Genomic DNA, 55,721 nt, shown 5'->3' with positions numbered 1-55,721 from the left:
GCAGGTGCCATGGCGGAACTTTACCGTCTGGCGGCAGATGGAGACGCGGCAGGTCTGTTGGCGAGCGCACAACTGCTGGGTCTGCTGTTGCCCGAGATAGGGGATTGGGCCGATACAGCGTCTGTTGACCTTACTGCCCATGCGGATCGTTTAGCGAACGCACGCGCGTCTGCGATGCAAAACAAGGACTTCTCGGAGGTTGATCGGCTCAAGGCAGCGTATGTTGCAGCGGGGCTTGAGGTCCGAATGAGCAAGGAAGGTGTTGAACTGGTGCCTGGCACCGGCTTTGATGCCGCCAAGCTGGAGGAGGTCTGATGGCCAAGGAACGCCTCTACCTCTACGACACCACACTGCGCGACGGACAGCAGACGCAGGGCGTTCAGTTCTCGACCGCTGAAAAAGTGCAGATCACACAGGCGCTGGACGCATTGGGGGTGGATTACATCGAAGGCGGTTGGCCCGGCGCCAACCCTACGGACAGCGCATTTTTCGAAGCTGCCCCAAGGACTTCGGCCCGGTTGACGGCCTTTGGCATGACCAAGCGGGCAGGGCGTTCGGCTGAGAATGACGACGTTTTGGCCGCTGTGATGAATGCGGGCACGCAGGCTGTCTGTCTGGTGGGCAAGTCGCATGATTATCATGTGACCCACGCGCTTGGCATTTCGCTTGAAGAGAACACCGAAAATGTTCGCGCTTCGGTCGCGCATATCGTGGCGCAGGGGCGTGAAGCCCTGTTTGATGCGGAACATTTCTTTGACGGATACAAAGACAACCCGGAATACGCGACGGAAGTATGCCGTGCGGCGCTGGATGCCGGAGCGCGATGGGTTGTACTGTGTGACACCAATGGCGGCGCGTTGCCGTCCGATGTCGGGCGGATTGTATCTGAGGTTATCGCGGCAGGCTTGCCGGGTGATCGATTGGGTATTCATACCCACAACGATACCGAGAATGCGGTGGCCTGTTCGCTGGCTGCTGTTGAGGCAGGTGCCCGGCAAATTCAGGGAACCCTGAATGGTTTGGGCGAACGCTGTGGCAATGCGAACCTGACCGCTCTGATTCCGACACTGCTGCTGAAAGAACCTTATGCCTCGCAGCTTGAAACCGGCGTTAATCCGAAAGCTCTGGCCGGGTTGACCCGTACCAGCCGAATGCTGGATGACGTTCTGAACCGAGTTCCAAGTAAGCAAGCTGCTTATGTAGGGGCTTCGGCCTTTGCACATAAGGCCGGTCTTCACGCAAGCGCGATCCTGAAGGACCCGTCGACTTATGAGCATGTGGACCCGGCGAGCATTGGCAATGAACGCATCATTCCGATGTCGAACCAGGCTGGTCAGTCGAACCTGCGTAAACGCCTGACCGAGGCGGGGCTGAGCGTTGAAGCCGGTGATCCCGCATTGGGCCGAATCCTGGAACGGATCAAAGATCGTGAAGCGGATGGCTATTCCTATGACACCGCGCAAGCCAGTTTCGAACTGCTGGCGCGGGATGAACTGGGCCAACTGCCCGAGTTTTTTGAGGTCAAACGTTACAAGGTCACTGTTGAACGGCGGAAGAACAAGTACAACAAAATGGTCAGCCTCTCCGAGGCCGTTGTTGTTGTGAAAGTGGACGGCGAGAAGAAACTGTCCGTCAGCGAGTCCATGGACGAGTCGGGCAGCGACCGGGGGCCTGTGAACGCTCTGGCCAAGGCTTTGGCCAAGGATCTGGGTCAATACTCGCAGATTTTGTCGGATATGCGCCTTGTCGACTTCAAGGTGCGCATCACTCAGGGGGGGACCGAGGCGGTCACACGCGTCATCATCGACAGCGAAGACGGGCAGGGGCGGCGGTGGTCGACCGTAGGCGTCAGCGCGAACATAGTCGATGCGTCCTTTGAGGCGCTGCTGGATGCGATACAGTGGAAACTGGTACGGGATTGCGATCCACAAAAGGCAGCGGCCGAGTGAGTGTGATTTTTGACGACGATGTCAAAGCCTGTGCCGCATTGGTGCAGCGCGCTGATCCTGACCGGTTCCGCGCCACAATGGCCGCACCTGTGCCGGCCCGGGCAGTTCTGTTTCCGATCTACGCACTGAATGTTGAAGTCGCCCGTGCGCCGTGGGTGACGCAGGAAGCAATGATTGCCGAGATGCGGCTGCAATGGTGGCGCGATGCCCTGCAGGAGATTGCCGAAGGGGCGAATGTCCGCAGGCATGAAGTGGTGACGCCTCTTTCCAGAGTTCTGTCACCGCATTTGGCCGGTGTGTTAGATGAGTATGTCGCTGTAAGGCGTTGGGATATATACCGTGATCCGTTTGAGGACCAGGAGCATTTCGACGCCTATATCAATCACAGTTCCGGGTCGCTTTTTGTTGCCTCTGCGCAGGCACTGGGTGCGGCGGATGAAGCTGTGTTGCGTGAATTTGGATACGGGGTAGGTGTGGCAAACTGGTTTCGCGCCATTCCTGAGTTGGAAAACCGGGGTCGCATACCTTTGCTGAACGGCACGGCGGATGGGGTGCAGAAGCTGGCGCAATCTGCCCTTGATCGTTTGCACAAGGCGCAATCGAACCGGACCGAAGTGTCAGGACTGGCTCGCCCCGCGCTCTACGCAGGGTGGCTGGCGGAATGGGTTCTGAAACAGGTTATCGCACGGCCGGAACGAGTGGCAGAAGGGGCGCTTGATCCGGGCGAGTTGCATCAACGACTGTCACTGATGTGGACAGTTGGCAGCGGGCGTTGGTGATCAGACGCTTTCGGGATCGGCGGGGCGCAGGACCAGCCACAGAAGGGCACCACCCGCCAGCGTCAGCAAGGGGATCATGGCCAGGTTTACGGCTGTCCATCCCTCGATTGCAGAGCCGCCCGAACAGTTCATCAACCCGCCCGAGGCCAGAGACGCCAGCGTCACTCCGCCAAACACCAGCAGGTCGTTGAGGCCCTGCATCCGGCCGCGCTCTTGCGGTTCATGCGAGGCGGCCAGCATTGTGGTCGCTCCGATGAAGCCGAAGTTCCAGCCAACGCCCAATAGGACGAGGGCGACGAAAAAGTTCCCCAATTCAACACCCTGCAAGGCGACCAAACCCGCTGCGGCAAGGATCGCCAGACCCAGCGCCACAATCCTTTCCACGCCAAACCGGGCAATCAGGTGGCCGGTAAAGAAACTGGGGACATACATTGCCAGAACGTGGCTGGTGACGATGTCCGCTGCGTCATTGGCGGAATATCCGCATCCGACAACTGCAAGCGGTGTCGAGGTCATCACAAGGTTCATCAGTGCATAGGACACCATGGCGCAGATGATCGCCACGGCGATGCGAGGCGTTTTCAGCAACTCCAGCCTTGACCGTCCCTTGGGTTCGTCAGCTGTGGGTTTCGCAGGCGTAGGGATGTCGAGAAAGAAGAACAGCGCTGAGCCCAGAACATTGATCCCGATGACAGCCAAATATGTTCCCAGAAACGGAATAACGTAAGCCTCTGAGGTGAACTTGACGATCTGAGGGCCAATAACGGCGGCTGCCAATCCACCGGCCATCACGTAGGAAATCGCCTTAGGGCGGTAATCGTCAGATGCCGTGTCGGCTGCCGCAAACCGGTAAAAACCGTGGGCACTCATGTAAATGCCGGTCAGCAGACTGCCGACAAGGAAGATCGGAAATGAGCCGTGGAACAGGCCGTAGGCACCGATCAGCCCCCCCATTGCGCCGGCTGTCGCCCCAACAAGGAACCCCACGCGACGGCCCCATTTCTGCATGATGGCAGAGATAGGTGTGGCCGCCAGCATTGATCCCAGAACGATCAGCGATATGGGCAGGGTCGCCAAACAGGGGTTTGACGCCAGCGACTGACCTGCAAGCCCTCCGACGATGAACATCATCGGCATTTGCGCACCCAGGATGGCCTGAGCAGCCACCAAGACCGCCACGTTGCGTTTGGCCTGTCGGTCGTCTGGAAGGGTTGATGTCATGGTCATGTGCGAATGGTTATCGGCTAAGTGTTTGCGGCACAAGCGGCTTGCATCTGCGTCACATGCGCCTAACGTGCCCGAGATAGTCGAGCAGGGAGGCCGCATGTCCGTAGGTCGCATCATCGAAACGCCGGATTGCGTAACGGAAGGGGCCGAATGGTTGGCCCAAACCTGTCCGCGGATGGCCTATGCGATGGATCAGACCGGCCCTTTGCCCTTGCGCCGCCGACCTGATGGGTTTGCGCAACTGCTGAGTGCCATTGTCAGTCAGCAAGTCAGCGTGGCTTCGGCCAACGCGATCTGGAAACGGTTGCAGGATGCCAAACTGACCGGCCCGCGCAAAATCATGTGGGCTACGGATGACGAGCTGCGGGCAGTGGGCCTAAGCCGACAGAAGATCCGATACGCGCGGGCGTTGGCCGAAGCGCGAATAGATTACAAGGCCTTGCGAGACGCACCTGATGCAGAGGTTATCAGAACACTGACTCAGGTTTCAGGCATCGGTGTCTGGACTGCCGAAATCTATGCCATGTTCTCGCTTGGTCGTGCGGACGTGATCGCACCCGGCGATCTGGCGCTGCAAGAAGCAGCACGTGTCCTTTATGATTTGCCCAAACGTCCAACGGACAAAGAACTGCGAAAAATGGCCGAGGCATGGTCACCCTGGCGTTCGGTTGCGGCGCGGGTGTTGTGGGCCTATTACCGGGTTGCAAAGCAAAGAGAAGGGATCAGATGACACGGGTTTTGAATGCGCTTAGGAAAGAGCCTGTTTCGGGGGACACGCGCTCGGTTGTGGTGTTCGTGCATGGCTATGGCGCAAACGGTGCCGACCTGCTGGGTTTGGCCGATCCGCTGGGTGAACATCTGCCCGACACGTTGTTCGTGGCCCCCGACGCGCCCGAGCAGATCCCCGGAATGCCCAATGGATTTCAATGGTTCCCGATCCCCTGGATTGACGGGTCTTCCGAAGAAGAGGCGCGCCGGGGCATGGAGATGGCGGTCGAGGACTTCAACGCCTTTCTGGACGCCCTGATGGTGGATGAGGATGTTTTGCCTGAACAGGTTGTCCTGTTTGGCTTCAGCCAAGGCACGATGATGAGCCTGTATGTCGCGCCCCGCCGGGAAGACCCTGTGGCCGGGGTTGTCGCTTTTTCGGGCCGTTTGCTGGAGCCCGACCTGTTGGCGGATGAAACAATCAGCCGGATGCCCGTCTTGCTGGTGCATGGCGATGCCGACGACGTTGTCCCGCCACAATCGCTGCCTGAAGCCGCGGAAGCCTTGCAGGCTGCGGATTTCAAAGAGGTTTATGCCCACGTCATGAAAGGCACGGGTCACGGCATCGCCCCGGACGGGCTCAGCGTTGCGCTGGCCTTCATGCGCGACAAGCTGAGCCTTTAAACGTGATCGCTGTCCGACCGATGATGCGAGAGGATGTGGCCGAGGCGTGCCGCATCCTCAATCAGATCATCGAAATCGGAGGTACAACCGCGTTCGAAGTTCCGTTTTCAGAGCCCTTGTTCATGCAAAGCTATCTGGAAGGTGCGGACAAGATCTGCTGCCACGTTGCCCTTGATGATCAGGGCGACGTAGCCGGCTTTCAATGTTTGGAACGCATTAGGCGTTGCCGGAAGACTGCGCAGATATCGCCACATTCACGCGGCGCAGGCCCACCCTTCGTGGGTCCGGACGTGCTCTGTTTCTGGAATCCGTCAAAACGGCGGTTGCGCTGGGATTTCGTGCAATCAATGCGACCATTCGGGCAGATAACGTTCCGGGCTTAAGCTATTATGAAAAAATGGGTTTCAGAGATTACTCTGTCGCCTATGGAGTGCCGTTGCGCGATGGTACGCCGGTGAACAGAATCTCGAAACGGTTTGAACTGGATTAGTCCCACAAGTGGCCTTCGGCGAACTCTACCGAGTTTCCAGCCGGGTCGCGCACATACAAAGACCGAACGCCACCGGGCCAGTCAAACTCGGCGTCTACGGGAATATTCCAGTCCAGAAGATGTTTACGCATTGCCGCGATTTCCTCACGCGACAGGACAAGACACACATGTCCCGGGCCGCGCGCACCGTGGGGCGGAACGGGCATGTCCGGGTTGAGGGGTGGTTGCTCGGTTTGGTCAGGGTTGAAAATCAGCAGTACCGATCCGCCAATGCGATAGAACACATGGCGATCAGCGACACGCTGAATGCGCTCAAGCCCCAGAACCTCACCATAAAACTGTTCTGCTGCCCCCAGATCATCGACGTAGAGCGCCGCTTCCAGAATGGCCGACGGAGCCGGAATATCAGGCGTTATCTTCATGGCCCGAGTTTAGCAGATCAGGGCAGGGTATGTCACCGTCGCGGGCGACGGTCGCGTTTGCGTTGCGGGGCAGCGTTCAGCGCCGGCATGGGCAGGCTGTCCCATTGCCCGGGTTCAAGATTGTCCAAGGTCCAGTCTCCGACGCGGTAGCGGATCAAGCGTAAGGTCGGCAGACCTACGGCGGCGGTCATCCGGCGAACCTGACGGTTTTTGCCTTCGCGTATTGTGAGCTCTAGCCAGCAGTCCGGTACGGTCTTGCGCTCGCGGATCGGTGGAGTGCGGGGCCAAAGTTGATCCGGCTCGTCGATCTGACGCGCCTTGGCTGGGCGGGTCAGACCATCTTTTAACTCAACACCGTTGCGCAGTGCCTTGAGGGCAGCCTCGTCGGGGATGCCTTCGACCTGAACCCAATAGGTTTTGGCCATTTTGTGTTTCGGGTCTGAAATCTGGGATTGCAGCTTTCCGTGATCCGTCAGCAGCATCAAACCCTCACTGTCACGGTCCAACCGGCCTGCTGGATAGACGCCAGGCAGATCGATAAAATCAGACAAAGTACTACGCGGACCGTCCGTATTGGCGCGGTCGGTGAACTGCGGCAGCACATCATAAGGTTTGTTGAAGCGAATGAACCAGGACATGTCCCGCGCATAGCCCGAAGAACACCCCCGGCGCAAGCTGTGGATAACCGTCACAAGCTTGTTACGGATTCGCTTTACCCAGTCGGCGACATATTGTGGAAACTCAGGGCTTGTCAGAGTTTTAACACGATATATAGTTATTAAAAGACCGGGGCGGGTGCTCCCCGCTCTGGTGTCACAAACGGGCAGCTGAGAGCGAGGAGCGATTCTGTGATGGACGGAGACTTCAGGACCGAATTTGTAAGGGAGCCGGGTACGCTCAAGCATCACCCGGCCCTGGTTTTGAACGCCGATTATCGCCCCTTGTCTTATTACCCGTTGTCGCTGTGGCCCTGGCAAGAAGCGATCAAGGCCGCCTGGCTGGACAGGGTGGATATCGTGGCCGAATATGACGAAGTTGTCCGAAGCCCGAGTACCGAGATCCGAATACCCTCGGTCGTTGTTTTGAAAGACTATGTAAAACCCAGAAAGCGCGTGGCCTTCACGCGCTTTAATTTATTTCTACGGGATGAATTCCGCTGCCAGTACTGCGGCAGCCGTGACAACCTGACTTTTGATCATGTGGTACCGCGGGCCGCTGGTGGTGTGACCAGCTGGCAGAACGTGGTGGCGGCTTGTAGCCCATGCAACCTGCACAAAGGATCAAAGTCGCTGCGTCAGGCGAGGATGACGCTGCGCAAGCCGCCGCGTCAGCCCGATGCCGAAGCGTTGCGCAATATCGGACGGAAATTCCCGCCAAACCACCTGCATGAAAGCTGGATCGATTTTCTGTACTGGGATGCGGAGCTGGACGAGTTTTAAGCCGCGCGAGATCTCCAAGCGGCAAGCCAGATCAACACCAGCACAGCAGAAGCAATGGCATTCCAACCCGCCATCGATATTCCGAACATCTCCCAGGGGATATCATCGCAACGCACTAACGGCGCGGACATGATCTGATCGAACAGATCGTCGCTGCTCAGCCCGCTGATATCGCCTGAAGTGCAGCTGTTGGGACCTTCCCACCAGCCTTGCTCAACTCCGGCATGGAATGCACCGATGGCCGAAGTCGTCGCCGCGGCCAATGCACCCAGCAACGGCAGGAAGTTAAGCCGGGGCAGCGTAAGCGCCACAGCACCAATCGCGATGGCCACCGCATGCGGGTATCGCTGCCAGATGCACATTTTACACGGTGCAAGCCCGCCCAGATGCTGAAAGCCAAAAGCGGAAAGAAGAAGGATCAGGGACCCAAGACTTGCCAGTAAAACAAGTTGCGAACGTCTCGTCATAAGTATTTTACCACCAGGAATCCACCGAACAGGAGGATGATGAACAGAGTGAACATGAGCCCAAGGCGCTTTTCGATGAAGTCGCGGATCGGCTCTCCAAAGCCCCAGAGCAGGCCCGCGACAAGGAAAAACCGTAACGCGCGTGCCAGAATCGAGGTTGCCATGAAGGTTCCAATCGGCATGCCGGTCCAGCCGGACATAATGGTTATGACCTTGTAGGGGAAGGGCGTCACACCGGCGGCCAGCACGGCCCAGAAACCGAAGTCGTTAAAGCGGGTGTTGAATTCTTCCATTGCGTGGGCTTTGCCCATGGATTCCAGAATGGGCTGGCCGATGCTTTCATAAAAGAACGCACCAATCGCATATCCAAGCATCCCGCCCAACACCGAAGCCACCAGCGCAACGGTTGCGATCAACCAGGCGCGTGACGGGCGGGCCAGAATCATCGGAATCATCAATACATCTGGAGGTATCGGAAAAAACGAACTTTCGATGAAGGCCACAATGGCCAGCGCCCACAGCGCATGAGGATGTTCGGCCAGACGAATGGTCCAGTCATAAAGCGATCGTAACATAAAGCACTCAAATCCCGTTTTCGGTCTGGAGCCAAGCCAAACCATGCACCTGACGGACCGTCAACAGCCGAGGGTGAAACAAATGGATTATTCGATGGTTTTTGCCTCTGGACCTTCGCTCGGATGGGCGCTAATCCAATGTCCGTGGCCCAAGTGGCGGAATGGTAGACGCAGGGGATTCAAAATCCCCCGGTAGTGATACCGTGCCGGTTCGAGTCCGGCCTTGGGTACCAAAGTAAAAACAGGGGGTTAGGGGAACCTGCCACCTGTTTTTTCTTTTAAGGGTTTTCCCTTTCTCACACATCTAACTCACACTTTCTCGTTCTGGTCTTGTTCTGTTCCTCAATGCGTTCTCGAAAAGGAATCTCGGCGGGCCAAGACTAAATTGCGTTGTTAAATAAGTGTTTAACTCCTAATCTGCCCGGATAGGACGATCTTATTTCGGGAGCACAACTTTGCCATACTGTAAGAAAATTATCGTTTCATCGCTTTGTTTTACCATTGGATTCGGCGCTTGCGTAGCCGCTGAGGAAGCTGACCCTTCGCCGCAAAGCGCAGATTCGTTTGTCGCTGTGCCAATTAGTGGCGGTGTTGACGTCGGCAATATCGTTTATTCGGTGGGGCGTGTTACCGATCCCAGCACTATCCAACCCGGTGAACCCATGCCTGGTTATCCAGGCACACAAACCCTGAAGATGTCGGAATTTCTAGAGGAAAGTGCAGTATCAGGGACTACCATTGTTCTGGTTCCAACCGGTGAAATGGATCTGTCGCAACTTGAGGAAATCATGGGGTCTTCGGCTGCCCGCGAAGGAACGCCGGTTCTTGTGCAGGGCGGCGCAACCATTGAGAAAACCGGCCAATAGGCCCGCCACTTAGAGAAGCCAGTGGGCTAAAGCCTTCGTTTTTGCGCTGCTTTCGACAGCCTGCGACGGTCAGCCTTGCGACGATAGTATGCGACCATTTCGGCGCTTTGGGTTGTGACGGCCTGAATTTCAGCGTCAGAACAACCGGCCTCGGCAAGCCGGACAATCGCCAGTTTGCGTAGGCCGTGCAGAACAAAAGGCTTTGCCTTCGGACCCAGATCTTTGCGCCAGGCACGGAACGCTTTCTCTACAACGTTGTAGCCCAAAGGCTCGGTCAGGTTCTTGGACAGCACGTGAGCGCCAGAGGCGGGCAGCGAGGCGATGTATTCGCGCAGGTCGCCGGGGCAGTAGGTTTCGAACAGTTCGTCGGACTTTTCGTCCGGAACGTCCATCCACTCGCCCCGGAACTGTTTGCGCTCCATCTGGATTGCCGCATTCGGGCGCTGCCCTGTTCCAAGGATCAACTCGGCAGCGGTGCGAACAACAGGCGGGGCATCTGCCAGCTTTTTGACCATCCACTCAGGCCATGGCTCGAACTCGCGTTGTTTGCCGAAGTGCTCGATTCCAACCGTCGGGTTGGGTCCGAGCGGCTAATCCAGTTTGTTGACAGCGTAGTTCCACAAAAGGCTGACCGTTTGCAGGCGCTTATCAGCCTTCCTTGGAGTGTCCGAAAGAGCGTCACGCACCTTTCGCATTCCCTGTTTTGTGGTTCGACGAACGTCCTTGTTCGCGTTGTTCAATAGCTGGCTGTCCATTTCCCAGCGATATGAGGTTTTGGTGCCTTCGCTAAGCCTGGCCTGAATTCGCTTATCAGTTCGCCATGCTTCAACCAGATCTTTCCACGTGTATTTCTCGGGCTTCTGCTTCTTTTCATGACGGCCAGCCTGACAAGCCCAATAGAGCGCATCGAGTTCTTTCGGGTCGCCCTTCCACTTGAGCAGAATCGTGCGCTGTTTCGGCTTACCGTTCTCTGTCCACGTGATCCGGTAATTGGGCTCCCAAACCTCTTTCGACTTGTTGAATTTCCAGACAAGACGAGGCTTTACGATGCGAGGTTTAGGTGGTCGGCTCATACTTCGATATCTTCCTCGGGGCGCGCGGGATCGCCGTTCGCGATCGCGCACAGGTCCCGCATGTTCCAACGTTCAATTCCGCCCGCCAACTTCTTAGGGGGCGGCAAAGCGCCATTGTCCACCAAATCGCGAAATTCCTTCGTCGACATGTCCAGCAGCTTAGCTGCGGTCTTTTCTTTGGCAAGCCATGGCATGTTCATGGCGTTTGCCTCTCACGCAGCTTTTGGCTTCGGGCCCGGTGCTTTTGCGCCGGTTAGTTTCATTTGCAGCTTGGCCGCGTCCTTGTAGACGACACTATCGGACACCCCGAGGCGCTGGGCGATTTGGGGGGCGGTCAGGTTTGAGTTGATCAGCTTCGCGACCCTTTTACGCCGCAGATCCAGTTCGTTCACGCGGGTGTCGGGTTCTGCATCGTCCTCGGGGCGCTGACACCGGATCAGGTGCTCGCCGCGCCAATCCTGTTCGTTGGGCGTCACGCGGCCCTCCTGCGAGTTTTGACCTCAAACCGAATGCGTTGGCCATCTGGGCAAACCATTTCGAGTTCCTGAGGAACACGCCGCACCTCTTTTTCGGCCTCTTGGCGTGTATATTTACCGGCAGAAACGGAATCCGACGTGTAGCCGCAGTAATTTGCGCCATAGTAGGCGTCTTTGTCTCGGGCCCAGATCATATAGGCGGGCTCGTTACCAAAGATGATGTGGTGCAGGGTTTCAGCTCGGCGGTAGTTGGCGGTTCGCACAGCAATTGTCAGCTCGCGCTCTAACCGTTCACGCCGTTTCTTTTCGTTCCGTATGTGACGCAGATTTCCGGGGCGCTGGGCGTAGATTTCCCAACAGGCAAAGTTGTTTAGGTCATTCTTCCCAAAAAACAACCCACCACATATTATTGATGTTATAGAAAGCCTTTCCGCGACGAATACGACCGTCACGACCTGCGAACCAAACCGTTTGGCCGTGGTGCAGTTCAAGCCCATCCTTCGATTTGCGATTATTCGCATACTGACAAATTGGCCGCCCTAGCTCTTTGTCTGAATGCGAACTTTCGGCGTAGCCCTTTTCGACGCGCTCAAGGGCTGTCAGATCACGGCGAAGCGCAGACCGACCTTTTGAAACGGTGACGTCGGCAATGCCTTCAAGCCATTCTGAGATCTTTCGAACTTCGATCCGGAACCGTTTTTGGTCGAGGTATTCCATACGATCGAACTTGTCGAAATCATAGCGCCGACCATTTCGGTTATCGATAGGCCAGGTATCGGCCCAAACCTTAACTTCAACACTGCGCCCGCCGATTTCGATTGAAGCCAGCAACGAACCTTTTGTGGCAATCCGATGATTATGGCTCAGTATGGAATAGTGTTTCTTTGTGTGGGGGTTGGCTTTTATTGACCAGCCACGCTCGCGCATTTGCCGAATGAGGCCGCCATAGATTTCTTCGCGGAACGTAGGGTCGTTTGGATCGTCTTGCGTGATCCCGATAAATGTTTCGTGAAAGTGTATGTTCAATTGGCGTTTGCTCATGCTGCTTTCCTTTGCAAATCTTCGACCAGATGGCCGCAGTTGGCTTGAATGAGTGCGCAGGCGGGGAAGGGGCTGACGCTATTGCCGCAACAACTCACCTGTACGGTTTTGGGGAAGGGCTGCCAGATCCACTCGTCGCCCTTTTCTTTCCAAGCGCCCTCAATCACGTAGTCGGACGGGAAGCCCTGCGCGGTGAACAGCTCGCGCGGTGTCAGCATCCGCATACCGATATCAACCACGACAAAGGTCTGACCGTCGATTTCCAGCGTTACGAACTCGCCGCCGTCCCAAGCGTCATGCTTGCGCAAGAACTCGGCCATTCCGCTCAGTCGGTTGCTGAGAATACTTATGGTGGACGTGAGGCGCGGCTGAGAGAGTTCGCTAGGTGGGGCGTGAAGGCTGGGCTTTAAGAGCGACCTAAATCTCTTGCTACCGGGTAAAGGCTTACGCCGGTGAGTCCCAATCTCTTTGTTTTGAGACCGTTTGCACGTGCCTAATTCAGAGGTTTCGAAGGCTGTTCAGTTTTGGGTGTTCCACGCTGAATTTGAACCTACGAGTTGCTTTTGCAACATCTGTTTCAAACATCTGGGTTTTCAGGTGGTTGGTGGAAAAAGTCGTTTAGCGTAGAATACTGGAGATTTTAGGTGAGTGGATTTGTGTTATGTCAGATGCATCAGAGCTTGTTAGAACTATATCAGAGTTTATTAGACCATTTTTGGATTGGTATCACTTAGGCATTTTGGTGATCGTCTTAGTTGTTTTCAACTTCGCGCTCATAAAGAGTCGTCGTTCGTCTAGAAGCGATGCCGTCCAACTGGAATTGAAATCTAAGCGAGCAGCCAATATTACCATAACTGGTGACGTTTCTGGTGGTGATTTAAACGTCGTTCTCACAGGTGATACGCCTTTGCCCTTCGACATTCAGACGGTGTTCTTCGGCACCAACCGAGGACTTGGTAAGTCAACCGAACGGCTCGACTATACAGATGAGCGTACGGATGTGCTGAAAACAGGCAGGGCTTATATCTCTGTTCCTAAGAAACGAAAAATAGGGAAGGTCAATCGACCTCTTTCGCTTGTTTTCGCTGGATTCCGCCTATGGGAGCAGGAAGAGAGTCCTGAAAAGCACTTTAGCGTTCTCAAAATTGAAGAACTGAGTTCCAGCAAACTGCAGGAGTTGTCAGCAATAGAACTTGAAGAGTCAGATCGGTTCAAAAGTTCCGCATTTCTTTTTGTTCACGGGTTCAATGTCACATTCGACAATGCTCTCTACCGAGCAGCACAGTTAAGCCACGATCTCAACTTTGACGGCCCGGCCTTCATGTTTTCTTGGCCTGCTGTGGGAACTGTTTCAAACTATGCGACCGATATGGATAGTGCTGCTCTCGCGGCGCCACATCTCGACGACTTTATCGACATTATCCTTAAGACTGAAAATGTAGAAAAACTGCATTTGGTTGTTCATTCTATGGGTAATGCCGCGCTTGCTGAGATGATGAAAACAGTTGGCACAAAATTGGCTAGTAGGAAGGGCAAGACTATCGATCAGTTAATACTTGCAGCGCCCGATATCGACGTAGGGATATTCAATCAAATTGCGCATCATTTCACCAACTACGCAAATGGCGTTACGCTGTACGCGTGTAATACCGATAGAGCACTTTTGTTGTCTAAGAAACTAAGGAACGATTACCCACGCGCAGGGGACGTTTCAAACGAAGGTCCAGCGATATTCCCCGAAATTGATACAATAGACGTCAGTGCTGTTGGTACATCTCTGTTCGCGCTGAATCACTCTGTTTACGCCGAAGACAGGGGAGTACTGGATGATCTGGGCCAGCTTATGTTGAAGGGTGAACGCCCTCCGCCGCAACGAATGCCTACACTTAAGTCCAAAACAAACGCTCGTGGCACTTACTGGGTTATGCCCGCCTAATGCCCAAGGCTGGAACAAGAATAGGCTGGGAGAGATGAACTCTCCTGAGGGTCAATTTGTACTATATAAATAAGGCACTTAAGTCCAAATTCCCGTTAGATAAGAGTTTTAGTTCAGTCCTTTCTTAAGGGGCACCATCAGGGAACACTCAAGGGTCGCATTCGCTCCGAAAGACCAATTGAGGATTGATGATAGCTTGCCATCACTTGCAGTTGATACATCATCACCATGTTCGCAAGAACAGGTAAGTCCTCACCTTAAGGTTAGAACCTGATAGGGCACCTGAATTATTCAGGCATACCATCAGGGGGAACCTTAGAGCCTCTCGGCTTTGGTTTGTTGAAAAGAATGATCGAACCCTAATCTACCATTTCACGCTCCTTAGGACGCCCCACGGCGAGCCGACAGGGTACTTTGAGGGGAAGCTATCAGCGTCATCAGCAGGGGAACCTACAGGTGAGCTTAGAGGTTGGCCGCACAGGTGGCCCCAAAAGCGTTGCTAAGGTGTTGGTGAAGTTAGGAAACCCTCTGGTCATCAATGGTCTTTTCCAGCATTGCGTTTCCCTCAATCGGCAGAAAATTGTGAGTGCCAGAGATAGATATAGATGCCGCGCGACCCCCCCGGTGCCCCCTGATCGAACTACCTACCAGCACACAGACAGCACACTTAGGTCGGGAATATGTCACCGCATCGGGCACCATCAAGCCGCCAGAGCGCAGAAAACAAGGGACATGCGGGGGATATACAATCCTTTTTACGTCGATGGACACCACTAGAGGCGCTCCTTGGGCACCACACTACCAACTGTCTCAGCATAACGAATACGCGCGTGTCAGGACGCTGCGCAGGCGCCGTGGTTAAAGTTCTAACCCGCACCTTTGACCATCATGTCGTATTTGAGGCTTTTGCAATCTACCGCGAAGGTCACAACGTTCTGGCCCTGCGTCAGCGGAAAGGTCATCGATTCTCCCGCAGGATAGATCCTGGCTTTGACCACGACCCGGCTTGTTATGACGTACTCTTTTTCAGAGCCACCTGAACGCACATGCGTGACATGCTCTCTGTCCACATCCGAGTCGCGGTTTGCGCTGTTTCGCGGCGACTCGTACCGGTTCATGGCACCGGGATTGAGGCCAAGTTTTGGGTTTGGGGTGCTCAGGTGAAAACTGGACGGTTCGTGGTGAGCTGAAGGGGAAAGTTCGGAATTTATGCTCATATATGCGAATTGACGCGGGTCAGGGCGGTGCTGGCCTTGACATTGTGGGTATCTGAATGAAACCTCACAAGGGTTGGGAGAAATTGGAAAATTCAAAGATTTGTAGCCGTTGCGATGCGGGCCGTATTGTATTATCGGCACGCTTCCCTGAGCAGGGCGATCAATCTGATTTCCGACTGCCAAACAAAAACGTGGGAGTTAACAAATGAAACACAGCAGCAAGTTGAGCGTCGGCGCGTTCGTCACGGCAGCCCTTATGGCTCCGGCGGCATATGCCGAAGAGTTCATTACAATCGGTACCGGCGGTGTAACCGGCGTTTACTATCCGACAGGTGGTGCAATCTGCCGTCTGGTCAACAAGGGCCGCAAAGAGCACGGCGTGCGTTGCTCGGTCGAATCGACGGGTGGCTCGGTCTACAACATCAACACCATTCGTGAAGGCGAGTTGGAGTTTGGTGTTGCCCAGTCCGACTGGCAGTACCACGCCTATAACGGCAGCTCGAAATTCGAAGAGGCTGGCCCCTTCGAAAACCTGCGTGCTGTGTTCTCGGTACACCCCGAGCCGTTCACTGTTGTGGCTCGTGCTGATTCCGGTATCACCAACTTTGAAGACCTCAAAGGTAAGCGCGTCAACATCGGCAACCCCGGTTCCGGCCAGCGCGGCACCATGGAAGTTCTGTTGGGTGAAATGGGCTGGACCACCGACGATTTCGAACTGGCGACCGAGTTGAAAGCGGCTGAACAGTCTGCGGCTCTGTGCGACAACCAGATTGACGCAATGGTCTACACCGTTGGTCACCCATCAGGTTCGATTCAGGAAGCCACCACCGCATGTGATTCGGTTCTGGTGAACGTCAGCGGCGACGCTGTCAGCAAGCTGGTTGACGACAATTCGTTCTACCGTACTGCGACCATCCCTGGTGGCATGTATCGTGGTTCGGACGGCGACACCGCGACCTTTGGTGTCGGTGCGACCTTCGTGACCTCGGCTGACGTTTCGGAAGATGCGGTTTACGCGGTTGTCAGCTCGGTCTTCGAGAACTTCGATGACTTCAAAAAGTTGCACCCGGCGTTTGCCAACCTGAAGCCCGAAGAGATGATCGCCGATGGCCTGTCGGCTCCGCTGCATCCGGGTGCCGAGAAGTACTACAAAGAAAAGGGCTGGATTCAGTAACCCAGACCTGATGCAGGGTGCCTACGGGCGCCCTGCACAACGCCTGTACCAAACAGGTGAATTAGAAGGCCGAAAATGGCCGCGACGGGGAGACATTTGATGAATTCCGACACTCAATCCAATCGTCCGCTATCCGAAGAAGAGCTTCAGGATCTGGTCGCATCTTCTGACGCCGGAGGACGCAACCCGGTCGGGAACGTAGGTGTTTTCCTGGCGATCGTTGCTGCGATCTGGTCGATTTTCCAAGTTGTTCTGGCATCGCCGCTGGCAAACTATGTGTTGCCCGGCAGCGTTGTGAACAATGCGCGGCAGTTTCACCTGGCCTTCGCTCTGTTTCTGGCCTTTGCGGCGTATCCTGCGCTGAAATCCAGCCCGCGTGGCTACATCCCGATTCAGGATTGGATCATGGGTTTGGTGGGCGCGTTCGTCGCGCTTTATGGCTATTTCTTTTACGACAAAATCGTCAATGCAGGTGGTTTGGCCGATGATACGGACAAATGGGTCGCCTTGCTTGGGTTGCTACTGCTGTTTGAGGCCGCGCGTCGTGCGCTAGGCCCGGCGATGGCAATCATTGCGACAATATTCTTGGCTTATGTCTTCTTTGGTTCGTCCGAATGGGTGCCTGAAGTTATCCGCTGGAAAGGGGCCAGCCTGAAAAAGGCGATGAGCCATATGTGGATCACGTCCGAGGGCGTGTTTGGCATCGCGCTTGGCGTGTCTACGAAATTTGTCTTCCTGTTCGTGCTGTTCGGCGCCCTGCTCGAAAAAGCCGGAGCCGGAAACTACTTCATCAAGATGGCGTTCGGCGCACTGGGGCACCTGCGCGGTGGCCCCGCCAAAGCGGCGGTTGTGGGGTCAGCCGCGACCGGCCTGATCTCGGGCTCGTCCATCGCCAATGTTGTCACCACAGGCACCTTCACCATCCCGCTGATGAAGCGGGTCGGGTTCAGCAGCGAGCAGGCCGGTTCGGTCGAGGTTGCCTCGTCCGTGAACGGCCAGATCATGCCGCCGGTGATGGGCGCTGCGGCCTTTCTTATGGTGGAATATGTGGGCATATCGTACGTCGAGGTGATCACGCATGCCTTCCTGCCCGCCGCGATCTCTTACATCGCGCTGGTCTATATCGTGCACCTTGAGGCCGTGAAGCGGAATATGCCCACGCTGGGCGATCGCGACGTACATCTGGCTCGGACGATTGTTGGGATGGCCAGTTTTTTTGCTGTATTCGCGGGCTTGTGCTATGGGTCGCAATTCCCGGTCGATGCCGCCGAAGTCTTTGTGCCCAGTATGGCAGATTTGCTGGTAACAGTAGCCATCCTGCTGGTTTATGTGGGGCTGGTCGCGCTTGCTGCGCAGGTTCCGGATCTTGAACCTGACGATCCCAATGCGAAGACAGTGGAACTGCCGGATATTACCAAGATCTACAAGGCCGGTCTGCACTACCTGCTGCCGATTATTGTTCTGGTCTACTTCCTGATGATCGAACAAAAATCCCCCGGTCTGTCGGCGTTCTGGGCCACGGCGTTGCTATTCGTCATTTTAGCGACGCAAAAGCCACTCAAGGCCATTTTCCGGGGTCAAAGCCAAGTCGCTAATGCGTTTGTGGATGGAATCGTTGACCTGTGGGAGGGGATGATAGCCGGTGCGCGCAACATGATCGGGATCGCACTGGCCACCGCTACGGCGGGTGTGATCGTAGGCACTGTGACGCTGACCGGGATTGGACAAGTGATGGCCGATCTGGTTGAGGCCATGGCATATGGATTGACTTACTTCGCAGCAATTTTTGTTCACATGATCAGCCCTGTTACGGATGTGATCGGCTTGACCGAATTCCAAGGAACTGTCGCCGAGCGCGCGCAGGACATGACAGGAACCACCCTTGTTTTCGTGTTGATTTGCGTGGGTCTTCTGAGCCTTGTTTTGGGCATGGGACTGCCGACCACGGCAAACTACATCGTCGTCAGCTCTCTGATGGCCGGTGTGGTCGTTGAACTTGGCGCGCAGAGCGGGCTGATCGTGCCGCTGATCGCGGTTCATTTGTTCGTTTTCTACTTCGGGATCATGGCTGACGTCACACCGCCTGTCGGTCTGGCCAGCTTCGCCGCTGCGGCCGTCTCGGGCGGGGATGCGATCAAAACCGGTTTCACGGCGTTTTTCTACAGCCTGCGCACCGTGGCACTTCCCTTCGTGTTCATCTTCAACACCGATCTTCTATTGATCGATGTAACGTGGGTCGAAGGGATCATAGTCGCCATTTTCGCGACGATAGCGATCCTTGTGTTTACGGCGGGTACGATGGGGTATTTCCTGACCCGCAGTCGGATCTATGAAAGCATCGCATTGATCTTCGTCGCGTTTGCCTTGTTCAGGCCGGACTTCTTCATGGATCGTATCTCGCCTCCATTCCAAACGGTTGATCCGGCCGCGTTCGAAGAAACGATCGGTCAGACCCCGCCGGGTACGGAAGTGCGACTGGTTGTTGCCGGCCCCGATTTCGACACGCTTGAAATGGTGGACACAACCGTTGTGGTCACCGTGGGCGAGGAAGATGGCGGTGCCGCCCGGGTCGAGGCGATGGGTCTGCTGCTGTTACCCGAGGATGGGCTGATCAAACTAGAAGAGCCGTTGTTCGGCACACCGGTAGCGGATGATCTCGGCATTTTCGACTATTACGGCGATGAAGCCGTGCGCCTGACTTCGGTCAGCTTGCCCTCCAGCCAGCCTCCCAAGCAGCTGGTCTATCTTCCAGCGATGATCCTGTTGGGTCTCATCGCTTTTCTGCAACGCGGCCGTGCCGCCAGACAAGAGGTGCCCGCATGACACGTTCGGTTCTGTGTGCCATTGATATCAGCAATGGCGAGATTGATGCACCGGTTCTGCAAAAAGCAGCCTCACTGGCGGACTCGGAGGGGGCACAGTTGGATGTTGTGACTGTGCTGCCGGATTTCGGGGAAAGCTGGGTCTCGGGTTTCTTTGAGTCCGATTTCCACGAGAAAGCACTTGAGGAGGCTCAGGCCAATCTGACGGCGCTTTGCGTGTCGGCGCTGGGGGCGGAGCGCAATGAGAGCATCCGTCATGTGGTGGCGACTGGAACTGCCTATCAGGAGATACTGAAAACCGCCGAAGGTGCCGGTTCCGATCTGATCGTAATCGGCGCGCATAAGCCGGATTTCAAGGATTACCTGCTGGGCCCGAATGCCGCGCGAGTGGTGCGGCATTCCAACGTTTCTGTTTACGTGGTGCGCTGACCACAAAATCCTACTTTGGATGCCGAAGCATCCGAGCCCCGACGGCAGTTCGCTGCCGTCGGTTAGCTCCAGCGCCATTAGTGCTGTATCTGGGTCAGTAGCCTGTCATCTCCAGAAAACCAACGCCATCGTGGCTGCCCGTGACCGTAACAGGGCCTTCCCAGTATTCGAAACGTGTACCCATCCACGCATCCGGGGTCAGGGCGGATACTTCGACGTCCATGCCTCGGTCCGCAAGCAAGATGCGCCAGTGCGTTGGGACGTCGCGCCCGGCGACCTGATCGGTCGCCAGCGGCTCAAGCTTCAGCATGCCGTTGGGGATGGCCTCGGTGCTGCCGTCTGAATTGACCCATGTGGCCGAAGTGAAATCACCTCGACCACCGCGCAGGCGGAAGGCCATCAGCTTGTCCCCATCTTCGAAGCTGAGGGAAAACCAATCCCAGCCGCTCTGATCCTCTGCCAAGGGTTGCGAGGACCACTCGCGATCCAGCCAGCCCTGACCAGTTACGCGCATATCTCCGTCCGGCAGATGCAGTACGCCATCGACTGAGTAGAAGGGTTGTGAATAGTAATAACTTGCCTGCCCGTCAGCCGATTTGACGGAGTAGCCCGCGTTGCCGTGAAACACCAACGGGCCCTGCGCTGTCAGCGTCAGATCGTAACCGAACTCTTCCCCGTTTGCTGTCAGAGTCAGGGCGTCCAGATCCGGCCCGGCCATGCGCCATTCGTCAATCCAGGCCTCAAACGGTTGCACTTTAACGCCTGCCTGACCGATCCCGCCACGCGACAGACGTTCGGCAAAGTAGTGAGCTTCGGGAGTCGTGACAGCTGCATGGCCCATCCAGATTTGTGGGCTTTGCCAGCCATCCGTTTCAAACGGTTTCAGGGCTGATCGGAACAGGGTCCATTGAATGCCATAATCGCGACCGTCTTCGCCCTTGAGATTTGCGGTCAGATACCACCATTCGATCCGATAGGCGGGATGAGGTCCATGGTCTTTGGGAAAGTCGAAAACGTATCCGGCCTTAGGCACGTCGAAACCTTCGGCCGACCCTCCAAGACCAGCATAACCCTGCGCCCAAAGAGGCGTTGGGCACAGGAGCACAAGAAAGACCAGAAGGGCTTCAACGTTCATTGGCGAATACTCTCAACAAATCGGCAGGCGGCAGGCGCAGCATACGCAGCGCGGGCAGGGCAGCGGCAACCAGAGCGGCCAGAAGGGTCAGCAGGAATAGCCACAACCAATCCCATGGGAAGACGAACATCGGCAGCCTCCATCCAAAGGCCTGTACGTTGATCACTGCCAACAGAACCCAGGCCAGGATCAGCCCAAGAGGCAGCGCCAGACAAGCAGTCAGCGCGGCCAGCAACATGCTGCGCAACAGCTCCAGCCGCGCCAGTTGAGCCCGGTTCAATCCCAGCGCCCATACCGGTGCAATTTGAGGCAAGCGCTGGGTCCACAGGGTCAGCAGGCTGGTGAGTATGGCGAACCCTGCCACGCCGAGAGTCAGAACATTCAATGCTGACGTCACGACAAAAGTCTTTTCGAAGACTGCCAATGATTGCGCCTTCATAGCGGCTTGCTGAACGACGGCCTGACTTGGCAACGCAAAACGCTCCCGCAAGGTTTGTGCCATTTCGGTGGCCTGGGCGGGGTTCAAACGGATGCCAAAGCGTCGGGCTTCTGCCCCCGGTGCAATCCGGTCAAGTTGAGTCATCGACACAATGGCCTGTCCGGTCGGATTTCCATAATCCGAATAAACCCCGGCGATGGTCAGCGCGTGATCCGGGGACAGCGTCAGCGTATCTCCTGGCCAGAGAGTTGCGCGCCGTGCCAGTTGTTCGTTGATCAGAACCGCTTCTCCGGCCATGACGTCGTCCCAGACAGTTGCGGTTGCTGATATCAGGGGCCAGTGCTGGCGATAGACCGGATCATCTACAACCCCGTACAAGAACAAAGGGCCCGTCTCGTGCGGCAGTTCCATGTTGCGAATTGGCAGGATAGCGTCGACCTGAGGGCGCAGCCAATCGGTGATCTCGCGCCCTTGTTCCTCGTCACTGGTGGTCAGATAAAGTTCCGAAGTCAGGCGCTGGTCGAGCCAGCCGACAAAAGTCAGCCGGAAGCTGGAAACCATTGTGCCCACACCGATATTTGCTGCAAGCGCAAGCAACAGGGCCATCAGCGCAAGCGATAGACCGGGCAACTGCGCGCGCATATCGGCCCAGACCCATTGCGCGACGGGATCGCGTGCGGAGCGGGCAAGGACAGAGAGGGAGAATGACAGGAGCGACGGCAACAGCAGCGCAGCGCCAGTCAGTAGTCCGGCCAACAGGATGAAACCGGCAACCAGCCCACCAAACCCGAGATATGTTATTGCTCCGGCAGCGATCAATACCAAACCAGATGTACCTGACAGATAGCGGGTGCGAGAGTTGCCCTGCCAGGCTTGAAAACCAGGTCCCGCCAGCAGCGGCATACGAGACAATCGCCAAAGCGCATGGCTACTGGCGAACAATGTGCCAAAGACTGCCATCGCAATCCCGGCGATAACCCAATGCGGTTGCAACGTCAGCTGCCCGGTCACAGGCGCGCCATAGAGGCCGCGCAGGGTGGCAGCGACGTCGGGCAACAGGGCACCGGCCAGAAAGAACCCAAGCAGCAACCCCATGATCCCACCGAACAGGGCCAGAACCGTCAACTCTGTCAGGATCAAAACGACCAGCCGACGCATTGAAACCCCCAGCGCACGCAGAGTGCGGATCATGCCCCGGCGTTGGGCAAAGGCCAGTCCGACTGTACCATTCACGATGAACAGGCCAACAGCAAAGGACAACAGGCCAAAGGCCGACAGGTTCAGGTGAAAACTGTCCGTTAGCCGTGCAGTATCGACCTGCGAGGAAGGGCTGGCGCGCTCCAGTTCAGGCGCGATCTCGGTCAGGGGTGGCCGATCCCGCGGTTGATTGGGGAGGACAATGAGGCGCGAGATCGAACCGGGTTGGTTCAGCAAGGTCTCGGCAACGCCGATATCTGTCAGAATAACATCAGGTGGCAGCGCTGTGGTGAACGAAAACGGAGGAAGGTTGATCTGGTCGCGCAACAGCGGCTCAAGCTCTGCCGCGATCAGGAGCCGCCCCGGAGCGGTCAGAATGTCAGCGGGCTCGGGTGGCGCGTTGCTTTGCTCGGCTTCGGTCACGGCGGGCAGGGCTGGGTAAGCGACCATGTCCACGCCCATCAGACGCAAGGTGCGGCCTCCGATCCGATAGGGGCCTTCAAGAACGGCTGCCACCTGCCAGCCCGCGCGGCGCAGGTCAGTGTAGCGAGACACAGGGATCAGGCCAGACGGATCGCGCAGTTCATCGAATTGACCGAGGGCAAGCTGCGCGTTGGCCCGTGCATAGCTGGCGCGCGCTTCGGCATTGATCGCCTGAACTGCGGACCAAAGCCCTGTGGCCAACGCGATACCGGTCAGAAGCGTTGCAAGCTGCAACCAGTGCGTCCGCCAATGCGACAGCAATGCCTGAATGACGGCGCGCGTCATTGGATACGACCGCCGCATAGCTGGACGCTTCGATCCAAACGAGCCGCAATCTGCTGCGAATGAGTGACCAGCAGAAGCGCTGCGCCGGTATCGGCCACAAGTGCCAACATCAGATCCAGTACCTTGGCGCTGGCGGTTTCATCCAGATTGCCCGTTGGTTCATCCGCCAGCAACAGTTTCGGGCGCGCAGCCATGGCGCGACCAATTGCGACCCGCTGCTGTTGCCCGCCGGACAGGTTTTCGGGATAGCGGTCCAAAAGGTCAGAAAGGCCCATTCGATCTGTCAGATGTGCCGTCCACTCTGCATCTTCGGCACCTGCAAGGCGGGCGTGAAAGGATATGTTCTGCGCAACGGTCAGCGATGGGATCAGATTGAATTGCTGAAACACCAGCGAGACCTGCCTGCGCCGCAATTCGGCCCGCCCGGTATCGTCCAATGGGGACAAGGGCGTGCCATTCAGTGTGATTTCACCGCTGTCAAAATTGTCGAGTGCAGCGGCTAGGTTCAGCAGTGTGCTTTTGCCACTGCCGCTTTCTCCGGTCAGGGCAAGCGTTTGTCCGTGATCAAGGGTCAGGGACACGTCGCGCAAAACGGGGCGCCCGCCGGGATAGGTTTTCTGAACACGGTCGATGGTCAACAGCATGATCTGCCCTTTTTCCTTCCAAGGATGTGCAACGGATTTCCAAACTGTCCAGTACGGACCGGCACCCGGTTCCATTCGCCGCAGGTTATCATCGCATGGGCCGGGGTTGTGCCTTGCACCTCAAAGGGTCATTCTGCCCAAACGATCCACTATCGTAAATCAGGATGAAAATCATGACGTTGCTGCATCAGATCATTTGGGGCAGTACCTTTCTTGGGCTCTGCTTCGTGATCGAGATTGTCTTGCTGACATGGTGCACTGTCACGATCATCAAATGGGATGAGAAATGGTCCTCCAAAGGAGTGTTTTTCGCAACAGCGGCACCAATCGCTGTGTCTTTGGCGTTTATCGTAGCCACGCACACGATTCAGGTCTGGATTTGGGCCATCGTATGGGTGTTGCTTGAGGTCTTGCCGGATTGGAACACGGCCATTTACTTCTCGCTGGTGACGTTCACGACGCTGGGGTATGGCGATATTGTGTTGGGCGAAGGATTGCGCATCTTTGGTTCCTTTGCCTCGGTTGCAGGTCTTCTGGCTTTTGGTCTGTCGACTGCTTATCTGGTGGCCATGATGACGCGCGTCTTTCAGGAGAAGTTCTTTTCCTAGAGGATCGGCGCGAACAGACGTGCCAAAGGGGCACCAAACCGGATATGTACCGGTTGTTGAACTAACCTGCGCGTCAATTCATAGCTTGCTTCGAAATCCGCGCGCAGCATTTGATCAACTGCCAGTGCTGCGTCAGAATCGAAGAACAGGGCCATCGCCTCAAAATTCAGTCGGAAGGACCGGTTGTCCAGGTTGGTCGTCCCGACCGCAGCCAGTGTGTCGTCAACTACGAATACTTTTTGATGCATGAAGCCATCCGTATAGCGGAACACACGCGCTCCGCATTCGCGGATTTCGTCGAAATAGGCAAAAGCAGCCAGCCAGGGAAGCCGATGGTCAATAACGTCCGGCACAAGAATACGCACGTCCACGCCACGCATCGCCGCGTGTTGCAGGGCGGTCATGACGTCAATGTCAGGCACGAAATAAGGCGAGGCAATCCACAACCTTTCTTTCGCCTCTGCGATAGCTGAAAAGAACATCATGGCGCCAGTTTCGGTTTCATCTCCGGGTCCTGTTGCCACCAATAGGGCATTCATGTCCTGCTCGGCCTCGCTGCCTGCCCAATCAAGGTCATCAATCAGGTCTTCATCACGGGCCCAGTGCCAGTCTTCCGTGAAGATGAGCTGCAATTGCCGGACGATGTGGCCGGTCATCCGGATATGCGTGTCGCGCCAATGGCCGAAATGCGGGTCTTCCCCCAGGTATTCTACACCCACGTTGTGACCGCCGATAAAACCTGTTTCACCGTCGACAATGACAGTTTTGCGATGGTTTCGATAATTCAGCTGAAACCTGAAATTCGGACCGCGTTGCTGGCGCGGGTCCGCCACGTCAATTCCTGCATCGCGCATGGTGTCCAGATAAGTGCTGGGCAACCCATAGCTGCCAACAGCATCGGTCATAAAACGGACATGCACACCACGCTTCGCAGCTTCGATCAGCTTGGTTTGAAGCTTGCGGCCCAGTGCATCGTCTCTGACGATGTAGAACTGGATCAGAATATAATTCCTGGCCTCGTCTATCGCCTCGAAAATGGCGTCGAAGGTTGCCTGACCATCAACTAAGAGCTGAGCGCCATTGCCACTTGATACCGGAAGGTGAGCCAGAAACTCGAAAGGTCGTGGATTGATCGACATTGTGGATGGATCAGGTCTGGAATAGTCGGCAAATGTCTTGATCCCTTCGACGACCCGTTCACTTTGCTGGCGCGCGATGCGATAGCCGTGGAACCGATGATGCCCCAGAAACAGGTACATCGGCACCGCAACATATGGGGCCGACACCAGAAAGACCACCCAGCCAACTGCCCCTTGTGGTGTGCGCGCGGTTTGTGCGGCGCGGACCGAGAACACAAATGCTGTTGCGTACAGCGCAAAAACAAAGATGGATAACAGCAAAGTCCACATGGGGGCGTAAGTCTTTCCGGTCGTTCAGTTTCCTCCAGTGTAAACCCGCGACCAATCTTTCGCCATATCGACGATGACCCAGCCTTTGTCCGGTCCTTGATCCAGACCGTCAACCAACCTTCCCACCGGACTTTCCCGATCATAGGCCCATTCACGTTCGGCATCCGTATGGTGGATCAGAACCCCCAGACGTGGTCCGTCACCCGAGGTGGCCCAGTCCAGCATAGCGAAATCTCCGTCCGAATTCCCACCGGCCAGAATGGGGCGTTTACCGATTGTGCGTTCGATGTTGATAGGTTTGCCCTCTTTGTCATCTATGAAGGCAATCCCGGGGGCCTTGATGACAGTCGGGACGCCATCGACATCTTCGAATGTCGAATTTCCATAGGTGCCCAAAATCTGTTCCGGCGGGATACCATAGGCTTGTTCCGCAAAGACCCGCATGAAGTGAATGCCGCCACCGGAGACAATGTAAGTCTTGAACCCTTCGTCACGCAGATAACGCAGCAGCTCGACCATGGGTTGATAGGTCATTTGGTCATAACGCAAATCGGTGTCCGGGTGTCGGGCCTCGGACAACCATTGCGCGACTTCGGCCTGAAACTCCTCGACGCTGGCTCCCGAATGCGATGCGTTGACGACTTCGATCAACGCGTCGTGCCCACCATTAAGAACGGTCGCAAGATCGCCTTCTGCGGCCGCTTTCAAAGCGGGTGTCGTCAGGATCGCAGGATCCTGCTCCGCCAGTTCAGAGAGCCTGTCCATAGCAAAGATGAACTGGAAATACACCGGCTGCTCCGCCCAAAGGGTGCCGTCGTTGTCGAACACGGCGATTCGGTTCGCCGGGGTTACATAGTTCGGGCTGTCTGGGCTTGTAACACCGTCAACAAAGGCAATGATCTGATCTTTTGAATGATCGTCTGTCCAACTGGGCAACGGGTCGGCGAAGGCCAGGCAAGGGGTCAAGGTCAGTGCCGCAACAATGAATAGAGGTTTCATGGCAATCCTCAAAAGAAGAAAGGGCCGCCACATTAGCGGCGACCCCCGAATATGTAACACCGAAATCAGTTGCCTGTTGGCGTGCTGAGTTTTTCCATCACTTGATCCAGGCTGAAGCTGGCTGCTTTTTGACGTGGTGGGAATTCCTGGAAAGTGCTGAGGAAGCTTCCGACATATTGCTGTGCCGGAACCAGGAAGTACGCCCGGTCGAGGATCCAGTCATAATAGGTGTTCGACGTGCGGTAGCCTCGTTCATACGGGTCGCGACGCAGGTTGACGATGATAGGAACGCGCAGTTCGGTGAAAGGCTCCATCCAGGCGCGGAGGGTGGCCCAGGCTTTCTGTTCAAGAAAGATCAGCTTCCAGTCGTCGAAGCGAAGCGCGGACAGGTCGCCGTCGTCGGTGAAGTAGAAGATCTCGCGACGTGGACTTTCCGAGGTTTCTCCGGTCAACAGCGGCAGCATGTTGTATCCGTCCAGATGTACCTTGTAGTCGCGGCCCATTGCCGTGGACGAATAGCCCTGTTTCAGCTTCTCCTTGATCTCGGGATCACCGGCAACAGCCAGAAAGGTCGGCAGCCAGTCCATGTGATGTACGATTTCATTGTTCACCGAACCGGCCTCGATCTGACCAGGCCAGCGCACCATCGAAGGCACACGCCAGCCGCCTTCCCAGTTGGTGTTCTTTTCACCCCAGAACGGGGTCGCCGCGGCGTCGGGCCAGGTGTTGTAATGCGGGCCATTGTCGGTCGAGTAATGCACGATGGTGTTGTCGGCGATGCCAAGCTCGTCCAGCAGGTCCAGCAACTGACCTACATGCATGTCGTGCTCGATCATACCGGCGGTGTATTCGTCAGCGGAACCACCGAAGATTTCGTTAGCTTTTTCGCGCATTTCTTCCTTCACATGTGTGCGGAAATGCATGCGTGTGCCGTTCCACCACACATAGAAAGGTGTGCCGTTCTGATTGGCTTCGCGGATGAATTCGATGGCGGCTTCCAGTGTTTCCTCGTCCACCGTTTCCATACGCTTGCGGGTGAGTGGGCCTGTGTCCTCAATCGGACCTCCAGCTGAAGACCGGATGACACCTCTCGGACCAAAGGCTTCACGGAAGGTCCGGCCATCCGGCAGGATCGCATCGCCGGGATAATCCTCATGCTCGGGCTCTTCTTCGGCGTTCAGGTGGTAGAGATTGCCAAAAAACTCATCAAAACCGTGGTTTGTGGGAAGATGTTCATCCAGGTCGCCGAGATGGTTCTTACCGAACTGTCCGGTTACATAGCCGTGGTCCTTCAGCAGGCCCGCTATGGTCGGGTCTTCGACCTGCATGCCTTCCTTGGCACCCGGAAGACCCACTTTGGACAGGCCGGTGCGAAATACGGATTGACCCATGATATAGGAAGATCGACCGGCGGTGCAGGATTGTTCGCCATAGTAGTCGGTAAAGATCATCCCTTCGTTGGCGACGCGGTCGATATTCGGGGTGCGATAACCCATCAAACCCATTGTGTAGGCCGAAATATTGGACTGACCGATATCATCGCCCCATATCACCAGGATATTGGGTTTTTGATCTTGGGCCCAGGCGGGCAGAGCCAATGCCAGTGCGACGGATGCCACGGCAAACCGGCGCAATCCACTGCGCCATGTTTGAGATAACGGACGGGGTGGTGACATGATTTGCTCCTGAGCTGTGGGGTCTTTGCGACCCCGAGGAAAAAGACGTTGTTGCGATCGCACATGCGAAGACCGCAGCGTTAAATTGTTGATTCCCTGACGAAAAGAATTTGCGACCTTGGGGAATCAAACACAAAGATGTTATGTCAGTTCTTGCAATTAAAACTCATCATATGATTGAATTGCAAAATTGTAATGTGAGGGTGAATGGGTAATTTGACGCTGTTGCGAAACACAGGGTGGTTCAGAGAACGATCGCCTGCGTTTCAGACGGATTTGGCAGCCTGTGGTATCATAAAATCAGTCGAAGCGGGTGAGACCCTGTATCACTTTGGCGACCCGGCCAACGGCATCTATGCAATCCTTAGCGGCGCTGTGCAGATTACCGCTCCGGCAGATGACGGACAGGAATTTGTTCTTCACCGTGAAGGCGCAGGTTTCTGGATCGGAGATCTGGCTTTGTTTGCCGGTGCCTTGCGATTGGTCAGTGTCGTGACAACGCAGGCGACGCAGGCTGTGTTCTTTCCAAATTCCCGCATCGTGCGATTGGTTCAGGACAACCCTGATTATATCCGGGACTTTTATTCGCTGACGCATGAGAACATGCAAACTGCCCTGCGCATCATGGCGAATCTGGCGGTTACCGGTACTGAAAAGAGGCTTGTCCTAAGGCTGCTTCATCTGGATGAGGGGACCTCTGCATCCGACGATTGGATTGTCGTGTCTCAGGAGGAACTTGCGTCGATGATCGCCGTTTCGCAGCCGACTTTGCACAGAAGCCTGCACAGGCTTGCGGATCAGGGCCTGATCGAACTGGGATATGGCCGTGTTCGTTTGCTGGACCGGCGGGCTTTGATCGCCAGCTGTCAGACCTGAGGTATGGGAGGTTCGGGCACCTCGCGGCTATGAGATCCGTGCCGCCAGGGGAGCCAGACCGTTTTTTATCTCTGTTCTGACTTCACCGTAACAAGGTTTATCTCTTAGTGTTTCTATCCAGTGGCGAAGCGGCGTCTTGCCAGCCGAGCGGGACCATTTCAAATCACCAAGCACGGTTTGAGCGGAGCGGTCCAGAATACCGGGGATCTCGTTGTCGTTCAGCGTGGCCCAGACACCGGTCCATAACCGGGCAACAGACCATGGATTGTATCCTCCGCCGCCTAAGACAAGAAAGCGGGGGGCCAGGTCGCGCAGGTTGGCGACGGTGTTCCAATGGGCGTTGTTTGACAGAGACAGGCGGGACAAAGGATCTTCGGCGACAGCATCGGCTCCGCATTGCAGGACAATGGCCTGAGGTTTGAAAGCTGTGCTTGCAGGAAGGATCAGCCGGTCGAGTATCAGGTCAAACTCGTCATCATTGAGGTTCCGGGCAACCGGCATATTAAAGGCGGCACCTCCTGCATCGTCTTCCAGAGCTCCGGTGAAAGGCCATCGACGTGCTTCGTGCACCGAAATCATTCTGACTTTTTCCGAGCCGTGAAAGGCCGCTTCAACGCCATCACAGTGATGGGCATCGATGTCGACATAAACGATACGGTCCAACCCGGCGTTCAGCAGGGTTTGGATCGCCAGCACCGGATCGTTGAGATAACAGAACCCGTTTGCCCGGTCAGCCAGCCCGTGATGCGTTCCGCCTGCCGGGTTGAAAACGATCCCACCGTCGCGGATCAGCTCTGCCGCCAGCATCGAGCCCCCAGCCGCCGTGGCAGGTCGTCGGTACATTTCCGCGAATACTGGGTTTGACAATGTCCCCAACCCATAGCGTTCGCGGATTTCATCTGTCACATACTGATCTTCTTCCGCCTGCCGTAGGGCCGCAATGTAGTCTGGCGTATGAAACGTCTCTAATGCGCCGGGTTTTGCGCAGGGACTGACGCGGTAGTTCGCGGGCGTCAACCATCCCAGGGCCCGGCACAGATCGATGACGGTTGAAACCCGTGGAATAGCCAGCGGGTGTTTCGATCCGTAGGTCGAATTTCGGTAGATCTCCGATCCGATGAACAGGGGCGGCAGCATGGGTTAGCGTGTGGCGGCCGGGTGATTATCCTCGCCCAACCTGCCATCCAGCGACATCAGTATCGCGACCGGGCGCAGCGCCGGTAGGTGGCTGAAAACGATCAGGATACAAACGGTCAGCGGTACGCTCAGGAAGGCGCCGATAAGGCCCCAGACCGTTGTCCAGAAGGTCAGGGCGAGAATGACGAGGAAAGTCGACATGTTCAGGGATCGGCCCAACATGGCGGGGTCAAGGAAATTGCCAATCAGGAATTGGATAGTGCCGCATCCGAACACGATAATCAGGAAAGGAACGATAGTCTCAAACTGAACAAGAGCGATCATGGCCGGAAAGAACACGGCAATGATCGAACCGATTGAGGGGATGAAGTTCAGCGCAAAGGTCAGCACGGCCCAGGTCTCCGCATATTCAAGCCCCAGGGCTCGGAAAACGCTGTAGCTGATGCCAGCAGTAATCAGGCTTATCAGGGTTTTGACGCCGACATAACGCTGCAGGCTGACCGAAATCGCATCCAGCATGGTGGAAAACTCGGCTCCGGTTTTCGGGTCTCCGGCGGCCAGCTGAATCTTTTTGCGAAAGGCCAGACGTTCGGCCATCAGGAAGGCGACATAGAGGCTGATCAGAAAGAACTGATTCAAAAGCGAAGTGGCGCTGCCCAGCAGCAGACGTGCGACATATGACATGTCGATGCTGACCAGATTGTCGCGAATGAAGGTTGTGACATCGTTGCCGACCAGACCGGTTATACGCTCAACCGCTCCGTCAAACTGATTTTCATAAGTGCTGACGGAACGTGCGAATTGCGTCGCCTGACTGCCCAGCACGTACATGATCATGAACAAACCAGCCAGGACGACGGTCACTCCGGCAATATTGGCCAACCAGACCGGAGCGCGAGTCACTGAAACAACCCGATCGCTCAGAGCAATGATCAGAACATTGATCAATAGCGCCATGGCGAGCGGGATCAGGAAATTCGCACCTGCGTAGAGGCCCAGAACGACCAAAGTCGCGATGATGCATGTGTCCCGAACAACAGACAAACGAAGCCTGGGTCGAACCTTGATGTCTTTTTGATCCGGGGTCATTCAGTATCCTGTGTCCGAGAAAAGCAGAGCCAAAAGTCTGTCCTGCGTGACCCAATCCTGCACGTGACACCCGGTTTATGCAATGCGTTCAGGCGTTTGTTGACCTTCATTTGCCACATTGTTGTTGATCACGGGTTCTGTGTTTTATTTCGGCAGGTTAGGGTTGCAGGATGACCTCTCCTGCGAATCCCCTGTTTGGCCGACCTGTTCAGGCTTTCTGGCTGGCAATACGCCGGTTCGGTAGAAAGAATGGTTTTGTCATGAGCAGCCATGTTGCCATGTCGTTAATGATGGCGTTGTTTCCCTTTGTACTTTTTACGGTAGCATTGGCGGGGGCACTGTCACAGGGCTATGTCACGGATGAGCTGGTCGATCTGATTTTCGGGGCGTGGCCAAAGGACGTTGCGGATCCCATCGTGGCCGAGCTGCGGGCTGTTCTGGCCGGGTCCGGCTCGGGCGTCATTACGCTGGGTGGTCTGCTGGCTATTTATTTTGCCTCAAACGGCGTGGCGGCGGTGCGTGCTGCCATGAACCAGGCTTATCACGATCAGGACAGCTGGCCGTTCTGGAAGACCCGGCTGCTGTGTCTGGTTCTGGTCATTCTGGGCGGGTCGGCCATCCTGATAATCGCCGCGGTCGAGGTGGTTCTGCCGGTCTACACGAAACTGGTGGCAGAGCACACCGAAGCAGCCGTTGCCAATTGGTTTTCCGTGGATCGCCTGCGTTGGACGTTTACCGTTGCGGTTCCGGCGGGCACAGTTCTGCTGGCCCATCTTGTTCTGCCAACCCGCAGGCACAGCCTGATGCAAATATTGCCCGGCGTCATGCTGACCTTGGTCTTGTGGGCTGCCGGTGGGTGGGCTTTTTCCATCTATATCAGTCAGTTCGCCACCTACAGTGCCACCTATGCGGGCCTCGCCGGAGCCATGGCTGCGTTGATTTTTCTATACCTGTGTTCGGCGATGCTGATCCTCGGGGCCGAGTACAACGGCGCGTTGATCGACCTGCGAAACGCCGCTGATGGAGATGCGGGATGAGATTTGCCCTGATTCTGGCTTGCCTTGCATTCGCCGGTGAAATTTATGCGCAAACGCCTGAGTATGTCGGTTCAGACCAGTGTACCGAATGCCATCAGCAGGAGGTCGAAGCCTGGGCTTCGTCACACCATGCGCTGGCGTGGACCGGTGCCAGCGACGGCGCTCTGGTGGCCGATTTCGACGGAACCCGGTTTGATCATGACGGAATGTCCGTCCAGTTCAGAGGAGAAGCAGACAGGTTCACCGCCCAAGTAACTGAAAAAGATGGGGTGATGACAGAGTATGACGTGCATTCGGTCGTCGGAATCAAGCCCTTGCAGCAATACCTTTTTGAAACCGAACCGGGCCGGCTTCAAAGCTTTGATGTGGTTTGGGATACAGAGAAAAAGCGCTGGTATCACCTGTATCCCGACCAAGATCTGCCACCTGATGACGGTTTGCATTGGACGGGGCCTTACAAGAACTGGAACGCGCGCTGCGCCGAATGTCACGCCACCGGGTTTGAGAAGAACTACGACCCCCAAACCAGAACCTACAACTCACAACAGGTCGAAATCGGGGTCGGGTGCGAAGCCTGTCACGGGCCGGGGTCGGCACATATCGACTGGGTCAAAGGGCAGGGTTCTTCAGATGGCCTCACCAATGCAGGCTTTTTGATGAGTTGGGGCAAGGGTCAGACCGAGGCGGAAATCCAACAATGTGCCGGATGCCATTCTCGGCGTGAAGCGCACGGCAACGGAAACCCTGTTCCGGGAACCCCATATCATGATGCCTATAATTTGGCCGTGCTGCGGCCCGGTTCTTATCATCCTGATGGGCAGATACTGGACGAGGTTTATGTCTATGGCTCGTTCCTGCAATCCAAGATGTATGCGCAGGGCGTTGGGTGTATGAATTGTCACGACCCGCACAGCGCAGATTTGAAAGCCGACGGAAACGGGGTTTGCACTCAGTGCCATTCTCCAGCCGGAAACCCGGATTTCTCAACCCTTGCCGCAAAAGACTACGACACCCCTGAGCATCACCATCACCAGGAAGACAGCGAGGGAGCGCAGTGCAAAAGCTGCCATATGATCGAGCGGACCTACATGGGTGTTGACGGTCGACGCGATCACAGCTTTCGCATACCGCGACCGGATCTGGGGCTGGGCGTTGATGCCTGCACAGACTGCCATCAGGGTCAGGATCAAGTTTGGGCTGCCGGCCAGATAGAGGATTGGTTCCCGGGTTCGCCAAATCGAAACGCGCATTACGGAACGGTTTTCAAGGCTGCTGCCGAGGGGTGGCTCGACACACCCGAGGGGTTGCTTTCCATCGCAATGGATGCGTCACAGCCGGGGATCGTGAGAGCAACTGCGGCTTATCTGATGCAACCGTTTGGCTCTCCAGAGATCGCTGCTGTCACAGCGCCGCTTTTGCAAGAAGATGATCCGCTGATACGGGCGAATGCAGTAGTGCTACAGCGTCAGGCCAGCCCGGCAGATCAGGTGCAAAGGCTTGAACCCTTGCTGTCTGATCCTCGGCGAAACGTGCGTATTGCGGCCGCCAAAGAGTTCCTGAGTATTCCATCGCAGGCTTTGACACCTCAGCAACGGGCTTTGGCCGGGGAGGGCATGTTCGAATGGCAGGAGGCGATTTCGAATAGGTTGGATGCCCCGGAAACCCACCTTGTTCTGGGCGGCATGGCATTAACGCTTCGCAACGCGCCAGCGGCAGAGCAGGCGTTCAGAGAGGTTGTGACGCTGGACCCGCAGAGGACAGAGGCGTGGCCAATGCTGGTGCAACTGGCGCAGATCAATCGTGGCCCGGAAGCTGCGCGCAGTGTGCTTCAAGAGGCCTTGGACCGGTTGCCCAATGATCCGAACCTACTGCAATTGTCGCAACAGCTGGGTCCCTGAACCGGCACGCGGGCGCCTGATTTGTTCCATCTTCATGGCATGATTTCACGCTAACACCACTTACGCAGCGCTGTTTAGAGGTGATCGATGACCATTGAAACAACAAGGCAGGAAACATCGGGGCTTAGCCCGACGTCCTTGGCGCAACGCATAGAAGAGTTGCGCAACCGGGAACCACTATACGTGACGCATGGAGATACGCTGATGTTGCAGGGAATGGCTGCTACTTCCTTGCGTGAACAACGTCTGAGCGGAAATCGTATCCGGCTGGATGATTAAGAGCCGCCTCGAAACCCTGTTGCCACAACGAATTTTTCCGAACTGTCCGAACGCGACGCCGGTGGTTTTACGTGGGCGACTTTCTGGAATTTCTGCTTGAGCAGCTTTTGCAGATCGCCCTCAGCACCCCCGGCCAGAACCTTGGCAACAAAAGTGCCGCCTTCCTCCAGAACGTCAAAGGCGAAATAGGCGGCGGTTTCGCACAGCGCCATGATTCGCAGGTGATCGGTCTGTTTGTGTCCCGAAGATGCCGCTGCCATATCCGACATCACCACATCTGCCTTGCCGCCCAGCCAGTCTTTGACCTTTTGGTCGGCGTCATCTTCCATGAAGTCCAGTACATGGGTGTCGGCCCCGGCAACCGGTTCGACCTCTTGCAGGTCAATGCCCAGCACGGTTCCGATCCGCTTGCCAGACTTTTCACCCAGCGCGTTCACGCGTTTGACGGCAACCTGACACCAGCCGCCTGGCGCACAGCCCAGATCCACTACGCGGGCACCGGGCACCAGAAAGCGGAATTTGTCGTCCAACTCAAGGATCTTGTAAGCCGCGCGTCCTCGATACCCTTCGGCCTGCGCGCGCTTGACGTATGGATCGTTTAATTGCCGCTCGAGCCAACGGGTCGAGCTGAGCTTGCGCCCGCGCGCCGTCTTGACCTTGACCTTCAGGTCGCGCTGCCCGCGGCCCGAATTGTTTTTTCCACTTGGTGTCTTCGCCATCAGAACGGTCCGTCTTCCAATACACCGTCCGCGCTCATCTGTGCATAAAGCAGACCTTCGCGCAGCCCACGATCCGCCACAGATAGACGGTCGGTGGGCCAGCAGCGCAGGAGCGCCTGCAAAATGGCCGAGCCGGACATGATCAGGGCTTGCCTGTCGTCACCAATTCGAGGATCCCGGCGCCGCCCGTGAGGGCCGAGTTCTAAATACCCACGTATGACTTTGTCAATCTGATCGCTGGTCATGCGCAGACCATCGACTTTGGTCCGGTCATAACGTTTTAGCCCGAGATGTGAGGCCGCAACGGTCGTCACCGTGCCGCTTGTGCCGACGATCTGAAATCCCGCACGCGCCTGTTCGTCTTTGTAGGGTGCAAAATCGGCCAGGTTTTCCTCGAAAAACCAGCTCATCAAAGCAAAACGTGCCGCGTCATTTTCAACATCGTTGAATTGATCCCGCAGTGTGGCAACACCCAGCGGTACGCTGATCCAATCCACAACTTTGGCAGTGGGAAAGGGGCTGTCGGCGGTATGAAAGCCATGATGTAGCCGCATTATGGCGGCTGGCCGGTCGCGGCGCGGAACGGATGAGATATCGATCCAGACCAATTCGGTCGAACCGCCACCAATATCGACCACCAGCAGCTGTTCAGTCTTGGTCGACACCAGCGGGGCACAGGAAATCACCGCCAGACGGGCTTCTTCCTCGGGTTGTATGATCTCAAGCGTCAGGCCGGTCTCGCGTTTTACCTGCCGGATGAACTCGCGCGAGTTCTTGGCACGGCGACAAGCCTCCGTGGCGATCAGACGCATCCGTCTGACCCTGTTGCGTTTCAGTTTTTGCTGACAGATTCGCAATGCCTGAACGGTGCGAGACATCGACGCCCGCGACAGCCGTCCGGTGCGTTCCAGACCCGCGCCCAGTTGCACGGATTTGGAGAAGCTGTCTACCACATGGAACCCGCTGCCCTTGGGCTGGGCGATCAACATGCGGCAACTATTTGTCCCCAGATCCAGTGCCGCATAAAGTGCATCCGGATCGGGTCTTGCCGGCGCGGGGCTTTCGACCGCTTTCGGGAACGCGCCCGCACCTTTGGGACGCTTGGGCGCCATCGTCACGCCCTCCGATTTTCGAGTTACCCCGACCCTAGGCGGGGGATTGCCGACGTGCAAGTGATTTCAATTTTGAATTTAACGTGAGTGTCACATGCCGTTCATATTGAGGTGCAATGGGCATCCATAGAACCCGGAGCAGGATTCTTTTCGAGCTTACAGCCAGATACGGAGATTACCATGAAAGACGATCACACCCTTTCCTTTGATGAATACGACGAAATCGTAAGCCCGCGCCCTGAAGAATGTGACTTTGACCGAGTTGTTGAACGCGCGCTGTCGCGTCGCGGATTTATGGGTGGCGTTCTGGCTATGGGCAGTTTTGCGGCGGTGGGTGGCTCGATTCTGCCAACAGGTGCCCGTGCCGCAGAGGACCGTTTCTCGTTCGAAGCGATTCCGGTGTCGACAGCTGACGAAGTGATTGTACCGTCGGGCTATAAAGCTGAGGTCATGGTGCGCTGGGGTGACCCGCTGTGGTCAGACGCGCCCGAATTCGATCATGCCACCCGTGGCACTGCAGCCAGTCAGGAACGCGCCTTTGGCGATAACACTGATGGTCAGGATGTGTTCTTCCACGACGGTCACGTTTTGCTGGTTGTGAACAACGAATATACCAACCGCGATATCCTTTGGGGCAATAACCCGGATGCAAAAGCGGCAACTGACGACGACGTCGCCAAAGGAATGATGGCGCATGGTGTTACGGTTGTGGAAATCGCCAACACCGATGGCAAGTGGGGCATCGTGAAAGACAGTCCCTACAACCGCCGCGTTACACCGCAGACAGACATGACCATTACCGGCCCGGCTGCTGGCCACGACCTTATGAAAACGTCTGCCGATCCGTCAGGCACGGCTTGCAAGGGAACATGGAACAATTGCGGAAACGGCATGACACCGTGGGGCACGTATCTGGCCTGTGAAGAGAATTTCAACGGTTACTTCTCGGCTGAGGATGAAAACCACGAAACCAGCCCGGAGCTGAAACGCTATGGCGTATCGGCCAGCGACTGGGGCTATGGCTGGGCGAAAATAGACGAGCGTTTCGATGTTTCGAAAAACCCCAACGAACCGAATCGTTGCGGTTACGTGGTCGAGATCGATCCGACAGATCCCAACTCGACCCCGCGCAAGCTGACTGCTCTGGGTCGCTTCAAGCACGAGAATGCGGATACGGTGGTCAACAACGATGGTCGCGTTGTGGTCTACATGGGCGATGACGAGCGTGGCGAGTTTCTGTACCGCTTTGTTTCCGATGGCGTTTACGCGGCCGGAGTTGACACGAATGCGCTGTTTGAGAACGGAACACTTTCGGTTGCCAAGTTCAACGATGACGGCACTGGCGAGTGGTTGGCGTTGACGCCCGAAACAACCGGCCTTGCTTCGCAAGCCGAGGTTTGCATCCACACCCGTCAGGGCGCCTCGGCGGTTGGCGGTACCACCATGGACCGTCCGGAATGGGTTGCATCAAATCCGAATGCGCCCGAAGTCTACTGCTGTTTGACCAACAACAAGAACCGTGGTGTCAAGCCGAATGCCGGGGGTGATGACACCTCGGCCAATGGTCCGAACCCGCGGGACAAGAACAACTACGGTCAGATCGTTCGTTGGCGCCCAGACGGCGGGGACCATACCGCTGCCGGCTTCGGCTGGGATTTGTATGTGCTGGCAGGCAATCCCACCGTGCATGAAGACGCCTATGCCGGATCCGAGAACGTGAACGCCGACAACATGTTCAACTCGCCCGACGGGTTGAAGTTCGACAGCAATGGTCTGTTGTGGATTCAAACCGATGGCAATTATGGCAACGAAGGTGATTTCGCCGGTCAGGGCAACAACCAGATGCTGGCCGGTGACCCAGTTACGGGTGAAATTCGTCGTTTCATGGTTGGCCCGAACGAATGTGAGATCACTGGGCTCAGTTGGTCGCCAGACCGCCGTACGATGTTTGTGGGCATTCAGCACCCGGGCGAAGATGGCAATAGCCACTGGCCCGAGGGTGGGGACTCGGTCCCGCGTTCGGCGATCATAGCGGTTACTCGCGAAGACGGCGGTCTGGTGGGTTAACGCAATCCGATCGGTGAAATCTTGCCCCGGACGGCTGTTTCCGTCCGGGATGCTTCGTTTTTATGCAGCCCGCTCATAGAGACAATGAGAATTATGATATGCGCGTTTGCCAGGAAACTGGTTAAAAGCCCCGTACATCATCGTGGGCAAAAACGTCGCTGGAAAAGCGCCGTGTGTCGAAAATCGACCGACCCAAGCCTACATTGAAGTTTAGAACCGGCCCATCGGGTTAGGAGGAATCACAGCAATGCCTGACGTCACCATCGTGTATTGGCGAGACATTCCCGCTCAGGTCATCGTCGGCAAAGGCCGTCGTGGCGCAAAGCGGCAGTTGGAAGAACGGTTCGAGCAAGCGATCGACCGGGCCGCCATGAAGGTGAACGCCAAGGACAGTGATGCCTATCTGGCCGAATGGCGCAAAGCCGAACCTTTTGCAGTCGACGGCGAACCTGCCGAGATTGCTGAGGCCGAGGCGATGCGTCTGGAAACGGAGTACGATCAGGACCGCGTCAAAGCGCTGATCGCTAATGACGGTTGGGCATGAGCCCCAGACTTTATGGGAGGCCGAAATGGCTTTGCTGAACTTCAAGAAACGTGATGCGGTCGAAAGCGGCCCAGTGAATCCGACCGTCGAAGCCTTTTTGCAGGGCTATTCGATCGAGGTGATGCCGCGCACTGCCGAAAAGGTCGACGACTTCCGCGCGCTTTTGCCCGAGGGCACGCGCGTCTACATCGCCCATATCGAGGGCACTCCGATCGAGGACATGGTAAAAACCGCCAAGCGTATTGCGGCGGAAGGTTATCCAGTTATGCCGCATTTTCCGGCGCGGATCATCAAAGATGCCGCGACACTGGAAAACTGGATCTCAATGTACCAGGGCGAAGCGGGCGTTGATCAGGCACTGCTGCTGGCGGGCGGCGTAGCCAATCCGCATGGCGCTTTCGACAGCTCAATGCAGTTGCTGGAAACCGGTCTGTTCGACAAGGCAGGCTTCAAGCGCCTTCACGTGGCAGGTCACCCTGAAGGCAACAAGGATATCGATCCCGATGGTTCGACCAAGAACGTAGACGACGCTCTGCGCTGGAAACAGAAGTTCAACGAAACCACGGACGCAGAAATGGCGCTGGCCACGCAATTTGCATTCGACGCCAAGCCGATCATCGCATGGGCCGACGGCCTGAAAGAAGCCGGTATCGACCTGCCGATCCATATCGGTATCGCGGGTCCGGCCAAGCTGCAGACGCTGATAAAATTTGCGATTGCCTGCGGTGTTGGCCCGTCTTTGAAGGTTCTGCAAAAGCGCGCTATGGACGTCTCCAAGCTGCTGCTGCCCTATGAGCCGACAGACGTTGTGACAGAGCTGGCCGAGCACAAAGCTGCCAACCCGGATTTCAACATCACCAACGTACACTTCTTCCCGCTGGGCGGAATCAAGACCAACGCCAACTGGGCGATCAATAACGGCGGCGCTTCGGCAAAGCCTGTAAACTCCTAAGGAACGGACATGACCCGTACAGTCGTAGAATCAAAAACAAAAACTGCCGTTCTGGGCTTTGACGAACCGTTTTGCGTGATCGGCGAGCGGATCAACCCGACCGGCCGTAAGAAACTGGCTGCCGAGCTGGAAGCGGGCGATTTCTCGACCGTAGAGAAAGACGCGCTGGCACAGGTGATGGCAGGGGCAACCGTTCTGGATATCAACGCCGGTGTTGTCTACAACTCGAACCCCAACCCGAACGAGACCGAACCGCCGTTGATGCGCAAGATCGTTGAGCTGGTTCAGGGTCTGGTCGAAGTACCGCTGTGCATCGACTCGTCGGTTCCCGGTGCGTTGGAAGCGGGCCTTGAGGCGGCAGAAGGCCGTCCGCTGCTGAACTCGGTCACAGGCGAAGAAGAGCGTCTGGAGATGGTTCTGCCGCTGGTCAAGAAGTACAACGTGCCCGTTGTTGCGATCTCGAACGATGACACCGGTATCTCGGAAGATCCCAATGTGCGTTTCGAGGTGGCCAAGAAGATTGTCGAGCGCGCCGCCGATTTCGGCATCCCTGCGCATGACATCGTGGTTGACCCGCTGGTCATGCCCATCGGCGCAATGGCAACTGCCGGTCAGCAGGTGTTCGCTCTGGTTCGTCGTTTGCGCGAAGAGCTGGGCGTAAACACCACCTGTGGTGCATCCAATGTTTCATTCGGTTTGCCGAACCGTCACGGCATCAACAACGCTTTCCTTCCGATGGCAATGGGTGCGGGGATGACTTCGGCCATCATGAACCCTGTTGCGCTGCCAACAGGGCCCAAGAAAATTGCCGAGAAGAAGGCCGAAATCGAAGCAAAGGGCGTCATCCTGCCTGCGGACATGGATGATGAAACCTTCTGCCAGCTGTTCGGTCTGGGTTCGACCAAGCCGCGCGCCGGTAAGGAAATGGAAGCCATCCGCGCCGCTAACCTGCTGACCAACAATGACCCGCATGGCGGTGAGTGGATCCGGTTCAACAAAGCACCGGACGAGGCAGGTGCCGCTGGCGCCGCTGGTGGCCGTCGGGGTGGTGGCCGTCGCCGCCGCGCCTGATCGGAACGACAGCAAATTGCAAAGGCCGGGCTCAGTGCCCGGCCTTTTTCATTTGACCCTGATCAATGCCGAACTTGCAGAAGGTTTCAGAATACACTGATCCAGGATGCAATGATCAGGTAGCAGCATGAGTAAACATCACCCCCCAAAACTCTCAGATGCGGATCTGACCAAGAAGCTGAATAAAAAGGACTATTTCGATCAGCTAATCGAACTGCAGACTAGGTTGGCCAGAATTCAGCAGGCCTATCTGTTTCACGGGATCAAGGGCGTGTTGGTGTTCGAAGGCTGGGACGCTGCAGGAAAAGGGGGGACCATTCGCCGGATCAGTCAGGCCTTGGACCCGCGTAGCTTCAAAGTCTGGCCCATCGGCGCGCCCCGAAACTACTACCTGAACAGGCATTATCTGCTGCGGTTCTGGGAACGCCTGCCGCCGTCCGGTGCGATTTCCGCTTTTGACCGAAGCTGGTATGGCCGGGTTCTGGTGGAACGGATTGAAAAACTAACCCCGGAAACGCGCTGGCGGTCCGCATATCAGGAAATCAATGATTTTGAACGAATGCTGGTCGATGACGGCACTCGGATCGTCAAACTGTTCTTCCATATTTCTCAGGAAGAACAAATGAGCCGCTTTACCGAACGCCTGACGAATCCGATGAAGCGCTGGAAACTAACATACGAAGATTTCAGAAATCGCGAGAAATGGGATGTCGCCGAGGTGGCCGTAGATGAGATGCTGGCAAGGACGTCGACCGAATTTGCCCCTTGGCACGTGATACCTTCCAACAACAAGAAGTATGCGCGGATCACGGCGATGAAAGCGATTGTCGATGCGTTTTCCGAAGGTGTCGATCTGAACCCCCAGCATCTGGATCGCCGCACTTTAGAGGCAGCGGGCGAGGCTTTGAATGTCGACCAGTCCCTGATCGACAGCCTGCGGGCGCGAACCGAGTGAAAAACTCGACAAAAGTTGGCAACGATCTGGCTTGAACGTCTGGATGCTCTGATGCTATCCCAATTGGCGCGGCGGGTATGATGTAATGGTAGCCTGTCAGCTTCCCAAACGTAGAAGTGCAGTATTGGCGTCTTCTAGTTTCTCCCAAAGTGGTTGATTTTATTGCAGAAAGCGCCGCAACGTCGTCCTGACGTGTTATACCGCGTTGCAATGTTCTGCCTACAAAATCACTGCAAAAGGGACGACGAGAAGATGCCGATTGAACGATTGAAGCTGACCGAAGCGTCAGCCAAAGCCGCACCGATAAACGCGAAGATATGGGATACTGAGATCAAAGGTTTCGGTCTATTTGCGGGTATGACCAAGAAGACCTTCTACTTCCAGAAAGATGTGCATGGTAAAACCACACGCACAAATTTGGGCAACTGGCCGGAGACGCGTGTCGCAGACGCTCGGTATGAAGCGTCGTTGCTTGTTGCCGAACATGCTTCGGGTGCGGTCGCGAAGCGCCTCCGCGCCTCCCGCATCCCAACACTTGAACAAGCCACCGACGATTACCTTGCACGGCCAAAACTGCGTTCCGAACACAACAAGGCGCAGGTGCGCGCGCAGATGCACAATCACCTGAAAAGCTGGCTTAAGATGCCGCTAGACGAGATTTCGAAAGCCGATTGTGTTCGTGCCCATGCTCGTGTCGCGAAGAATGGCGAGCGCGGCGCGAACCATGTGATGAAGTCCTTTCGCTCGATCTACAACCATGCACGGCGGGTGCACGACCTGCCAGAATGCCCAACCATCGCAATTGAGTGGTTTGAGGAAAGACCGTCGCAAAAGATCATTGATGATTTTGATCTATGGCGGAAATCTGTGGACGCCCTCGAGAACGAAGTGCATCGCGCTTACTACCGTTTTCTATTGGTGACAGGGCTCCGATTTGATGAAGCACGTTCGCTGCGCTGGGACCAGATTCACGAAGATCACCTGCATCTGCCAGAAACCAAGAACGGTCGTGCCTTCGAGTTGCCTTTGATGCCTGAACATCATTCGATCCTTGATCCGCTTCGGATTCACGCAAGCGACTATGTGTTTCCCGGTACGCGCAACGCGTTACACCTGAAATGCCCAGCGCGTATTCCTTGGTCGGCCCATGACCATCGCCGTACCTTTGCAACCTTTGCCACGACAGAAGCGGGTTTGCTTGAAGAGACGGTCGGCAGATTGCTGAACCATACGCCACAATCGGTCACTGGCGCGCGGTACATCGTGGTCAATCACGAGAAGCTGCGTGAGCCTATGGCGCAAGTCACCTCAGCGTTTAAACGCAGAGGTCTGATTTAAATAGAGAAAATTTAGAAAACGTATTGCAAATCTGATTTGCGGTTACTAAGTTCGACCATGTGAAGAAGCCGACGACCGCGCCCACCAAAAAACGTTAAGTGGTCTGAAAGCCGTGAGCACCCGAGAGGGTGAAGTGCTGGTACCTGCAATGAGGCAGGTTAGTGCCGGCGTCAGCCTAGCTGACGTGGACGAGCCAAACCCAGATACTACGCACGTGCAGGCATAGCCCGAAAAGGGATATGTTTGTCATGTCTAACGCTCAAAAACCGCAATTGCTCGATACAGCTCAAGCTGCTCATCATATCGGATATTCAACAAGTACGCTCGAATGGTGGCGTACAACCGTGCCAATGCGTGGCCCGAAATTCGTCAGAATGGGTCGGCGTATACGCTACAGACTCGAAGACCTGAACGCTTTCATCGAAAGCGGCATTGTCGATCCGGCTGCGGTACGGTGATGCGCAATGGAAAAAGGATTACTCGAGCAGATCATTCTGTTCGCTGACCAGTCTGCCCACAGCGAAGGGTACACTGATCGTAGCGACGGAAAATTCAAATACAGCAAAAAAGAGGGCGCCGTCACAGGCGACCTCCTTGCGCAACACCTCAATGGTAACAAGTCGCTGGGCATGTATATCTTGTCCGGCGGCAAATCTCACTGTCTGATCCTAGATTTCGACGATCACGGCAAAGATGGCATCGCTAAAATGCCGACATTGGCTGTCGCGATGGCACTTGAAGACATGGGCGTGCCGCACATCATATTCAGATCAGGTGGAGGTTATGGCTATCATATCTGGATGTTTTTCGAGACAGCGATGCCACAAAAGACCCTGTGGAAATTCGCGAGCGATCTCCTCAAAGCTGTGGATGAACCACACACGAACTATGTGCCCGTAGCTTCTGGCAGTTTGAACCAGAAGAAATTCAATGCAGCTGGTAAACAGACACATATCGAGCATGGTGTTGAGGTGTTGCCTAAAGGTGAAGGCGATCAAAACGTGGCGATCCCGTGTGGTCGTGCGTCCGTCCCAATGCGTGTTGCGAGAAACGGCAGCGTTGCGTCTTTAGAGGAATGCAACTTGTCTGACCTCAAACTTACCTTCGTGCCAGTAGCGCGGGAGCTGGTTACAAAAAGCGACATTGGCCCGAATGACCGCGATGCAGCATTCGATTGCTACATCCGTCATTTTTGTGTGGACGATTATGCGAAATGGGGTGCCGCTGGTTTGGGTCTTGTCGCTGCATTCGGACATGACGACGAGTGGGCTTACGGTAGGTGGCTTGCGTGGACGCAATCATCAGGCAAATTCACACCGGGTGACGAGGAGCAATGGTCAAAGCTGAAACCCAAGAAATATTCGCAACTATCGTTTTGGCGCATCGCAACGAAACACGGTTACAATGGCCCGTGGCCGGGTAAGAAGGGTTCATCTGACTCTGACATGTCAATATTCAATGACCAGTGGGCATTGATGAATGTCGAGGGAAAAGTGGAATTCCTGAATATGCAAACAGGCCACGTCTCCAACCGCGACAGTTTCATGCTCTTGACCAAACCTGATGAAGGTACACGCGAAAGCTGGCTCAGATCGCCAACACGCCGTCAATACAATGGATATACTTTTGCGCCTCCTGATTACGATGGCGACAAATGGAATCTGTTCCGAGGTTGGCCCGTTGAACCCGAGGAAGGCGATGTGTCTTTGTTCATTCACTATGTGGTGGACATGCTCTGTAATGGTGACAAAGACCTCGCGCACTGGGTTATGACTTTTGCCGCAGATGCCGTTCAGCGTCCTTGGTCCGCTCGTCCAGGCTCAGGATTGGCAATTCGCGGTCCGCAGGGTTCAGGTAAATCGTTTCTCGGGAAGTGCGTCAAAGCTGCTCTAGGTGATCTCACACTTGAGGTATCGAATTCAGATAGGGTGACACAGCAGTTCAACGATATGCTCGTTGGAAAGACCGTACTTCTGTGCGAGGAGGCTTTCTTTACTGGGTCGCCTCAGCAGCAGCTTATGCTCAAGAACCTGATTACCGCAGACAATTGGACATTCGAACCGAAGGGGCGGAAGTCGTTTTGGACGCCGAACATCTTTCGCATCATTGCGACAACCAACAATTCGCAGGCTGTTGCCATCGACAATGACGACCGCAGGTGGACTATCATCGAGTCGATTCCGCATTGCCCGTTTGTACCGACTTCTCGCGAGGCGCGCGATTGGTGGAAGCCATATTATTCGATGCTGCGCGACAGACCGGGCGCTATTCTGCACTACCTGCTGAACTATGAGGTGGACACTGATCTGATTGGTTTGCCTTATTTCACTGAGGCTAAGGCGGAAGATAAATTGACGTCTGATCCGCTGTTGCAAGTTCTCGTCAATATGGTGGAGACAGGCGCGTGCCCCGATGATCTGCGCGGTGATGGTCGTGTGTCGTCAGGGGCGATGTATGAGGCTGTGAAAGCCTTAGGTGGTCGCTGGACATCTCCTCAGACACTCGCGAATGAACTGCGGAAACGCTTTGGCGCAGTGTCATCAGGGGCGAACTGCATCAAGGTCAAGAATGTGCGGTGGTCGCCAGATGCTAACGGAATTCTGACTGCGATCATCGAAAAACGAACCGACGTATCAGGATTGCGGATGCCACCCCTAAGTGAACTGCGAGCAATGGTGTCGTCGATTACCGGGCAATCACACGAAGGCCCAGAGAATTGGGTTCCATGGGAGCCTGTGTCTGTTGACGAAGTATATGTCGATCCTAATGGCGGTGACATTGATGGCGGAATGGCGGCGCTTGAGGCAGCTGCGGAGACGCGTCGCCGTGTGATGGACAGTGGCAAGATCGTAAAAGACACGCCTGCTTTCTAGGGTAGTTCCCATGATGCCATGCTTAGCCATGCCGATGGGAGTCGGCATGGTTTCCTATGTGATTGATAAATTGGTTAAATCCATGAATCCCATGAATTCCACGCTTTTTGAGGGTCACTTGCTCGTGCGGCTGTTCGCGATGTCGCGCGTATTGCGTTCACGCTGAACGTATAAGTAAAAAATAGTATGGTAAGTATGGGAAGCGTGGGAATAACTTGGAAAACAAACGGTTAGAGTGACCATGATTGAAATCCAAGCATGGGAAGCATGGTTGCGGCGTGGGATGTTGCTTGATGGGCGCTTCTACACTCGGGGCGATCTCTATGTGGTGTCGAAAGAATACGTCACTATTGTTGACATACTTTGATGCGCTCTCATCGCCGTGCCTACAAAACGCCTACACTAAATCTCAGATTCGCACTGTAACCGATTGATAACTAAGGGCTCTCTGCACCCATAACGTAAGCTCAGTGACCATACGTTAGACGGCTGCTGTGCAGAGTCGTTAAACACCTGATAGATCGCCCGACATCTGTGCAGAAATGTGAATGGACCCCCTAATCTGATTGCGGCGTCGGCGGGGGTGGGGTTCACAGAATTTTTCAGCAAATCTACTGACCCCGCCCATTACCGCAAGATCACCCTTAGTGGGACACTGCCCCGGTCGAACTACTACCGCCGATTCCCGCATAATCATCACGCGCGCGTTTGACGAAACAGGGGGCGGGTCGTCGCGCAGTTTCCTTCTTTGCGGTTCGCCCCCGCACATAAAGGAAACCCCAATGCAGATTACCCTCAAGGCGAGCGCAGACGACAAATGCGTGCTGTCCGAAGTTACCATTTCAACGTCTATGGAGTTCGTCGCGCCTGTTGGCATCGACTGCTTGATGGATGCCCTGACCAATCTGATGATTGAACCTGAATCCAAGGAATTGCACGTCGGCGACGTGATCCTCGAGAAAACGCAGTCGATGGTCAAAATCCACGCAGGGCACGGTGCGTTCCACATCCCGTTCATCCACCTGTTCCCGATCCTGATTAGCCGAGGTGAAGATGTCTAATAACCGCGTCGACCGCCTGCGGTCCAATTTCGATCTCATTCGCTCCTGTCTTGAGGGCGAAGACGCAATCAAGGATCAGGGTCAACTGTATGTTCCGAAGCCGTCGGGTATGTCCGTAGACGACTACAAATCCTATCTGGATCGAGGTCATTTCACGGGGGCACCATCCATGACCCAGCGCGCCTTGGTTGGTCTCGCGCTTCGAAAGGAACCCGTGTTCAAGCTGCCTGAACGCCTCGAACCGTTGCGCTTGAGTGCCACGCACGAAAACGCGCCGTTGCACGTGCTGGCCGAGGACATGACGCGTGAGGCCGTCACAATGGGTCGCTTCGGCATCCTTGTTGATTTCCCACAGGGTAACAACACGCCGACAACGGTCCCGCATTTTTCGACCTTCAAGGCAGAAGAAATCGACGAGTTCGACACCGCCTATGTAGATGGGAAAAAGGTGTTGTCGCGGGTTTGGCTCAATTCGGACGAACAGTTCGAAAACGCCGACGTGACCTATGAATTGATCCTCGAAGACACGATCTATAAGTTTCGCAGGTTTGTCCGCGATGCGCAGGACCATCGCGTCGATGTGGGCGAAGAGATCATTCCGACGGTCAATGGTAAGGCGCTCGACTACATCCCGTTCATTATGGTCAGCCATGAGGGCATTCGCCCAGAACATGTGACACCGCCATTCCTCGCTCTCTGCAAGACGGCAATCGCGCATTTCAATACATCTTGCGACAAACGTCACGCCCTGCATCTGACAGCCGCACCAACACCGTGGATCGCGGGATCAATCTCAGAGAAACACAAGCCATCGACTATCGGCTCGGGTGCGCTATGGCTGCTGCCCGAAGGCGCACAGGCGGGCTTGCTTGAGTTTACGGGTGCGGGTGTTGCCGCGATGAAAGAGGAGATGTCCGAGCTTGAGGACGAGATGATGTCCCTTGGTGCCCGTATGTTGTCGACCACAGTCAATCGCAACGAAACACTGGGCACAGCAACGCAGCGAACACGGTCTGAACTCGCGCTGTTGCACTCGGTCGTTGTGTCGGTCGAAGCGGCCTTGAACGCTCTGCTTCGCATTGCTGCCGAGTGGGTGGGTGCGTCGCCAGACGAGGCATCAGCCAAGCTGTCGCGTGATTTCATTGAGGCGTCGATGGATCCGAAGATGATCGAGATGCAAATGAAGCTCTATATGTCCGGCTCGATTTCCCGGCAAACGCTCCACGAAAACTTGCAGAAGGGCGAAATCGTCCGCGCAGACCGCACTTGGGAAGAAGAAAAGGACATGATCGACGAAGAAGGCGGTGACACCTCAACCCTTATTCCGAGAGTCGCCTGAATGGAGGCATCAAACGGTCTCGAAGTGGAAGCGCCCGCCCATGAAATGTGGCGGGCGGTTGTTTCTCGGGCAATCTTTGATTTGTTCGGCGCAATCCAAATGACCTCGCACCCGGATGAGGCGCGGGTTTTGCGTGATGAGGCATTGCGCTTTCTGACGGCGACGTCCGGCGGCTGGGCGCGATCACGGTATGACATCTGCACTATGGCAGACATCAATCCACATCTTTTGCGCAGCAGGGTCGTTGCGATCTTGGAGGGCGCGGACGCCCCGGAACTTAATGGGCGGTCGTCACTTTTACATGTTGAAGAAGCGCGAGCATTCTGGGAAACGTTGAAGGGTGAGGACGAGCGTGCACATGCGGCTCGTGTTGCCATCGCAAACAATCCGAAACCAAAACGTGCACCTAAGCGGCAGTTTCCGACGATGCGCTATTCTGAGCGGCGTGCGGCCATTTTTGATCTGCTCAAAGAAAAGGGAGAAGCAAAGTTCAAAGACATCTTGCTCGCGCTTGATGGGGACATTTCGGATCATGCCATTCGTGAGGTTTTGAACAAGGCCATCAATAAAGGCGAAATTACCCGAAATAGCACAGATTTCACTTACGCCCTTGCTGCTTAGTCGAACTCAGTCGGGAACGCTGTGGTCGAGCGAAAAGGCGCAATACCGCATATTCAAATTGAGGCCAGGGGGTCGCGCATCTTCACGTTCAAATTGAAGGGCGGGCTCCAAGGAGCCCGCTTTTCTTTTGCTGGTGGAGATGCAAAATGTCTGACGAAAACAACGATAAACTGATGGAGCAGTTTATCGAGAAAGCGACCCCGAAACTGCTTGAGGCGATGCAGGATGGCTTGTCCAAGCAGATCGAAGAACAGATCGGTGGTTTGAAAGACAACGCGGCAAAGTTGCTTGACGAGGTCAAAGACGCACAACGTGAGCGCGACACTCGCGAAAAACAACACGTTGATGAACTGACCCAACTCAAGAACTTGCTGGGTCAGAATTCGAAACCTGCGGATGTCAAAGCCGCGCTGACGCCAGAATCTGTCAAACTGACCCGAACACAAGCCAGAGACCCGCAGTTGTACCGCCGTGCGAAGACACTGGCGGAACAGGCTGGTACATACGTCGAAATCGTGGCCGACCAATGACCCGTGTGGACCCACTCAAACGCATTGGCAGGCAAGTCGCGGCCAAAGCCGTTCTCGGCCTACGTGGCATAGACGCTTCGCGTATCCACGTTGATGAGCGGCACGTTGTCTATGTCGATCACTGCCAAATCTCGGATACGGATAGGTCGCGCATCGTTTTGTTGTCGCTAGTGTTCCTTTCTTGGGTGTCGGACAATTATGATTGCCCATCTGAAAAGGCTGTAGACAACCCGATTTATGCTGCGGACATGCGGTGGTTGATTGAGCGGTTCGGGGGTGCTGGTGGCACCATCGGTCACCTGTTGTCCGAATTCCTCGAACTTGCCGATCCGCTCTTGGAGAATGCCGCATGAGTGTCGACATGCAGCGCATATTGAAAGTGATTCCGAAAGAAGACCCCGGTCCCGGCCGGAAATCGCTCATTCGACAGCGGTCGGATTTGGGCGAGGTCGTTCTTGATTGCGTGCTGCATCGTCGCCCCTTTGCTGAAATTGCGAAACGGCTGGGCGTCGAAATCACGACCCTCGACCGCTTCCGCACGAAATTCATCACCGACGAAGTAAAGAAGGTTGTGCTTGCTGAGGCAGCACGGTCCGAATCCGCTGCTGACGATGCAGTAATCAATCGCGGTCAGGACGATGTGCAGCGAGGTTTGCGCGGGATTATCGAGGAGCAGAAAGAAATCTATGGCCTGATGAAAGCCAAGATCGGAGATGGTCGTGACGTTGAAGACCTTGCTCCCGCGCTCGGCCAACTCCTGCGGGATCAGGGGCAGTCATTCGAACGACTTCTCAAATCCTACACAGCTCTCAAAGAGAAAACGACGGTCGTATTGTCGATCAACGAGGCCCCCGAATGGGCGGTGTTGCAAGACATCCTTTATGTGGTTTTCGAAAACCACCCCGACGCCTTCGAAATGTTCCGGGCGATGGTTGCGGAAAGGAAGCTGAGCCTTGAATGACCTCGGCATCTTTCTCCAGAGGCTCGAGCGGCGCACTGATCCGACCGCGCTGCTAGAGCACATTGTGGGCGGGCCTGCGGATGATTGGCAACGTAAGTTTCTGACGTCCTCTAGCCCGTTCGCGATGTGTCTTGCTTCAAGGCGGATCGGCAAATCACAGACAACGGGTGTACTGGCTGCTCAGACAGTTTCGATGCCTAATCGAACCGTATTGATCCTCTCGCCCACGCTGGCGCAATCGACCTTGCTATTCAAAAAATGTTTGCAGGCGTGGCACGAACTCGGGTTGTCCATTCAAAAAACACGCCTCACGCAGCAGGTTATGGAACTTGCGAATGGGTCGGCCATTGTCTGTGTCCCTGCGGGTCAGGATGGGGAATCCGCGCGTGGTTGGGGTGTTAAAGATGGCGGACTGCTGATTTACGAGGAAGGTGCCTTTATACCCGACGCCGTATTTGATGCGACGCTGCCCATCCGAGAGGAGGGCGGGCGCATTCTCCTGATCACAACGCCCGGTCGCGTAGGCGGGTTCGCCCATCGGCTGTGGGTCGACAACGACGAAGTTGAGAAAATCACCGCACGCTCGACCGATCTGCCTCGTATGGCTGACAAGGTCGCGTTTGACCGAAAATACCAACCGCCTCTGACCTTTGCGATTGAACATGAACTTAGATGGTCAGGCGGCGGTACGCCATTCTTTGCGCCTGAGACCATTGAGAACGCTTTTACCGATATGCCCGAATTGAAGCTGGGGGACATCTATGCAGCCGCCTGAAATCATCCAACGGGGCGAGGATTTGATCCTGCCATGCTCTGACCCAGCCGTGACCGTTACGCCCGGATATCGCCGCTACCTCGTTGGCTTGGATATCGCGCAGTCGGCATCCGCATCGGGTCAGAACGCTTTTTCGATAATCATGGACGAGCGTGTGCCACGCTGGACTCAATACGCGCAGGAGCTTGAGCCGCGTCGTCGCGTTGTCGTGCGGTCAGAGCGTATCCCCGCGATGGCATACACCGAACTCGCGCAGGTCACTCGAAACCTCATGTTGCAGGAGCCACTTCCCTCGGCTGGCTACTTGGTTGTGGACGCGTCAGGTGTTGGTCGTGCGTTCTGCGACCTCCTGAATGCCCGAGGGGTGCAGCACACCCGAATGCAAATCACGGGGGGCGAGAACGAGTCCGAGTCGAAAGAACGCGGCGTGACGTTCAACAATGTCTCGCGAAACCTGCTCCTCAATACCCTGAACGGGGCGTTGCATACTGGCGACCTCGAAATTGGGGACATACCGGCGCGCCTCGAATTGCAGGCCGAACTTGAGTCATTCGAAGCGTCGATCACGGCGGCTGGCCGCACGACGATTTCGGGTGGTACGAAAGCCGGTCACGCTGATATGGCGGGGTCCGTCGCGCAGGCGCTGTGGTTGTCTGATCACCGCTCAGTTGGTGCAACTGTGGGCGAGGTTCGGTTGCGGGGTTATTGGTAGTGCCAATGATCATAGATCATCGCGCAACCCGGTAAATCTGCGTTATGTTCGCGGCTACCGCGTTTCTGGGCAGGAGATAGGATGCGCGCGCTTTTGCGCGTCTGTGAGGTGCTGCTGCGGGCGGCAAGAGTTTGCAAGTCATTGCAAGAACCCAGCAGTGCGCGGTTTTTTCCTCAGCGATATGTTCATTTTGTTCTTAGACAGAAGGAGATGAACAACATGGCTGAAAACACCACGGCGTCCCGCTACGAACTCTTGCCGCAAGAGGTTTTGGACCCTGCAATCCAACAAGACGAATGTCGACAGGAGATAACTAACTTGCTTGAATTTAATGGAATTACGCGCCTGACAATTGAGCGAGGGAGAAATTCTCAAACGATCAGATTGAGAGACGACGGCTGGTACCTTACTTGTCGCAATGTTCAATTTTGAAGACAAACGGGCGGCCTATGGGTCGCCCGTTTTCATATGGCTGTTGGCCACCGCTGTCACATCTAGACACTGTGGAGTATCTCAGCCACCTAAGTACAACAAAACGCATTGCCATTCCCCAAACATTCTTATCAACTACAAGGAAAGTCTTGGTTGGTTTACCTGCTTCGCCCTTGTCGAAATTGCGAGACGCTGAACCTTCAAATTACGATTGGGTTACAGCGAGTGGCGAAGAAGAAGATTGAAGTTCCTCCGCAGTTGATTGATGCGATGCGGGAGCAAAGGGTAATATTGTTGCTTGGTTCGGGTGCCTCTATGGGAGCAGTCGACGCCAAGAGTCGCAAGATGCCGAGCGCAAAGACTCTTACTGCTGACATTGCTGCAAAGTTCTTGGACGACAAATTCAAAAACAAAGACTTGATGCGAGTCTCCGAACTGGCCCTGTCTCAAGCCGGTGATAGCCAGTTTAATCAATGGTTACGCGACTATTTCGAACCATTTGAACCAACAAATGCGCACGGCTTGCTTCCAAAGTTTCGCTGGCGACTGATCGCAACTACCAACTACGATTTGCTGCTTGAAAAAGCGTATCGGGTTTCGAACTCGGCACTGCAAACGTTGGTGCCCAGGGTCAAGGACGATCAACCGATTGAAGGTATGTTAAGTCAGCATTCCTTCCCGCTCGAATATGTAAAGCTCCACGGGTGCGTGGATCATGTCCATGACAGTGCCATACCGCTGGTTCTAACACCGGAGTCCTACAACAACCATGAGGCGAACCGACAGAATCTATACGGTCGCATCGAAACGCTGGGTCGCGAGTACCCCATAGTGTTTTGTGGCCACAGCTTGGATGATTTGCACATCAGGCGGCTGGCTGAAAACGACAATGCAAAATCTCGACCAATGTACTATTTGGTGTCACCGGATTTCGAGCCGGAAGAAATTGCGATGTGGTCGAGCCGTAGGGTCACAGCCATCAAGGCACGTTTCGATCAATTCATTGAGGCATTGGATGCATCGTTGCCCCCACTTCTGCGCGTACCGCCCAGAACAGAAGAGGTGGTTGAGCGTCCATACCGCAAGTTTTTCCGGGTAACTGAACGTGAATCTGATGAGACCGCATTTGCTTTTGATGGCGAGTTCACTTTTCTTTATCCCGGTATGCCCAGCCAGAAAGTCTCTGCAGACAGCTTTTATTCCGGCTACGATCAAGGTTGGGGAGCCATTCAATCAGGCTTCGATGTGCAGCGTAGAGCATCAATGCTCTTGCTTGAGTACATAGCTACGTCAGATGATGAAAAGTGCCATCTAGCGGTCCTCACTGGCGCGGCTGGCTACGGAAAATCCATTGCACTCCGACGATCCGCCTTCGAGTTGGCAACGTCATTCGGGGAATTCGTTATCTGGTTGGATGACGATTCTAAACTAAAACCCAACGTTCTTCGAGAATTGCATGACCTAGTGGGGAAAAGACTCTACGTCTTCTTTGACCGTACGGCGCTGAACCTCAACAAAATCGAAGAGATTCTAGCGACGGCAAGAGCGAACAATATACCTCTGACGCTCGTTACCGCAGAACGTCGAAATGAGTGGTCAATGTTCTGTCAAAGGTTGGAAAAGTACTCTCCGACACATTTTGACGTTGGCAAGCTTTCAGAAAGAGAAGTTTCGGAGCTTTTAGAAAAGCTAGAGCATTTTGGATGTCTTGGTGCATTGGAACCACTGACGCCCGAAGACAGACGCGACCGAATCTTGAAGAAACTCGACCGTCAATTGTTGGTCGCATTGCATGAGGTTACTCGCGGAAAACCGTTTGAAGATATTGTTCTCGATGAGTTTCATCGAGTCAGCCCACCTGAAGCTCAGCAACTTTATCTCGACATTTGTACGCTACATCGCTTCGACGTGCCTGTTAGAGCAGGTGCTATCTCGCGAATATCCCGTATCTCTTTCAGGGATTTTCAGAACGAGTTGTTTGAACCCCTGCAGGACCTTGTACTTACGACACAAAACGCGGTTACGGGCGATTGGGAATACAGAACCCGTCACGCTTTGGTAAGCGAGCTACTATTCGAGAGAGTTTGTTCGACCGACGAAGCGCGAAGAGATCAGTTGATAAGGCTAATTGATGCCCTTGATACAAGTTTCCGATCTGATGAAGTCGCACTAGCACAACTGGCCAAAGGCAAGACGCTGGCTGACACCTTTGAGGATGTGGTATTCGGCAGGGAGATTTTTGAGATAGGTTGTGCAAGGAACCCAAATCGCGCTTTTCTCAGACAGCAACAATCGGTCTATGAGTACTCGCATCGTGGGGGAGACTTGGAGCAGGCTGAGCGCAACATTCTCAGTGCTTTGGAAATGGAGCCGGACAACCCGTCAATTCAACATACACACGCGACGGTATTGAGGCGAAAATCGCTGGCTTCTGGTTCTGAGTTCGCAAGAAGGTCTTTGCGTGCACACTCGAGAAAGGCCCTAGATTCAATACGGGATCAAACTAATCCATTTGTACTAGGTGGCCGCGCGCGCTTACGGGTGGATGATTTGGCAGATGCGATTGCCAAAGTTAAAGGGTCAAAAAACCCTGCGTATGAGGACGAACTTGCGGAAGCTGTTGAAAATGCGGAGCTGGCATTGCATCGGGCGTTCAACATGTACCCAGATGACCCCGATTTCCTAGAGGCAAAA

General features: G+C 55.4%; 58 protein-coding genes and 1 tRNA gene (2 of these 59 only partly in view). 36 read left to right on the top strand and 23 right to left on the bottom strand.

Annotated features, from left to right (window positions below; genetic code table 11):
* The 3 genes in view from cysS to ACR0K5_RS07230 are tightly spaced (at most 2 nt apart) and all read left to right on the top strand, a layout consistent with a single transcriptional unit that may run on beyond the window.
* Positions 1–315 carry the 3' portion of a cysteine--tRNA ligase gene (gene cysS / locus ACR0K5_RS07240; RefSeq protein WP_480629032.1) on the top strand. The gene continues 1,083 nt to the left of window position 1, outside the view, so only the last 315 of its 1,398 coding nucleotides appear in the window; the start codon falls outside the window, past its left edge; the stop codon is at positions 313–315.
* Positions 315–1,949: a citramalate synthase gene (gene cimA / locus ACR0K5_RS07235; RefSeq protein ID WP_480629031.1), complete on the top strand. Its 1,635-nt coding sequence runs from the start codon at positions 315–317 to the stop codon at positions 1,947–1,949. Before cysS ends, cimA begins: the two co-directional genes overlap by 1 nt.
* A gap of 2 nt (positions 1,950–1,951) precedes the next feature.
* Positions 1,952–2,728 (top strand): squalene/phytoene synthase family protein, encoded by a 777-nt coding sequence (locus ACR0K5_RS07230; protein WP_480629359.1) that lies wholly within the window; start codon positions 1,952–1,954, stop codon positions 2,726–2,728.
* Here ACR0K5_RS07230 and ACR0K5_RS07225 read toward each other — a convergent pair whose 3' ends face one another.
* Positions 2,729–3,955, bottom strand: a complete 1,227-nt coding sequence (locus ACR0K5_RS07225; protein WP_480629030.1) for an MFS transporter — start codon at positions 3,953–3,955, stop codon at positions 2,729–2,731.
* 97 nt (positions 3,956–4,052) lie between these two features.
* Here ACR0K5_RS07225 and ACR0K5_RS07220 point away from each other — a divergent pair, with 97 nt between their 5' ends.
* From ACR0K5_RS07220 to ACR0K5_RS07210, 3 genes are read left to right on the top strand one after another with little or no spacing between them, the layout of a single operon-like run.
* Positions 4,053–4,685 carry a DNA-3-methyladenine glycosylase family protein gene (locus tag ACR0K5_RS07220; protein ID WP_480629029.1) on the top strand — a complete coding sequence of 211 codons (633 nt, stop codon included), beginning with the start codon at positions 4,053–4,055 and terminating at the stop codon, positions 4,683–4,685.
* Positions 4,682–5,347: an alpha/beta hydrolase gene (locus ACR0K5_RS07215; RefSeq protein ID WP_480629028.1), complete on the top strand. Its 666-nt coding sequence runs from the start codon at positions 4,682–4,684 to the stop codon at positions 5,345–5,347. Before ACR0K5_RS07220 ends, ACR0K5_RS07215 begins: the two co-directional genes overlap by 4 nt.
* Before the next feature lie 2 nt (positions 5,348–5,349).
* On the top strand, positions 5,350–5,730 hold the full coding sequence (locus ACR0K5_RS07210; RefSeq protein WP_480629027.1) for an N-acetyltransferase family protein: 381 nt from the start codon (positions 5,350–5,352) through the stop codon (positions 5,728–5,730).
* 103 nt (positions 5,731–5,833) lie between these two features.
* On the opposite strand, the gene ACR0K5_RS07205 is transcribed toward ACR0K5_RS07210, so the two are convergent.
* Both ACR0K5_RS07205 and ACR0K5_RS07200 read right to left on the bottom strand, forming a co-directional pair.
* The gene (locus ACR0K5_RS07205) at positions 5,834–6,259 is read right to left on the bottom strand and encodes a VOC family protein (RefSeq protein WP_480629026.1); all 426 of its coding nucleotides are present in this window, start codon (positions 6,257–6,259) and stop codon (positions 5,834–5,836) included.
* Between the two features lie 32 nt (positions 6,260–6,291).
* Positions 6,292–6,897 (bottom strand): rRNA large subunit pseudouridine synthase E, encoded by a 606-nt coding sequence (locus ACR0K5_RS07200; protein WP_480629025.1) that lies wholly within the window; start codon positions 6,895–6,897, stop codon positions 6,292–6,294.
* A gap of 213 nt (positions 6,898–7,110) precedes the next feature.
* On the opposite strand from ACR0K5_RS07200, the gene ACR0K5_RS07195 reads away from it, so the two are divergent.
* Complete coding sequence (locus tag ACR0K5_RS07195; RefSeq protein ID WP_480629024.1) at positions 7,111–7,698, top strand: HNH endonuclease; 588 nt, start codon at positions 7,111–7,113, stop codon at positions 7,696–7,698.
* Here ACR0K5_RS07195 and ACR0K5_RS07190 read toward each other — a convergent pair.
* The gene (locus ACR0K5_RS07190; RefSeq protein WP_480629023.1) at positions 7,695–8,165 is read right to left on the bottom strand and encodes a disulfide bond formation protein B; all 471 of its coding nucleotides are present in this window, start codon (positions 8,163–8,165) and stop codon (positions 7,695–7,697) included. The two genes, ACR0K5_RS07195 and ACR0K5_RS07190, sit on opposite strands and share 4 nt — an antisense overlap.
* The gene (locus ACR0K5_RS07185; RefSeq protein ID WP_480629022.1) at positions 8,162–8,740 is read right to left on the bottom strand and encodes a YqaA family protein; all 579 of its coding nucleotides are present in this window, start codon (positions 8,738–8,740) and stop codon (positions 8,162–8,164) included. Before ACR0K5_RS07185 ends, ACR0K5_RS07190 begins: the two co-directional genes overlap by 4 nt.
* 147 nt (positions 8,741–8,887) lie before the next feature.
* Here ACR0K5_RS07185 and ACR0K5_RS07180 point away from each other — a divergent pair.
* Both ACR0K5_RS07180 and ACR0K5_RS07175 read left to right on the top strand, forming a co-directional pair.
* Positions 8,888–8,973 (top strand) — tRNA-Leu (locus tag ACR0K5_RS07180).
* Positions 8,974–9,402: 429 nt separating this feature from the next.
* A complete protein-coding gene (locus ACR0K5_RS07175; RefSeq protein ID WP_480629021.1) occupies positions 9,403–9,606 on the top strand; it encodes a hypothetical protein in 204 nt (67 codons plus the stop codon).
* A 26-nt stretch (positions 9,607–9,632) separates the two neighbouring features.
* On the opposite strand, the gene ACR0K5_RS07170 is transcribed toward ACR0K5_RS07175, so the two are convergent.
* The 7 genes from ACR0K5_RS07170 to ACR0K5_RS07140 all read right to left on the bottom strand — a co-directional run bounded on the left by ACR0K5_RS07170 (position 9,633) and on the right by ACR0K5_RS07140 (position 12,516).
* Positions 9,633–10,121 carry a tyrosine-type recombinase/integrase gene (locus tag ACR0K5_RS07170; protein WP_480629020.1) on the bottom strand — a complete coding sequence of 163 codons (489 nt, stop codon included), beginning with the start codon at positions 10,119–10,121 and terminating at the stop codon, positions 9,633–9,635.
* A gap of 75 nt (positions 10,122–10,196) precedes the next feature.
* Positions 10,197–10,679, bottom strand: coding sequence for a hypothetical protein (locus ACR0K5_RS07165; RefSeq protein ID WP_480629019.1), 483 nt, complete (start codon positions 10,677–10,679; stop codon positions 10,197–10,199).
* The gene (locus tag ACR0K5_RS07160; RefSeq protein ID WP_480629018.1) at positions 10,676–10,828 is read right to left on the bottom strand and encodes a hypothetical protein; all 153 of its coding nucleotides are present in this window, start codon (positions 10,826–10,828) and stop codon (positions 10,676–10,678) included. The genes ACR0K5_RS07165 and ACR0K5_RS07160 overlap by 4 nt, the downstream gene beginning before the upstream one ends.
* A gap of 63 nt (positions 10,829–10,891) precedes the next feature.
* Positions 10,892–11,155, bottom strand: coding sequence for an HTH domain-containing protein (locus ACR0K5_RS07155; RefSeq protein WP_480629017.1), 264 nt, complete (start codon positions 11,153–11,155; stop codon positions 10,892–10,894).
* On the bottom strand, positions 11,152–11,550 hold the full coding sequence (locus ACR0K5_RS07150) for a hypothetical protein (RefSeq protein WP_480629016.1): 399 nt from the start codon (positions 11,548–11,550) through the stop codon (positions 11,152–11,154). Before ACR0K5_RS07150 ends, ACR0K5_RS07155 begins: the two co-directional genes overlap by 4 nt.
* Positions 11,531–12,196: a hypothetical protein gene (locus tag ACR0K5_RS07145; RefSeq protein ID WP_480629015.1), complete on the bottom strand. Its 666-nt coding sequence runs from the start codon at positions 12,194–12,196 to the stop codon at positions 11,531–11,533. Before ACR0K5_RS07145 ends, ACR0K5_RS07150 begins: the two co-directional genes overlap by 20 nt.
* On the bottom strand, positions 12,193–12,516 hold the full coding sequence (locus ACR0K5_RS07140) for a hypothetical protein (RefSeq protein ID WP_480629014.1): 324 nt from the start codon (positions 12,514–12,516) through the stop codon (positions 12,193–12,195). Before ACR0K5_RS07140 ends, ACR0K5_RS07145 begins: the two co-directional genes overlap by 4 nt.
* 341 nt (positions 12,517–12,857) lie before the next feature.
* Here ACR0K5_RS07140 and ACR0K5_RS07135 point away from each other — a divergent pair, with 341 nt between their 5' ends.
* On the top strand, positions 12,858–14,132 hold the full coding sequence (locus tag ACR0K5_RS07135; RefSeq protein WP_480629013.1) for an alpha/beta hydrolase: 1,275 nt from the start codon (positions 12,858–12,860) through the stop codon (positions 14,130–14,132).
* An 866-nt stretch (positions 14,133–14,998) separates the two neighbouring features.
* Here ACR0K5_RS07135 and ACR0K5_RS07130 read toward each other — a convergent pair.
* Positions 14,999–15,250 carry a hypothetical protein gene (locus tag ACR0K5_RS07130; protein ID WP_480629012.1) on the bottom strand — a complete coding sequence of 84 codons (252 nt, stop codon included), beginning with the start codon at positions 15,248–15,250 and terminating at the stop codon, positions 14,999–15,001.
* 304 nt (positions 15,251–15,554) lie between these two features.
* Here ACR0K5_RS07130 and ACR0K5_RS07125 point away from each other — a divergent pair, with 304 nt between their 5' ends.
* The 3 genes from ACR0K5_RS07125 (at position 15,555) to ACR0K5_RS07115 (ending at position 19,774) form a co-directional block, all read left to right on the top strand.
* Entirely contained in the window at positions 15,555–16,523 is a 969-nt protein-coding gene (locus ACR0K5_RS07125) for a TAXI family TRAP transporter solute-binding subunit (protein WP_480629011.1), read from the top strand.
* Between the two features lie 99 nt (positions 16,524–16,622).
* Positions 16,623–19,346, top strand: a complete 2,724-nt coding sequence (locus ACR0K5_RS07120) for a TRAP transporter permease (protein ID WP_480629010.1) — start codon at positions 16,623–16,625, stop codon at positions 19,344–19,346.
* Entirely contained in the window at positions 19,343–19,774 is a 432-nt protein-coding gene (locus tag ACR0K5_RS07115) for a universal stress protein (RefSeq protein ID WP_480629009.1), read from the top strand. Before ACR0K5_RS07120 ends, ACR0K5_RS07115 begins: the two co-directional genes overlap by 4 nt.
* A gap of 94 nt (positions 19,775–19,868) precedes the next feature.
* On the opposite strand, the gene ACR0K5_RS07110 is transcribed toward ACR0K5_RS07115, so the two are convergent.
* From ACR0K5_RS07110 to ACR0K5_RS07100, 3 genes are read right to left on the bottom strand one after another with little or no spacing between them, the layout of a single operon-like run.
* On the bottom strand, positions 19,869–20,909 hold the full coding sequence (locus tag ACR0K5_RS07110) for a lipocalin-like domain-containing protein (protein ID WP_480629008.1): 1,041 nt from the start codon (positions 20,907–20,909) through the stop codon (positions 19,869–19,871).
* On the bottom strand, positions 20,899–23,313 hold the full coding sequence (locus ACR0K5_RS07105) for an ABC transporter permease (RefSeq protein WP_480629007.1): 2,415 nt from the start codon (positions 23,311–23,313) through the stop codon (positions 20,899–20,901). The genes ACR0K5_RS07110 and ACR0K5_RS07105 overlap by 11 nt, the downstream gene beginning before the upstream one ends.
* Entirely contained in the window at positions 23,310–23,957 is a 648-nt protein-coding gene (locus ACR0K5_RS07100) for an ABC transporter ATP-binding protein (protein ID WP_480629358.1), read from the bottom strand. The genes ACR0K5_RS07105 and ACR0K5_RS07100 overlap by 4 nt, the downstream gene beginning before the upstream one ends.
* A gap of 173 nt (positions 23,958–24,130) precedes the next feature.
* Between ACR0K5_RS07100 and ACR0K5_RS07095 the strand changes: the two genes are divergently transcribed.
* Positions 24,131–24,565 carry an ion channel gene (locus tag ACR0K5_RS07095; RefSeq protein WP_480629006.1) on the top strand — a complete coding sequence of 145 codons (435 nt, stop codon included), beginning with the start codon at positions 24,131–24,133 and terminating at the stop codon, positions 24,563–24,565.
* Here ACR0K5_RS07095 and cls read toward each other — a convergent pair.
* The 3 genes from cls to ACR0K5_RS07080 all read right to left on the bottom strand — a co-directional run bounded on the left by cls (position 24,562) and on the right by ACR0K5_RS07080 (position 28,649).
* Positions 24,562–25,974, bottom strand: a complete 1,413-nt coding sequence (gene cls / locus ACR0K5_RS07090; protein ID WP_480629005.1) for a cardiolipin synthase — start codon at positions 25,972–25,974, stop codon at positions 24,562–24,564. The two genes, ACR0K5_RS07095 and cls, sit on opposite strands and share 4 nt — an antisense overlap.
* Before the next feature lie 24 nt (positions 25,975–25,998).
* Positions 25,999–26,973, bottom strand: coding sequence for an HAD family hydrolase (locus tag ACR0K5_RS07085; protein WP_480629004.1), 975 nt, complete (start codon positions 26,971–26,973; stop codon positions 25,999–26,001).
* Positions 26,974–27,038: 65 nt separating this feature from the next.
* Positions 27,039–28,649, bottom strand: coding sequence for an arylsulfatase (locus tag ACR0K5_RS07080; protein WP_480629003.1), 1,611 nt, complete (start codon positions 28,647–28,649; stop codon positions 27,039–27,041).
* A gap of 207 nt (positions 28,650–28,856) precedes the next feature.
* On the opposite strand from ACR0K5_RS07080, the gene ACR0K5_RS07075 reads away from it, so the two are divergent.
* Entirely contained in the window at positions 28,857–29,525 is a 669-nt protein-coding gene (locus ACR0K5_RS07075; protein WP_480629002.1) for a Crp/Fnr family transcriptional regulator, read from the top strand.
* A 27-nt stretch (positions 29,526–29,552) separates the two neighbouring features.
* Here ACR0K5_RS07075 and ACR0K5_RS07070 read toward each other — a convergent pair whose 3' ends face one another.
* Both ACR0K5_RS07070 and ACR0K5_RS07065 read right to left on the bottom strand, forming a co-directional pair.
* Complete coding sequence (locus tag ACR0K5_RS07070; RefSeq protein WP_480629001.1) at positions 29,553–30,662, bottom strand: acetoin utilization protein AcuC; 1,110 nt, start codon at positions 30,660–30,662, stop codon at positions 29,553–29,555.
* A 3-nt stretch (positions 30,663–30,665) separates the two neighbouring features.
* Positions 30,666–31,751, bottom strand: a complete 1,086-nt coding sequence (locus tag ACR0K5_RS07065; RefSeq protein WP_480629000.1) for an AI-2E family transporter — start codon at positions 31,749–31,751, stop codon at positions 30,666–30,668.
* Positions 31,752–31,921: 170 nt separating this feature from the next.
* On the opposite strand from ACR0K5_RS07065, the gene ACR0K5_RS07060 reads away from it, so the two are divergent.
* The 3 genes from ACR0K5_RS07060 (at position 31,922) to ACR0K5_RS07050 (ending at position 34,965) form a co-directional block, all read left to right on the top strand.
* Positions 31,922–32,788 (top strand): YihY/virulence factor BrkB family protein, encoded by an 867-nt coding sequence (locus ACR0K5_RS07060; protein ID WP_480628999.1) that lies wholly within the window; start codon positions 31,922–31,924, stop codon positions 32,786–32,788.
* Positions 32,785–34,686 (top strand): cytochrome c3 family protein, encoded by a 1,902-nt coding sequence (locus ACR0K5_RS07055; protein WP_480628998.1) that lies wholly within the window; start codon positions 32,785–32,787, stop codon positions 34,684–34,686. The genes ACR0K5_RS07060 and ACR0K5_RS07055 overlap by 4 nt, the downstream gene beginning before the upstream one ends.
* 87 nt (positions 34,687–34,773) lie before the next feature.
* Entirely contained in the window at positions 34,774–34,965 is a 192-nt protein-coding gene (locus tag ACR0K5_RS07050) for a hypothetical protein (protein ID WP_480628997.1), read from the top strand.
* On the opposite strand, the gene ACR0K5_RS07045 is transcribed toward ACR0K5_RS07050, so the two are convergent.
* Entirely contained in the window at positions 34,962–35,684 is a 723-nt protein-coding gene (locus ACR0K5_RS07045) for an RlmE family RNA methyltransferase (protein ID WP_480628996.1), read from the bottom strand. The genes ACR0K5_RS07050 and ACR0K5_RS07045 overlap by 4 nt on opposite strands.
* The gene (locus ACR0K5_RS07040; RefSeq protein WP_480628995.1) at positions 35,684–36,796 is read right to left on the bottom strand and encodes a Ppx/GppA phosphatase family protein; all 1,113 of its coding nucleotides are present in this window, start codon (positions 36,794–36,796) and stop codon (positions 35,684–35,686) included. Before ACR0K5_RS07040 ends, ACR0K5_RS07045 begins: the two co-directional genes overlap by 1 nt.
* A 180-nt stretch (positions 36,797–36,976) precedes the next feature.
* Between ACR0K5_RS07040 and ACR0K5_RS07035 the strand changes: the two genes are divergently transcribed.
* The 18 genes from ACR0K5_RS07035 to ACR0K5_RS06950 all read left to right on the top strand — a co-directional run.
* Complete coding sequence (locus tag ACR0K5_RS07035) at positions 36,977–38,863, top strand: PhoX family protein (protein ID WP_480628994.1); 1,887 nt, start codon at positions 36,977–36,979, stop codon at positions 38,861–38,863.
* 247 nt (positions 38,864–39,110) lie between these two features.
* Positions 39,111–39,407, top strand: a complete 297-nt coding sequence (locus tag ACR0K5_RS07030; protein WP_480628993.1) for a virulence factor — start codon at positions 39,111–39,113, stop codon at positions 39,405–39,407.
* Positions 39,408–39,432: 25 nt separating this feature from the next.
* On the top strand, positions 39,433–40,359 hold the full coding sequence (locus ACR0K5_RS07025; RefSeq protein ID WP_480628992.1) for a methylenetetrahydrofolate reductase: 927 nt from the start codon (positions 39,433–39,435) through the stop codon (positions 40,357–40,359).
* Between the two features lie 9 nt (positions 40,360–40,368).
* The gene (locus tag ACR0K5_RS07020) at positions 40,369–41,430 is read left to right on the top strand and encodes a methyltetrahydrofolate cobalamin methyltransferase (protein WP_480628991.1); all 1,062 of its coding nucleotides are present in this window, start codon (positions 40,369–40,371) and stop codon (positions 41,428–41,430) included.
* A gap of 127 nt (positions 41,431–41,557) precedes the next feature.
* A complete protein-coding gene (locus ACR0K5_RS07015; protein WP_480628990.1) occupies positions 41,558–42,385 on the top strand; it encodes a polyphosphate kinase 2 family protein in 828 nt (275 codons plus the stop codon).
* A gap of 252 nt (positions 42,386–42,637) precedes the next feature.
* A complete protein-coding gene (locus tag ACR0K5_RS07010) occupies positions 42,638–43,723 on the top strand; it encodes a tyrosine-type recombinase/integrase (RefSeq protein ID WP_480628989.1) in 1,086 nt (361 codons plus the stop codon).
* Positions 43,724–43,971: 248 nt separating this feature from the next.
* Positions 43,972–44,181: a helix-turn-helix transcriptional regulator gene (locus ACR0K5_RS07005; RefSeq protein WP_217354185.1), complete on the top strand. Its 210-nt coding sequence runs from the start codon at positions 43,972–43,974 to the stop codon at positions 44,179–44,181.
* 6 nt (positions 44,182–44,187) lie between these two features.
* Positions 44,188–46,596 (top strand): DUF5906 domain-containing protein, encoded by a 2,409-nt coding sequence (locus ACR0K5_RS07000; RefSeq protein WP_480628988.1) that lies wholly within the window; start codon positions 44,188–44,190, stop codon positions 46,594–46,596.
* A 782-nt stretch (positions 46,597–47,378) separates the two neighbouring features.
* Positions 47,379–47,657 (top strand): hypothetical protein, encoded by a 279-nt coding sequence (locus tag ACR0K5_RS06995; protein ID WP_480520541.1) that lies wholly within the window; start codon positions 47,379–47,381, stop codon positions 47,655–47,657.
* Positions 47,650–48,996: a DUF4055 domain-containing protein gene (locus ACR0K5_RS06990; RefSeq protein WP_480628987.1), complete on the top strand. Its 1,347-nt coding sequence runs from the start codon at positions 47,650–47,652 to the stop codon at positions 48,994–48,996. The genes ACR0K5_RS06995 and ACR0K5_RS06990 overlap by 8 nt, the downstream gene beginning before the upstream one ends.
* Positions 48,997–49,200: 204 nt before the next feature.
* Complete coding sequence (locus tag ACR0K5_RS06985) at positions 49,201–49,617, top strand: hypothetical protein (protein ID WP_480628986.1); 417 nt, start codon at positions 49,201–49,203, stop codon at positions 49,615–49,617.
* Between the two features lie 146 nt (positions 49,618–49,763).
* Positions 49,764–50,147, top strand: a complete 384-nt coding sequence (locus ACR0K5_RS06980; RefSeq protein WP_480628985.1) for a hypothetical protein — start codon at positions 49,764–49,766, stop codon at positions 50,145–50,147.
* Positions 50,144–50,500 (top strand): hypothetical protein, encoded by a 357-nt coding sequence (locus ACR0K5_RS06975; protein WP_480628984.1) that lies wholly within the window; start codon positions 50,144–50,146, stop codon positions 50,498–50,500. Before ACR0K5_RS06980 ends, ACR0K5_RS06975 begins: the two co-directional genes overlap by 4 nt.
* Positions 50,497–51,108 carry a hypothetical protein gene (locus ACR0K5_RS06970; protein ID WP_480628983.1) on the top strand — a complete coding sequence of 204 codons (612 nt, stop codon included), beginning with the start codon at positions 50,497–50,499 and terminating at the stop codon, positions 51,106–51,108. Before ACR0K5_RS06975 ends, ACR0K5_RS06970 begins: the two co-directional genes overlap by 4 nt.
* A 124-nt stretch (positions 51,109–51,232) precedes the next feature.
* Entirely contained in the window at positions 51,233–51,883 is a 651-nt protein-coding gene (locus ACR0K5_RS06965; RefSeq protein ID WP_480520594.1) for a terminase large subunit domain-containing protein, read from the top strand.
* Positions 51,870–52,595: a hypothetical protein gene (locus ACR0K5_RS06960; protein WP_480628982.1), complete on the top strand. Its 726-nt coding sequence runs from the start codon at positions 51,870–51,872 to the stop codon at positions 52,593–52,595. The genes ACR0K5_RS06965 and ACR0K5_RS06960 overlap by 14 nt, the downstream gene beginning before the upstream one ends.
* 81 nt (positions 52,596–52,676) lie before the next feature.
* Positions 52,677–53,027: a hypothetical protein gene (locus ACR0K5_RS06955; protein ID WP_480628981.1), complete on the top strand. Its 351-nt coding sequence runs from the start codon at positions 52,677–52,679 to the stop codon at positions 53,025–53,027.
* 225 nt (positions 53,028–53,252) lie between these two features.
* On the top strand, positions 53,253–55,721 hold the 5' portion of the coding sequence (locus ACR0K5_RS06950) for a P-loop NTPase (RefSeq protein ID WP_480628980.1). 654 nt of this gene lie beyond the right edge of the window; only the first 2,469 of its 3,123 coding nucleotides appear in the window; its start codon is at positions 53,253–53,255; its stop codon lies beyond the right edge, outside the window.

Source organism: Ruegeria sp. AB9 (assembly GCF_056542585.1).
The sequence above is the reverse complement of the archived record's forward strand: the minus strand, read 5'-3'. Positions and strand labels throughout refer to the sequence as shown.

Excerpts from the sequence above, each read along its gene's own strand:
- cls (WP_480629005.1), bottom strand. The coding sequence starts at position 25,974 with ATGTGGACTTTGCTGTTATCCATCTTTGTTTTTGCGCTGTACGCAACA.
- ACR0K5_RS07040 (WP_480628995.1), bottom strand. The coding sequence starts at position 36,796 with ATGGCGCCCAAGCGTCCCAAAGGTGCGGGCGCGTTCCCGAAAGCGGTC.
- ACR0K5_RS07170 (WP_480629020.1), bottom strand. The coding sequence starts at position 10,121 with ATGGTCAAAAAGCTGGCAGATGCCCCGCCTGTTGTTCGCACCGCTGCC.
- ACR0K5_RS07110 (WP_480629008.1), bottom strand. The coding sequence starts at position 20,909 with ATGAACGTTGAAGCCCTTCTGGTCTTTCTTGTGCTCCTGTGCCCAACG.
- ACR0K5_RS07200 (WP_480629025.1), bottom strand. The coding sequence starts at position 6,897 with ATGTCCTGGTTCATTCGCTTCAACAAACCTTATGATGTGCTGCCGCAG.
- ACR0K5_RS06990 (WP_480628987.1), top strand. The coding sequence starts at position 47,650 with ATGTCTAATAACCGCGTCGACCGCCTGCGGTCCAATTTCGATCTCATT.
- ACR0K5_RS07075 (WP_480629002.1), top strand. The coding sequence starts at position 28,857 with ATGGGTAATTTGACGCTGTTGCGAAACACAGGGTGGTTCAGAGAACGA.
- ACR0K5_RS07085 (WP_480629004.1), bottom strand. The coding sequence starts at position 26,973 with ATGAAACCTCTATTCATTGTTGCGGCACTGACCTTGACCCCTTGCCTG.
- ACR0K5_RS07215 (WP_480629028.1), top strand. The coding sequence starts at position 4,682 with ATGACACGGGTTTTGAATGCGCTTAGGAAAGAGCCTGTTTCGGGGGAC.
- ACR0K5_RS07195 (WP_480629024.1), top strand. The coding sequence starts at position 7,111 with ATGGACGGAGACTTCAGGACCGAATTTGTAAGGGAGCCGGGTACGCTC.
- ACR0K5_RS07220 (WP_480629029.1), top strand. The coding sequence starts at position 4,053 with ATGTCCGTAGGTCGCATCATCGAAACGCCGGATTGCGTAACGGAAGGG.
- ACR0K5_RS06975 (WP_480628984.1), top strand. The coding sequence starts at position 50,144 with ATGACCCGTGTGGACCCACTCAAACGCATTGGCAGGCAAGTCGCGGCC.
- ACR0K5_RS07130 (WP_480629012.1), bottom strand. The coding sequence starts at position 15,250 with ATGAACCGGTACGAGTCGCCGCGAAACAGCGCAAACCGCGACTCGGAT.
- ACR0K5_RS07035 (WP_480628994.1), top strand. The coding sequence starts at position 36,977 with ATGAAAGACGATCACACCCTTTCCTTTGATGAATACGACGAAATCGTA.
- ACR0K5_RS07115 (WP_480629009.1), top strand. The coding sequence starts at position 19,343 with ATGACACGTTCGGTTCTGTGTGCCATTGATATCAGCAATGGCGAGATT.
- ACR0K5_RS06960 (WP_480628982.1), top strand. The coding sequence starts at position 51,870 with ATGCAGCCGCCTGAAATCATCCAACGGGGCGAGGATTTGATCCTGCCA.
- ACR0K5_RS07045 (WP_480628996.1), bottom strand. The coding sequence starts at position 35,684 with ATGGCGAAGACACCAAGTGGAAAAAACAATTCGGGCCGCGGGCAGCGC.
- ACR0K5_RS07105 (WP_480629007.1), bottom strand. The coding sequence starts at position 23,313 with ATGACGCGCGCCGTCATTCAGGCATTGCTGTCGCATTGGCGGACGCAC.
- ACR0K5_RS07065 (WP_480629000.1), bottom strand. The coding sequence starts at position 31,751 with ATGACCCCGGATCAAAAAGACATCAAGGTTCGACCCAGGCTTCGTTTG.
- ACR0K5_RS06980 (WP_480628985.1), top strand. The coding sequence starts at position 49,764 with ATGTCTGACGAAAACAACGATAAACTGATGGAGCAGTTTATCGAGAAA.
- ACR0K5_RS06955 (WP_480628981.1), top strand. The coding sequence starts at position 52,677 with ATGCGCGCGCTTTTGCGCGTCTGTGAGGTGCTGCTGCGGGCGGCAAGA.
- ACR0K5_RS07120 (WP_480629010.1), top strand. The coding sequence starts at position 16,623 with ATGAATTCCGACACTCAATCCAATCGTCCGCTATCCGAAGAAGAGCTT.
- ACR0K5_RS07225 (WP_480629030.1), bottom strand. The coding sequence starts at position 3,955 with ATGACCATGACATCAACCCTTCCAGACGACCGACAGGCCAAACGCAAC.
- ACR0K5_RS06985 (WP_480628986.1), top strand. The coding sequence starts at position 49,201 with ATGGCAGACATCAATCCACATCTTTTGCGCAGCAGGGTCGTTGCGATC.
- ACR0K5_RS06995 (WP_480520541.1), top strand. The coding sequence starts at position 47,379 with ATGCAGATTACCCTCAAGGCGAGCGCAGACGACAAATGCGTGCTGTCC.
- ACR0K5_RS07100 (WP_480629358.1), bottom strand. The coding sequence starts at position 23,957 with ATGCTGTTGACCATCGACCGTGTTCAGAAAACCTATCCCGGCGGGCGC.
- ACR0K5_RS07185 (WP_480629022.1), bottom strand. The coding sequence starts at position 8,740 with ATGTTACGATCGCTTTATGACTGGACCATTCGTCTGGCCGAACATCCT.
- cimA (WP_480629031.1), top strand. The coding sequence starts at position 315 with ATGGCCAAGGAACGCCTCTACCTCTACGACACCACACTGCGCGACGGA.
- ACR0K5_RS07030 (WP_480628993.1), top strand. The coding sequence starts at position 39,111 with ATGCCTGACGTCACCATCGTGTATTGGCGAGACATTCCCGCTCAGGTC.
- ACR0K5_RS07020 (WP_480628991.1), top strand. The coding sequence starts at position 40,369 with ATGACCCGTACAGTCGTAGAATCAAAAACAAAAACTGCCGTTCTGGGC.
- ACR0K5_RS07005 (WP_217354185.1), top strand. The coding sequence starts at position 43,972 with ATGTCTAACGCTCAAAAACCGCAATTGCTCGATACAGCTCAAGCTGCT.
- ACR0K5_RS07205 (WP_480629026.1), bottom strand. The coding sequence starts at position 6,259 with ATGAAGATAACGCCTGATATTCCGGCTCCGTCGGCCATTCTGGAAGCG.
- ACR0K5_RS07080 (WP_480629003.1), bottom strand. The coding sequence starts at position 28,649 with ATGTCACCACCCCGTCCGTTATCTCAAACATGGCGCAGTGGATTGCGC.
- ACR0K5_RS07025 (WP_480628992.1), top strand. The coding sequence starts at position 39,433 with ATGGCTTTGCTGAACTTCAAGAAACGTGATGCGGTCGAAAGCGGCCCA.
- ACR0K5_RS07000 (WP_480628988.1), top strand. The coding sequence starts at position 44,188 with ATGGAAAAAGGATTACTCGAGCAGATCATTCTGTTCGCTGACCAGTCT.
- ACR0K5_RS06965 (WP_480520594.1), top strand. The coding sequence starts at position 51,233 with ATGTGTCTTGCTTCAAGGCGGATCGGCAAATCACAGACAACGGGTGTA.
- ACR0K5_RS07060 (WP_480628999.1), top strand. The coding sequence starts at position 31,922 with ATGACCTCTCCTGCGAATCCCCTGTTTGGCCGACCTGTTCAGGCTTTC.
- ACR0K5_RS07190 (WP_480629023.1), bottom strand. The coding sequence starts at position 8,165 with ATGACGAGACGTTCGCAACTTGTTTTACTGGCAAGTCTTGGGTCCCTG.
- ACR0K5_RS06970 (WP_480628983.1), top strand. The coding sequence starts at position 50,497 with ATGAGTGTCGACATGCAGCGCATATTGAAAGTGATTCCGAAAGAAGAC.
- ACR0K5_RS07095 (WP_480629006.1), top strand. The coding sequence starts at position 24,131 with ATGACGTTGCTGCATCAGATCATTTGGGGCAGTACCTTTCTTGGGCTC.
- ACR0K5_RS07140 (WP_480629014.1), bottom strand. The coding sequence starts at position 12,516 with ATGGCCGAGTTCTTGCGCAAGCATGACGCTTGGGACGGCGGCGAGTTC.
- ACR0K5_RS07160 (WP_480629018.1), bottom strand. The coding sequence starts at position 10,828 with ATGTCGACGAAGGAATTTCGCGATTTGGTGGACAATGGCGCTTTGCCG.
- ACR0K5_RS07175 (WP_480629021.1), top strand. The coding sequence starts at position 9,403 with ATGCCTGGTTATCCAGGCACACAAACCCTGAAGATGTCGGAATTTCTA.
- ACR0K5_RS07050 (WP_480628997.1), top strand. The coding sequence starts at position 34,774 with ATGACCATTGAAACAACAAGGCAGGAAACATCGGGGCTTAGCCCGACG.
- ACR0K5_RS07165 (WP_480629019.1), bottom strand. The coding sequence starts at position 10,679 with ATGAGCCGACCACCTAAACCTCGCATCGTAAAGCCTCGTCTTGTCTGG.
- ACR0K5_RS07010 (WP_480628989.1), top strand. The coding sequence starts at position 42,638 with ATGCCGATTGAACGATTGAAGCTGACCGAAGCGTCAGCCAAAGCCGCA.
- ACR0K5_RS07070 (WP_480629001.1), bottom strand. The coding sequence starts at position 30,662 with ATGCTGCCGCCCCTGTTCATCGGATCGGAGATCTACCGAAATTCGACC.
- ACR0K5_RS07135 (WP_480629013.1), top strand. The coding sequence starts at position 12,858 with ATGTCAGATGCATCAGAGCTTGTTAGAACTATATCAGAGTTTATTAGA.
- ACR0K5_RS07125 (WP_480629011.1), top strand. The coding sequence starts at position 15,555 with ATGAAACACAGCAGCAAGTTGAGCGTCGGCGCGTTCGTCACGGCAGCC.
- ACR0K5_RS07145 (WP_480629015.1), bottom strand. The coding sequence starts at position 12,196 with ATGAGCAAACGCCAATTGAACATACACTTTCACGAAACATTTATCGGG.
- ACR0K5_RS07055 (WP_480628998.1), top strand. The coding sequence starts at position 32,785 with ATGAGATTTGCCCTGATTCTGGCTTGCCTTGCATTCGCCGGTGAAATT.
- ACR0K5_RS07015 (WP_480628990.1), top strand. The coding sequence starts at position 41,558 with ATGAGTAAACATCACCCCCCAAAACTCTCAGATGCGGATCTGACCAAG.